Origin of the sequence: Streptococcus sanguinis SK355 (assembly GCF_000212855.1) — a bacterium.
In the GTDB taxonomy this organism is placed as follows: domain Bacteria; phylum Bacillota; class Bacilli; order Lactobacillales; family Streptococcaceae; genus Streptococcus; species Streptococcus sanguinis_A.
Window position 1 is genome coordinate 1,217,098 of record NZ_GL890993.1, and the last position, 57,220, is coordinate 1,274,317.

57 protein-coding genes (1 of these 57 cut by a window edge) are annotated in these 57,220 nt (G+C 43.8%); 47 read left to right on the forward strand and 10 right to left on the reverse strand.

The window, feature by feature from the left end; genetic code table 11:
• Positions 1 to 769, reverse strand: a 769-nt coding sequence (locus HMPREF9389_RS05315) for an ISL3 family transposase (protein WP_002929701.1), incomplete at its 3' end; no start/stop codon positions are given.
• Positions 770 to 985: 216 nt separating this feature from the next.
• Entirely contained in the window at positions 986 to 1,441 is a 456-nt protein-coding gene (locus HMPREF9389_RS05310; protein WP_002929702.1) for a MarR family winged helix-turn-helix transcriptional regulator, read from the reverse strand.
• A gap of 22 nt (positions 1,442 to 1,463) precedes the next feature.
• On the opposite strand from HMPREF9389_RS05310, the gene HMPREF9389_RS05305 reads away from it, so the two are divergent.
• Positions 1,464 to 1,898, forward strand: coding sequence for a GNAT family N-acetyltransferase (locus HMPREF9389_RS05305; protein ID WP_002929703.1), 435 nt, complete (start codon positions 1,464 to 1,466; stop codon positions 1,896 to 1,898).
• Positions 1,899 to 1,923: 25 nt separating this feature from the next.
• Here the strand turns inward: HMPREF9389_RS05305 and HMPREF9389_RS05300 are convergent, their stop codons facing one another.
• Together HMPREF9389_RS05300 and HMPREF9389_RS05295 are read right to left on the reverse strand one after the other, a co-directional pair.
• A complete protein-coding gene (locus HMPREF9389_RS05300; protein WP_002919443.1) occupies positions 1,924 to 2,226 on the reverse strand; it encodes a DUF1827 family protein in 303 nt (100 codons plus the stop codon).
• Between the two features lie 67 nt (positions 2,227 to 2,293).
• Complete coding sequence (locus HMPREF9389_RS05295) at positions 2,294 to 2,743, reverse strand: NUDIX hydrolase (RefSeq protein ID WP_002929704.1); 450 nt, start codon at positions 2,741 to 2,743, stop codon at positions 2,294 to 2,296.
• 224 nt (positions 2,744 to 2,967) lie between these two features.
• Between HMPREF9389_RS05295 and HMPREF9389_RS05290 the strand changes: the two genes are divergently transcribed.
• Positions 2,968 to 3,867, forward strand: a complete 900-nt coding sequence (locus tag HMPREF9389_RS05290; RefSeq protein WP_002929705.1) for a helix-turn-helix transcriptional regulator — start codon at positions 2,968 to 2,970, stop codon at positions 3,865 to 3,867.
• Between the two features lie 59 nt (positions 3,868 to 3,926).
• Positions 3,927 to 4,541: a GyrI-like domain-containing protein gene (locus HMPREF9389_RS05285; RefSeq protein ID WP_002929706.1), complete on the forward strand. Its 615-nt coding sequence runs from the start codon at positions 3,927 to 3,929 to the stop codon at positions 4,539 to 4,541.
• Between the two features lie 48 nt (positions 4,542 to 4,589).
• Here HMPREF9389_RS05285 and HMPREF9389_RS05280 read toward each other — a convergent pair whose 3' ends face one another.
• The gene (locus HMPREF9389_RS05280; protein ID WP_002929707.1) at positions 4,590 to 6,860 is read right to left on the reverse strand and encodes an ATP-dependent Clp protease ATP-binding subunit; all 2,271 of its coding nucleotides are present in this window, start codon (positions 6,858 to 6,860) and stop codon (positions 4,590 to 4,592) included.
• A 249-nt stretch (positions 6,861 to 7,109) separates the two neighbouring features.
• Here HMPREF9389_RS05280 and HMPREF9389_RS05275 point away from each other — a divergent pair, with 249 nt between their 5' ends.
• From HMPREF9389_RS05275 to icd, 30 genes are all read left to right on the forward strand, one after another.
• Positions 7,110 to 7,340 (forward strand): DUF1797 family protein, encoded by a 231-nt coding sequence (locus HMPREF9389_RS05275; RefSeq protein ID WP_002896146.1) that lies wholly within the window; start codon positions 7,110 to 7,112, stop codon positions 7,338 to 7,340.
• Positions 7,341 to 7,529: 189 nt separating this feature from the next.
• Positions 7,530 to 8,384: a bifunctional methylenetetrahydrofolate dehydrogenase/methenyltetrahydrofolate cyclohydrolase gene (locus HMPREF9389_RS05270; RefSeq protein ID WP_002929708.1), complete on the forward strand. Its 855-nt coding sequence runs from the start codon at positions 7,530 to 7,532 to the stop codon at positions 8,382 to 8,384.
• Entirely contained in the window at positions 8,381 to 9,154 is a 774-nt protein-coding gene (locus HMPREF9389_RS05265; RefSeq protein WP_002929709.1) for an HAD hydrolase family protein, read from the forward strand. Before HMPREF9389_RS05270 ends, HMPREF9389_RS05265 begins: the two co-directional genes overlap by 4 nt.
• A 107-nt stretch (positions 9,155 to 9,261) precedes the next feature.
• Complete coding sequence (locus HMPREF9389_RS05260) at positions 9,262 to 10,104, forward strand: NAD(P)H-hydrate dehydratase (RefSeq protein ID WP_002929710.1); 843 nt, start codon at positions 9,262 to 9,264, stop codon at positions 10,102 to 10,104.
• An 8-nt stretch (positions 10,105 to 10,112) separates the two neighbouring features.
• Positions 10,113 to 10,316 (forward strand): hypothetical protein, encoded by a 204-nt coding sequence (locus tag HMPREF9389_RS12380; RefSeq protein ID WP_002929711.1) that lies wholly within the window; start codon positions 10,113 to 10,115, stop codon positions 10,314 to 10,316.
• Entirely contained in the window at positions 10,261 to 11,601 is a 1,341-nt protein-coding gene (gene xseA / locus HMPREF9389_RS05255) for an exodeoxyribonuclease VII large subunit (protein WP_002929713.1), read from the forward strand. The genes HMPREF9389_RS12380 and xseA overlap by 56 nt, the downstream gene beginning before the upstream one ends.
• Entirely contained in the window at positions 11,579 to 11,791 is a 213-nt protein-coding gene (locus HMPREF9389_RS05250) for an exodeoxyribonuclease VII small subunit (protein ID WP_002896137.1), read from the forward strand. The genes xseA and HMPREF9389_RS05250 overlap by 23 nt, the downstream gene beginning before the upstream one ends.
• The gene (locus HMPREF9389_RS05245; RefSeq protein WP_002929714.1) at positions 11,788 to 12,663 is read left to right on the forward strand and encodes a polyprenyl synthetase family protein; all 876 of its coding nucleotides are present in this window, start codon (positions 11,788 to 11,790) and stop codon (positions 12,661 to 12,663) included. The genes HMPREF9389_RS05250 and HMPREF9389_RS05245 overlap by 4 nt, the downstream gene beginning before the upstream one ends.
• Positions 12,656 to 13,471, forward strand: a complete 816-nt coding sequence (locus tag HMPREF9389_RS05240) for a TlyA family RNA methyltransferase (protein WP_002929715.1) — start codon at positions 12,656 to 12,658, stop codon at positions 13,469 to 13,471. The genes HMPREF9389_RS05245 and HMPREF9389_RS05240 overlap by 8 nt, the downstream gene beginning before the upstream one ends.
• Positions 13,464 to 13,895, forward strand: coding sequence for an arginine repressor (locus HMPREF9389_RS05235; protein WP_002915680.1), 432 nt, complete (start codon positions 13,464 to 13,466; stop codon positions 13,893 to 13,895). The genes HMPREF9389_RS05240 and HMPREF9389_RS05235 overlap by 8 nt, the downstream gene beginning before the upstream one ends.
• A gap of 8 nt (positions 13,896 to 13,903) precedes the next feature.
• Entirely contained in the window at positions 13,904 to 15,562 is a 1,659-nt protein-coding gene (gene recN, locus HMPREF9389_RS05230; RefSeq protein WP_002929716.1) for a DNA repair protein RecN, read from the forward strand.
• A 52-nt stretch (positions 15,563 to 15,614) separates the two neighbouring features.
• The gene (locus HMPREF9389_RS05225; protein WP_002929717.1) at positions 15,615 to 16,343 is read left to right on the forward strand and encodes a metallophosphoesterase; all 729 of its coding nucleotides are present in this window, start codon (positions 15,615 to 15,617) and stop codon (positions 16,341 to 16,343) included.
• Between the two features lie 282 nt (positions 16,344 to 16,625).
• Positions 16,626 to 17,459 (forward strand): DegV family protein, encoded by an 834-nt coding sequence (locus HMPREF9389_RS05220; RefSeq protein ID WP_002929718.1) that lies wholly within the window; start codon positions 16,626 to 16,628, stop codon positions 17,457 to 17,459.
• Between the two features lie 112 nt (positions 17,460 to 17,571).
• Entirely contained in the window at positions 17,572 to 17,847 is a 276-nt protein-coding gene (locus HMPREF9389_RS05215) for an HU family DNA-binding protein (protein ID WP_002896125.1), read from the forward strand.
• A gap of 230 nt (positions 17,848 to 18,077) precedes the next feature.
• On the forward strand, positions 18,078 to 18,218 hold the full coding sequence (locus HMPREF9389_RS12150) for a hypothetical protein (protein WP_002929719.1): 141 nt from the start codon (positions 18,078 to 18,080) through the stop codon (positions 18,216 to 18,218).
• A 247-nt stretch (positions 18,219 to 18,465) separates the two neighbouring features.
• Positions 18,466 to 18,786, forward strand: coding sequence for a hypothetical protein (locus HMPREF9389_RS05210; RefSeq protein WP_002929721.1), 321 nt, complete (start codon positions 18,466 to 18,468; stop codon positions 18,784 to 18,786).
• Between the two features lie 203 nt (positions 18,787 to 18,989).
• Positions 18,990 to 19,433 carry a Fur family transcriptional regulator gene (locus HMPREF9389_RS05205; protein WP_002896119.1) on the forward strand — a complete coding sequence of 148 codons (444 nt, stop codon included), beginning with the start codon at positions 18,990 to 18,992 and terminating at the stop codon, positions 19,431 to 19,433.
• Positions 19,434 to 19,906: 473 nt separating this feature from the next.
• Positions 19,907 to 20,650, forward strand: coding sequence for a hypothetical protein (locus tag HMPREF9389_RS05200; RefSeq protein ID WP_002929723.1), 744 nt, complete (start codon positions 19,907 to 19,909; stop codon positions 20,648 to 20,650).
• A gap of 149 nt (positions 20,651 to 20,799) precedes the next feature.
• Positions 20,800 to 21,492, forward strand: a complete 693-nt coding sequence (locus HMPREF9389_RS05195) for a phosphoglycerate mutase (RefSeq protein ID WP_002929724.1) — start codon at positions 20,800 to 20,802, stop codon at positions 21,490 to 21,492.
• 209 nt (positions 21,493 to 21,701) lie between these two features.
• Complete coding sequence (pbp2b, locus tag HMPREF9389_RS05190; RefSeq protein ID WP_002929728.1) at positions 21,702 to 23,768, forward strand: penicillin-binding protein PBP2B; 2,067 nt, start codon at positions 21,702 to 21,704, stop codon at positions 23,766 to 23,768.
• Between the two features lie 103 nt (positions 23,769 to 23,871).
• On the forward strand, positions 23,872 to 24,468 hold the full coding sequence (gene recR / locus HMPREF9389_RS05185) for a recombination mediator RecR (RefSeq protein WP_002897999.1): 597 nt from the start codon (positions 23,872 to 23,874) through the stop codon (positions 24,466 to 24,468).
• Positions 24,469 to 24,686: 218 nt separating this feature from the next.
• Complete coding sequence (locus HMPREF9389_RS05180; RefSeq protein ID WP_032906442.1) at positions 24,687 to 25,733, forward strand: D-alanine--D-alanine ligase; 1,047 nt, start codon at positions 24,687 to 24,689, stop codon at positions 25,731 to 25,733.
• Positions 25,734 to 25,808: 75 nt separating this feature from the next.
• Positions 25,809 to 27,173: a UDP-N-acetylmuramoyl-tripeptide--D-alanyl-D-alanine ligase gene (locus HMPREF9389_RS05175; protein WP_002929732.1), complete on the forward strand. Its 1,365-nt coding sequence runs from the start codon at positions 25,809 to 25,811 to the stop codon at positions 27,171 to 27,173.
• A gap of 64 nt (positions 27,174 to 27,237) precedes the next feature.
• Positions 27,238 to 27,924 (forward strand): TIGR02206 family membrane protein, encoded by a 687-nt coding sequence (locus HMPREF9389_RS05170; protein ID WP_002929735.1) that lies wholly within the window; start codon positions 27,238 to 27,240, stop codon positions 27,922 to 27,924.
• Positions 27,925 to 27,942: 18 nt separating this feature from the next.
• Positions 27,943 to 28,629 (forward strand): TIGR02206 family membrane protein, encoded by a 687-nt coding sequence (locus tag HMPREF9389_RS05165; RefSeq protein WP_002929736.1) that lies wholly within the window; start codon positions 27,943 to 27,945, stop codon positions 28,627 to 28,629.
• A 559-nt stretch (positions 28,630 to 29,188) separates the two neighbouring features.
• Positions 29,189 to 30,733: a peptide chain release factor 3 gene (locus HMPREF9389_RS05160; protein ID WP_002929737.1), complete on the forward strand. Its 1,545-nt coding sequence runs from the start codon at positions 29,189 to 29,191 to the stop codon at positions 30,731 to 30,733.
• A gap of 337 nt (positions 30,734 to 31,070) precedes the next feature.
• Positions 31,071 to 31,979 carry a magnesium transporter CorA family protein gene (locus HMPREF9389_RS05155; RefSeq protein ID WP_002921883.1) on the forward strand — a complete coding sequence of 303 codons (909 nt, stop codon included), beginning with the start codon at positions 31,071 to 31,073 and terminating at the stop codon, positions 31,977 to 31,979.
• Positions 31,980 to 32,190: 211 nt separating this feature from the next.
• Positions 32,191 to 34,860, forward strand: a complete 2,670-nt coding sequence (acnA, locus tag HMPREF9389_RS05150; protein WP_002929744.1) for an aconitate hydratase AcnA — start codon at positions 32,191 to 32,193, stop codon at positions 34,858 to 34,860.
• Positions 34,857 to 35,975 carry a citrate synthase gene (locus tag HMPREF9389_RS05145; protein ID WP_002929745.1) on the forward strand — a complete coding sequence of 373 codons (1,119 nt, stop codon included), beginning with the start codon at positions 34,857 to 34,859 and terminating at the stop codon, positions 35,973 to 35,975. Before acnA ends, HMPREF9389_RS05145 begins: the two co-directional genes overlap by 4 nt.
• Positions 35,962 to 37,173 (forward strand): NADP-dependent isocitrate dehydrogenase, encoded by a 1,212-nt coding sequence (icd, locus tag HMPREF9389_RS05140; protein WP_002929746.1) that lies wholly within the window; start codon positions 35,962 to 35,964, stop codon positions 37,171 to 37,173. Before HMPREF9389_RS05145 ends, icd begins: the two co-directional genes overlap by 14 nt.
• A gap of 31 nt (positions 37,174 to 37,204) precedes the next feature.
• Here the strand turns inward: icd and HMPREF9389_RS05135 are convergent, their stop codons facing one another.
• The gene (locus HMPREF9389_RS05135) at positions 37,205 to 37,603 is read right to left on the reverse strand and encodes a hypothetical protein (protein WP_002929747.1); all 399 of its coding nucleotides are present in this window, start codon (positions 37,601 to 37,603) and stop codon (positions 37,205 to 37,207) included.
• Positions 37,604 to 37,960: 357 nt separating this feature from the next.
• Here HMPREF9389_RS05135 and HMPREF9389_RS05130 point away from each other — a divergent pair, with 357 nt between their 5' ends.
• The 3 genes from HMPREF9389_RS05130 (at position 37,961) to HMPREF9389_RS05120 (ending at position 41,381) form a co-directional block, all read left to right on the forward strand.
• Complete coding sequence (locus tag HMPREF9389_RS05130) at positions 37,961 to 39,532, forward strand: DEAD/DEAH box helicase (RefSeq protein WP_002929748.1); 1,572 nt, start codon at positions 37,961 to 37,963, stop codon at positions 39,530 to 39,532.
• Positions 39,533 to 39,918: 386 nt separating this feature from the next.
• On the forward strand, positions 39,919 to 40,665 hold the full coding sequence (locus HMPREF9389_RS05125; protein WP_002897983.1) for a DeoR/GlpR family DNA-binding transcription regulator: 747 nt from the start codon (positions 39,919 to 39,921) through the stop codon (positions 40,663 to 40,665).
• A gap of 182 nt (positions 40,666 to 40,847) precedes the next feature.
• Positions 40,848 to 41,381 carry an isoprenylcysteine carboxyl methyltransferase family protein gene (locus tag HMPREF9389_RS05120; RefSeq protein ID WP_002912004.1) on the forward strand — a complete coding sequence of 178 codons (534 nt, stop codon included), beginning with the start codon at positions 40,848 to 40,850 and terminating at the stop codon, positions 41,379 to 41,381.
• A 44-nt stretch (positions 41,382 to 41,425) separates the two neighbouring features.
• Here HMPREF9389_RS05120 and HMPREF9389_RS05115 read toward each other — a convergent pair whose 3' ends face one another.
• From HMPREF9389_RS05115 to HMPREF9389_RS05100, 4 genes are all read right to left on the reverse strand, one after another.
• Positions 41,426 to 42,292: a DapH/DapD/GlmU-related protein gene (locus HMPREF9389_RS05115; RefSeq protein ID WP_002929753.1), complete on the reverse strand. Its 867-nt coding sequence runs from the start codon at positions 42,290 to 42,292 to the stop codon at positions 41,426 to 41,428.
• A complete protein-coding gene (locus HMPREF9389_RS05110; protein ID WP_002929755.1) occupies positions 42,285 to 42,548 on the reverse strand; it encodes a GIY-YIG nuclease family protein in 264 nt (87 codons plus the stop codon). Before HMPREF9389_RS05110 ends, HMPREF9389_RS05115 begins: the two co-directional genes overlap by 8 nt.
• The gene (locus HMPREF9389_RS05105; protein ID WP_002929756.1) at positions 42,538 to 43,284 is read right to left on the reverse strand and encodes a tRNA1(Val) (adenine(37)-N6)-methyltransferase; all 747 of its coding nucleotides are present in this window, start codon (positions 43,282 to 43,284) and stop codon (positions 42,538 to 42,540) included. Before HMPREF9389_RS05105 ends, HMPREF9389_RS05110 begins: the two co-directional genes overlap by 11 nt.
• 129 nt (positions 43,285 to 43,413) lie before the next feature.
• On the reverse strand, positions 43,414 to 45,753 hold the full coding sequence (locus tag HMPREF9389_RS05100; RefSeq protein WP_002929758.1) for a cation-translocating P-type ATPase: 2,340 nt from the start codon (positions 45,751 to 45,753) through the stop codon (positions 43,414 to 43,416).
• A gap of 157 nt (positions 45,754 to 45,910) precedes the next feature.
• Between HMPREF9389_RS05100 and HMPREF9389_RS05095 the strand changes: the two genes are divergently transcribed.
• The 11 genes from HMPREF9389_RS05095 to HMPREF9389_RS05050 all read left to right on the forward strand — a co-directional run.
• Entirely contained in the window at positions 45,911 to 46,651 is a 741-nt protein-coding gene (locus HMPREF9389_RS05095; RefSeq protein ID WP_002925501.1) for a lysophospholipid acyltransferase family protein, read from the forward strand.
• Between the two features lie 72 nt (positions 46,652 to 46,723).
• Positions 46,724 to 47,272, forward strand: a complete 549-nt coding sequence (locus HMPREF9389_RS05090; protein ID WP_002929760.1) for an HXXEE domain-containing protein — start codon at positions 46,724 to 46,726, stop codon at positions 47,270 to 47,272.
• 144 nt (positions 47,273 to 47,416) lie between these two features.
• Entirely contained in the window at positions 47,417 to 48,097 is a 681-nt protein-coding gene (locus HMPREF9389_RS05085) for a helix-hairpin-helix domain-containing protein (protein ID WP_002929765.1), read from the forward strand.
• Positions 48,081 to 50,321 carry a DNA internalization-related competence protein ComEC/Rec2 gene (locus HMPREF9389_RS05080; protein WP_002929767.1) on the forward strand — a complete coding sequence of 747 codons (2,241 nt, stop codon included), beginning with the start codon at positions 48,081 to 48,083 and terminating at the stop codon, positions 50,319 to 50,321. The genes HMPREF9389_RS05085 and HMPREF9389_RS05080 overlap by 17 nt, the downstream gene beginning before the upstream one ends.
• Positions 50,322 to 50,446: 125 nt before the next feature.
• Positions 50,447 to 51,583, forward strand: coding sequence for a DUF805 domain-containing protein (locus HMPREF9389_RS05075; RefSeq protein WP_002929769.1), 1,137 nt, complete (start codon positions 50,447 to 50,449; stop codon positions 51,581 to 51,583).
• Positions 51,584 to 51,833: 250 nt separating this feature from the next.
• Positions 51,834 to 52,880 (forward strand): DNA polymerase III subunit delta, encoded by a 1,047-nt coding sequence (gene holA / locus HMPREF9389_RS05070; RefSeq protein ID WP_002929771.1) that lies wholly within the window; start codon positions 51,834 to 51,836, stop codon positions 52,878 to 52,880.
• 62 nt (positions 52,881 to 52,942) lie between these two features.
• Complete coding sequence (sodA, locus tag HMPREF9389_RS05065; RefSeq protein ID WP_002929775.1) at positions 52,943 to 53,548, forward strand: superoxide dismutase SodA; 606 nt, start codon at positions 52,943 to 52,945, stop codon at positions 53,546 to 53,548.
• A 134-nt stretch (positions 53,549 to 53,682) separates the two neighbouring features.
• Entirely contained in the window at positions 53,683 to 54,762 is a 1,080-nt protein-coding gene (locus HMPREF9389_RS05060; protein WP_328261978.1) for a serine hydrolase, read from the forward strand.
• Between the two features lie 210 nt (positions 54,763 to 54,972).
• Positions 54,973 to 55,113, forward strand: coding sequence for a hypothetical protein (locus HMPREF9389_RS12155; protein ID WP_002897970.1), 141 nt, complete (start codon positions 54,973 to 54,975; stop codon positions 55,111 to 55,113).
• 265 nt (positions 55,114 to 55,378) lie between these two features.
• Complete coding sequence (locus tag HMPREF9389_RS05055; RefSeq protein WP_002915644.1) at positions 55,379 to 56,959, forward strand: ATP-binding cassette domain-containing protein; 1,581 nt, start codon at positions 55,379 to 55,381, stop codon at positions 56,957 to 56,959.
• A 14-nt stretch (positions 56,960 to 56,973) separates the two neighbouring features.
• Positions 56,974 to 57,220 carry the 5' portion of a hypothetical protein gene (locus HMPREF9389_RS05050; protein ID WP_002929778.1) on the forward strand. 239 nt of this gene lie beyond the right edge of the window, so only the first 247 of its 486 coding nucleotides appear in the window; the start codon lies at positions 56,974 to 56,976; its stop codon lies off the right edge, out of view.

The window sequence follows — 57,220 nt, forward strand, 5'->3', positions numbered from 1 at the left end:
TATCCAACTGATTCATGATTTGGATGCGAAGACGGTTCATAGCCCGGCCGAGATGTTGTACAATGTGAAAGCGGTCGAGGACAATTTTCGCAGAAGGAAATAGTTTTTTAGCGATGTCGTAGTAGGGGCTAAACATGTCCATTGTAATGATTTTCACGCTATTTCGGACCTGTCTGGAATAGCGCAGGAAGTGATTGCGAATCGTTGCTTGAGTCCGCCCATCTAAGATAGCTATAATCTTTCTGGAATCAAAATCCTGTGCAATAAAGCTCATCTTGCCTTTCTTAAAGCTGTATTCATCCCAAGACATGTGAGTTGGAAGGAAAGATAAATCTGTCTTGAATTTGAATTCTTTCAACTTACGAATGACTGTGGATGTGGAGACAGCCAAGCTTTCAGCGATGGCCGTCATAGGGACTTTCTCGATTAGTTTTTGAGCGATTTTCTGGTTGACGATGGTCGCGATTTGGTGATTCTTCTTGACTAAGGAAGTCTCTGCGACAGCTACTTTCCTACAGACTTTACATCGGAAACGGCGTTTCTTTAAGCGAATCAGCGTTTTGTATCCCGTACACTCTAGGTAAGGTATTTTCGATTCTTTCTGGAAGTCATATTTAGTCATTTGTCCTTGGCAGTGTGGGCATTTAGGAGCAGGATAATCCAGCTTAGCGATGATTTCTTTATGAGTTCCAGCATCTAGAACATCCAGGATGGTGATGTTCTTGTCTTTAATTCCGAGTAAGTTTGTGATAAAATTGAACTGTTCCATAAGAGTCTTTCTAATGATGGTTTGATCGCTTTTCAGTATAGGTCTTATGGGACTTTTTTTCTACGACAAAAGAGGCTCCATCATTCCTATAGTGGTTTTACCCACTACAGAAATTATAGAGCCGCCATTTTTTAGATAGATTTGAGGATGTTTTGGTTTGGAGCTAGATTAGAAAAAATAAACGGTTGCATTTGCAACTGTTTTTTGTTATACTAGTTATACCTTAGGAGTGTCTATTTTGGTTAGAATATTTTGGAGCTGAAAGAGCTCAGAGGAAGTCAGTTGCTGCAGAGCCTGACTGGCGTAAGTATTTTCAAAGCCAATTAGCTGGTCGTAGAGTTTGAGAGCCTGATTGCTAGGATAGAGCTCTTTGAACTTCTTATTTTGAGCTTTGGTCTTTTTAATAATCAAGCCCCTATCTTCCAGCTTTCGTAAAGAGCGGCTGAGGGTAGTCTTGTCAATTTGCACCATCTCTGCCAGTTGTGATTGGCTGAGACCTTCATTTTCGACGATGCGAATGAGCAGTAGAAACAAATTATTGTCTAGGCCGTAGTTACTGGCTTTCTGATTCATTTTCATCATAGCTTGTCTAGAAATATAGCCCATTTGCCGGAAAAGTTGACGGTAATCCATAGGAACTCCTTGATAGTTGCATTTGCACTTATTATACATTAAAAAGATAGAGGAAACAAGTATGTGGTCTAGGAAAAAATTAACAGAGTTGAACCCGATAGAATTTTATCAAATCTTAAAATTGCGCATTGACACCTTTGTGGTGGAGCAGGAGCGCATTTATCATGAATTGGATGAGAAGGACCTAGAAGCAGTGCACGTTTACCATGCTAATGAAAAAGGGGAAATCGATGCTTATGCTCGGGTCTTTGAAGAGGGAGAGCATTTAGTCTTTGGTCGAGTAGTCACAGCTAGGTCTGTACGAGGACAGGGCTTAGGAGGAAAGCTTATCAGAGAGATCTTACAATTATGTGCTGAAAAATGGCCAGGAAAGGAAATTGAAATAGAGGCTCAGAAGCAGGTGGCTGCTCTCTATGAAAAGTATGGCTTCAAGGCGGTTGGTCAACCCTTTATTTTTGAATCTACGCCTCACATTACCATGATCTATAAACAATAAAAAAACTAAGGCCAGGCCTTAGTTTTTACTGTTTAACAGGAATGGAAATTTCGATTAGATTATTAGCGTAAATCGTTCGGATAGCAGCTTTATCAATAGCGTTTGCATCGATTTTTCTCTTCAAGAAAAATTCTCTAATTTTTTCGATTTCCTGTTCGCGTACAGCACGGTGCATGTTTGAAATCAAAATTTCATAGTGAAGAGGAGCTTGTGTAAAAACAACATCGCTGTTTCCAGCAGAATAAACTTCGACTAATATCGCATCGGTGCTTTCCAATTGGCTTTTGACAAGGTCAGCATGACTGTTTGTTGTATTAATAAGCTTCATACGATTTCCTCCTGCTTTATACCTGCTATTATTATAACATGTTTGCTATAAATTGTGAATGATTTCTTTAAGCTTTAAGTGCATTTTTCCAGGCTTGGATACCCCATTTATGGCTGCCGCGTTTGAGTGTTTCGATAGCTTCTTCGACTGGGAACCAAGCAAGCTGATTGAAATCTTCCAGCGGTTTTTGGACTTCTTGGAAAGAGGTGACCTCATAGAGGTAGGCTGGGTTGTAAAAATAGGTGTCGCGATGTCGGGAGTAAAAATATTCATCAGCTTGTCCAAGATAGCGGCCAAGCTGGGCTGTGAATCCAAGTTCTTCCATCAGCTCGCGTTCAAGGGCAGTCTGATGGTTTTCCCCCTCTTCAATCTCTCCACCGGGCAGAAACCAAGCCCCATTAGGCGCCTGGACCAAAATAATCTTTTCTTTCTTTTCATCTGGGATGACAGCATAGACTCCGTAGCGGGTCACATATTCTACATTTGCTTCCTTTTCACCAAAGGTTGGATTTGTCATTCTAATATCCTCAATCTCTAGTCAGTTTACTATCTATCATAATGGACTAAGGACCAGCTGTCAAGAATTTACTCGGTTTATTGGACAGAAAAAGAATGATAGTCCTTGAAAGAAATCCCCTTCAAATAATAAATTATGTCCTTCGACTGTTTAAAAATTTTTTCTTTATGGGAATAGTCAAACATTCCTAGCTAGAATTGTTATAATAGTAGCGAGGTAGTTTTATGACAGAAAGCAGACTTTTTAGAATCTTATATCTTCTTTTAGAGCAAGGCCGTACAACAGCTCCCGAATTGGCCTCACTATTTGAAGTATCTATTCGGACCATCTATCGAGATGTAGACAAGCTGAGTTTGGCAGGAATACCCGTCTATTGCAGCCCAGGCAAGGGCGGGGGTATTTTTCTGATGAAGGATTTTGTCTTAGACAAGGCCTTATTTTCAGAGTCTGAGAGGGATGAGCTATTAGCTGCTCTTCAAGGCTTGCAGATTTTAACAGATGGCGAGCAAGTAGAGACCCTGTCTAAGTTGCAGTCTTTGTTTCAAGTTCAGGCAACATCCTGGCTAGAGGTGGATTTCACTGATTGGCGCAAGAAAGCAGATCAGAAAGAACTGTTTGATACCATTAAGCAAGCGATCTTGCAAAGAAGAGTCTTGTCATTTTCTTACTTGAATGGGCATGGAGAAAGAGAGCAGCGCAAGATAGAGGCACTGAAGTTAGTATTTAAAAGCCAAAACTGGTATGTTGCTGGTTTTTGTCGTTTAAGACAAGCCCCGCGCTTTTTTAAACTCAACAGAATGAGAGACTGTCAGATGTTAGAGGAAATATTTAAGCAGAGAGTCTTGGATGAGACATTTAGTCCTGAAGAGCGGCTAGGAGATACTGTAAAAGTCATTTTGAAATTTGACTGGAAGCATGCCTTTCGAGTGTACGAGGAGTTTTCAGAAGCAGAGATAGAGGAGAGTGATGGGAGCCTTTATGTCCAAACGCATTTACCGAGCCACGATAGTCTTTATGCCTACTTGCTATCCTTTTTGGATGGAGTTGAAATCATAGAGCCGCCTCGGTTACGAGAAGAATTCAAAGAAAAGTTAAAAGCTATTACCGATATTTATAAAAGCTGACAGAGGTTGTCAGCTTTTCTTTGCTATACTGTTTGTAGTAAAGAAAGGAGGGCTCTCTCATGAAATATGAATGGAGAAAAGCCAATCGAGAAATATATCAAATCAAGTCTGACCCCTGTCTCATAGATGTTCCTGCCCAGTCTTTTATCATGATTGACGGCAAGGGCGATCCTAATGCTGCTGACTTTTCGGAACGAGTTGGTGCTCTGTACAGCTTAGCATATGCTATCAAGATGAATTACAAAAAGACAGCGGCCGAGCAAGAATTTACTGATTTTACAGTTTATCCCTTGGAAGGACTTTGGCAGCAAGAGCAAGCAGGAGAACTCATTAAAGAAGAATTGATTTATACCATTATGATTGGCCAGCCGGACTTTATCACTGAAGAGATGGTGAAAAAGGCTCTGGAACAAGTCCGTGTCAAAAAGCCTAATCCTCTCTATGATGAGATTCGCTTTGAAGAAATGACGGAAGGAGTGTGTGTTGCCATGCTGCACCTAGGACCTTTTGACGAAGAACCTTACTCCTTCGCTAAAATGGATGCCTTTTGCCAGAGTCACCAGCTGACACGGATTTCAAATACTCATAGGGAAATCTATCTCAATAATCTGAATCGGACAGAACCTAGCAAGCTGAAAACAATTCTGCGCTACAAGGTTCAGAAGGATAAATAAAGAAATAGAGCAGAAAACTAACTGTTTTCTGCTCTATTTTGTCGAAATTCATTTTTCTTCTTGAGATGAATGAACGGACTCTGTGCTTTCAGTTTTCTTTGCTGACTTGATAAGAATCTTGCCATTGCTGGTCATGATAGCTTTGAGCTCTTTTTCGCTTGGATTTTCCAGATAAAAGTCAGTAATAGCATCTTCGATATGGTCCTGAATGGTACGGCGCAGTGGGCGAGCGCCCATTTTTGGATCGTAGCCCAGATCAACCAATTTTTCTTTGACCTTCTCTGTAACATCCAGATGAATATCGTTGGTTGCCAAACGTTGGTTTACATCCTCCAGCATAAGGTTGACGATTTGCAGCAGGTTGTCCTTGCTGAGCGCCTGGAATTCGATAATGCCATCAAAGCGGTTCATAAACTCAGGACTGAAGAAGTTGCCCAATTCACCCAAGACGGAGTTGGTGCGGCCTTCACGTGCTGCCCCAAAGCCAACGCTGGCTTCAGCTTTGCCAGTTCCGGCATTGGATGTCATGATGATAATGGTGTCCTTGAAGCTGACAGTCCGTCCTTGGCCATCAGTCAGGCGGCCATCATCTAGAACCTGCAGGAACATGTGCATAACATCGGGATGGGCCTTTTCCACCTCATCCAGTAGAATGAGTGAGTATGGATTACGGCGAACGCTCTCAGTCAATTGACCAGCTTCATCATAGCCGACATAGCCCGGAGGGGCACCGACCAGCTTGGCCACGCTGTGTTTTTCCATATATTCACTCATATCAAAGCGAATCATGCTGTCAGCTGAGCCAAAGAGCTCAATGGCTAGTTGCTTAGAAAGCTCAGTCTTACCGACGCCAGTTGGTCCGACAAAGAGGAAGCTACCGATTGGGCGATTAGGACTTCCTAGTCCGACTCGGTTGCGACGGATGGCCTTGGCAATCTTATCCACAGCATCGTCTTGGCCGATGACATGAGCCTTTAGGTCGCTGGCAAGATTGACTAGTTGAGACTGTTCTTTTTCTTTGAGGTCGCCAACTGGGATATTGGTCTTTTGCTCTACGATGTGCTCAATCGTTTTCTCGCTGATAATCGGAGTGTCCTTGTCTAGCACATTTGTCTGTTGGAGTTCCTTGTACTTGGCAATCTGGTCACGGAAGTAAGCTGCCTTCTCGAAGTCTTCGTCACGAGTCGCCTGAGCCTTGAGATTTTCGGCCTCAATCAGACGTTGGTCAATGACCTTGGGATCAACGAAGTTGAGGGTCAGATTCATCTTAGATCCAGCTTCATCCAAGAGGTCAATAGCCTTGTCCGGCAGGAAGCGATCTTGGATGTAGCGGTTGGAGAGAAGCGCAGCCGCTTCAATGGCCGCATCTGTGTACTTGACGTGATGGTAGTCTTCGTATTTTTTCTGAATCCCTTTGAGGATGGTAATCGTTTCCTCTACCGTCGGCTCGTCTACCTTAACGGGTTGCATACGGCGCTCCAGTGCAGCATCCTTCTCAATGATACGGTATTCATTGAGAGTGGTTGCTCCGACTAATTGGAGTTCTCCGCGAGCCAGAGCTGGTTTGAGAATGTTCCCAGCGTCCATATTGCCATCGCCAGCAGAGCCTGCTCCGACAATTTCATGGATTTCATCAATAAAGAGAATGACATCCTGACGAGAACGAATCTCATCAATGAGCTTCTGCATTCTCTCCTCAAATTGGCCACGGATACCAGTTCCCTGTACTAAGCTGACAACGTCTAGGCGGATAACTTCTTTACCTTGGAGTTTATGAGGCACATCACCATCAACAATCTTCTGGGCCAGGCCTTCCACCACGGCTGTTTTTCCGACTCCTGGCTCTCCTATGAGAACAGGATTGTTTTTGGTGCGGCGGTTGAGGATTTCAATGACACGGACGATTTCTTCATCACGGCCAATAACAGGATCAATCTCGCCTCGGCGAGCCAACTCAGTCACGTTGATACCAAACTCTTCTAGCAGGCCTTTTGGCTTTTGCGGACTTGGCTGAGGCTGACCACCCTTGCTAGGATTGGAGCCGTAGCCGCCACCGCCTCCATAGGCTCCGCCAGATTGGGTAGGAGGAGTAGTTGGTTCCTGAGGCTGTTGGAAATTGCTGAGGCTGTTGAAGAAGTCATCAATCGGATCCGTACCATGATTGTTGGCATTGGCAATTCCACCGAACAAGGAATGTTCAGGGTCTGTTTTCATGATTTGGTAGCAGTTTTGGCACAAATCCACCTGCTGTTTATGGCCATTTACGTTGGTATAAAGGTGAATTGTGGATTCATTGATTTTACAATTTTGACAAAGCATGCAGATACCTCTTTTCTTTTAGTGTGCAAGCTATTTATAGAAATAATTAAAGGTCAAAAATAGTCAAAGTTTTATAGTTTCATTATATCAGTATTCTCGAACTTTGCAAGAATTTACTACAAAATCCTCCCTTAGACCGAGCAGAATGAAAACAAATTCTTGAAAAATTACAAAAAATGGGCTTTTAGTGGTATTTCAGTCGCTATTTATGGTAAAATAAGAGGGAACTAAGTAAATAGGAGAAACAAAATGGAATCACATTTAGTTAGAATTATCAACCGCTTAGAAGCTATGGCTAAGGATGGCGGAAATTTAAAACGTAATTTTGAGCGTGAAGGAGTGGTTGTAGCAGAAGTAGCTTACAGTTACGACGAAGAAAACGGCTCTGTCTTCACCTTGCGTGACGTTGCAGCGCGTGAGACCTATACTTTCGACAGCATCGATTTGATTGCGATGGAAATCTATGAATTACTCTACTAAAAAGCACTTAGCTGCTTTTTATTTTTACCCTTTTTATCTTATTTTGAAAAAGATTTGGTAGGTCTGAAAATTTTACTACTAGGTGCCAATGAAACCTCGCTTTATAACCTTGTATAAGAAAAAGTTATAGGCTGGGCACAGATTTTTTTGGTATAATGAAAAAGATAATGAAAAAGAAATGAGAATGACATGGCGCAGATTATTGATGGTAGAGGTTTGGCAGAGAAGCTTCAGAAAAAATTAGCCGAAAAAACGGCTCGCCTCAAAGAAAAGACAGGTCAGGTACCGGGCTTGGTAGTGATTGTGGTGGGAAATAATCCAGCCAGTCAAATCTACGTGCGGAATAAAGAGCGCTCAGCCTTGGCTGCTGGCTTTCGGAGTAAGGTAGAACGTCTGCCAGAAGAAACCAGCCAAGAAGAGCTCTTGAGCTTGATTGAAACTTATAATCAGAATCCTGACTGGCATGGCATTTTAGTCCAACTACCTTTGCCTGAGCATATTGATGATGAAGCTGTGCTGCTGGCCATTGATCCAGACAAGGATGTTGATGGCTTTCATCCGCTTAATATGGGCAAGCTATGGAGCGGTCATCCTGTTATGATTCCGGCTACTCCTGCGGGCATTATGGCAATGTTCCATGAATATGGCGTTGAACTGGAAGGCAAGCGAGCGGTCGTCATCGGGCGGAGTAATATTGTTGGTAAGCCCATGGCTCAGCTGCTTTTAGCTAAGAATGCAACAGTGACTCTGACGCATTCGCGGACCCACAATCTAGCCAAGACTGCTAAGCGGGCAGATATTTTGGTGGTGGCTATCGGACGTGGACATTTTGTGACCAAGGACTTTGTCAAGGAAGGAGCTGTTGTCATTGATGTCGGTATGAACCGAGATGAAAATGGCAAGCTGATTGGCGATGTTAAGTTTGATGAAGTGTCTGAAATTGCCAGTCTGATTACCCCTGTACCTGGAGGTGTTGGGCCTATGACCATTACCATGCTGATGGAGCAGACCTACCAAGCCTTTAAACGGAGTCTTGAATCATGAAATTTGTTTTTGATTTAGATGGGACCTTGTCCTTTGATTATATGACGATTGATGAGGAGATTAAGCAGGTTCTGCTGACGGCTCCTCAGTTTGGCCATGAAGTTCTGTTTGCTTCAGCGCGCTCCTATCGAGATTGTCTAGGACTATTAGGTCCGGAATTGAGCCAGCAGATAGTGATTGGCCTGAACGGCGGAGTAGCTTATCAGAAGGGACAGCTGATGTTTGAGCGTCAGCTGCCTCAGTCGAGTTATCAAGCCATTCTAGATACTTGTTTGACCTATAATTTACCTTTTTTCGTTGATAATACTTTTGACTACAGCGGCCAGATTTTAGAAAAAATCCCTTTTATTGCCAGTGTAGATCCTCTCAGGCGGGCAAGACGGTTGGAACTGACTGACCTCCAGCATCCTATTAAGGTTGTTATTTACATGGGGAATCATGAGCAACTCTTAGACGATTTACAGGCTCGTTTTGGAAACTTGCCTAATCTAAGTCTAGACTATCATGAACATGAGAAATGTTTTTATATCAATCCGGCTGAAACCAATAAAGCTTCAACTGTAAAGGAACTCTGCGGTTCGGATTATGTGGCTTTTGGTAATGATCAAAATGATATCCAGCTCTTTAAGAATTCTCTCTACGCTGTGCAGGTTGGGGATTTCTCAGGATTGAGGGATTATGCGGATGAGCAGGTCGCCTTTCAGGAAAATTTACCCAAGGCAGTCGCAGCAAGAATCTTACAAAAATTTGCAGATTTCCGAAGAGAATAACTTTCTTGCGATACGAGGCACCTGTTTAGGTGCCTTTTGGTGTATAATAAAGATAGGTTTGGTCATATTGAGACAAGTGCAGGATGAAGTTGGTCTAGGAGAATATCATGGTAAAAAATGCTGAAAATATTTTAAAAAGAGTCATTAGGGAACGTCCCTTGGATAGTCACAAGGGCGATTACGGTCGTCTTTTACTAATTGGAGGGACTTATCCTTATGGGGGCGCCATTATCATGGCTGCTTTGGCTGCGGTCAATAGCGGAGCGGGTCTGGTGACTGTTGCTACAGATAGAGAAAATATCGCCCCTCTGCACAGTCATCTACCGGAGGCCATGGCCTTTGACTTAGAGGAGCAAGACCGATTGACAGAGCAGCTGATCAAATCAGATCTAGTCTTGATTGGTCCTGGCTTGGCGGAGAATCAACTAGGTCTAGATATCCTACAAAAGGTAGTCCAGACTGTGGCAGAACAACAGATACTTATCATGGATGGCGGCGCCATTTCACTCTTTAGCAAGGCAGCTTTGCCATTTCCAAAAGCCCAAACAGTTTTTACCCCTCACCAGAAGGAGTGGGAAGGCTTATCGGGTTTGAGCTTATCAGATCAGACAGCTGCAGCCAATCAGGCGGGGGTCAATCAGCTGCCTCTGGGCAGTATTGTCGTGCAGAAAAAGCATGGGACGACCATCTTTCAAAGTGGGCAAAAGCAGGTTTTTGAGCTGACAGTAGGCGGACCTTATCAGGCAACTGGCGGCATGGGAGATACGTTGGCTGGTATGATTGCTGCTTTTGCGGGTCAGTTCAAGTCAAGCAGCCTCTTTGAGCGAGTGGCGGCTGCAACCCTTCTTCACTCCCTTGTCGCAGATGATTTGAGTCATGAAGCTTATGTCGTCCTGCCAACGGCAATCAGTAGAGCCATTCCAAGGTGGATGAATGAGATGAGTCAGTAGACTTTTTCTTGGGTTTTAAGTCAGCTGGGTTTCTTTTATGGAAGCCCAGTTTTTTTCTTGCTTTTCAGGGTATTTTTAGACTTTGTAATCGGTTTTTTATGCAGTTTTTTGTTATAATAAAAGTTACGGAAAAACTAGAAAAGAAAGGAAAAGGACATGCCAGAGTATTTGTCGGTTTCGACCTTGACCAAGTATCTGAAGATGAAGTTTGAGCGGGATCCTTATTTGGAGCGGGTCTATCTGACTGGTCAGGTGTCCAATTTCCGACGGCGTCCCAATCATCAGTATTTTTCATTGAAGGATGAGAAGGCTGTCATTCAGGTTACGATTTGGTCTGGTGTCTACCAGAAGTTGGGCTTTGAGCTGGAAGAAGGCATGAAAATCAATGTGATTGGCCGGGTGCAGCTCTATGAGCCGAGCGGTTCCTATTCTATTATCATTGAAAAAGCGGAGCCGGATGGTATCGGAGCTTTGGCTATCCAGTTTGAACAGCTCAAGAAAAAACTGGGAGAAGAGGGGCTTTTTCAAGATAAATTCAAGCAAGCCTTGCCCCAGTTTCCTAAGAAAATTGGTGTTGTAACCAGTCCCAGCGGAGCGGTCATTCGGGATATTATCACGACGGTCAGCCGTCGCTTTCCGGGAGTGGAGATTGTCCTTTATCCGACAAAAGTGCAGGGAGATGGGGCTGCAGCTCAGGTTGCTGACCACATCAGACTGGCCAATGAGCGGTCGGATTTGGATGTACTGATTATTGGTCGAGGCGGCGGTTCTATTGAAGATCTCTGGGCTTTCAACGAGGAGGAAACAGTTCGGGCTATTTTTGAGTCTCGGATTCCTGTTATCTCTAGTGTCGGCCATGAGACAGATACGACTTTGGCGGACTTTGTGGCAGATCGCAGGGCTGCGACTCCTACGGCTGCGGCTGAGTTAGCAACACCAGTCACCAAGCTGGATCTTCTGGGACATTTGCAGCAGCAGGAAAACCGCATGTCACGAGCGATTTCCAATCGCCTGAGCTATTATCGAGAGAGATTGAATAAGCTAACCCAGTCGGTTATCTTCCGACAGCCAGAGCGGCTTTACGATGGCCATCTGCAGAAGTTAGACCAGCTCAACCTGCGACTCAAGCAAAAAATTCGCGAATATTATAGTGAAGAGCAACAGCGGGTCAAAATCTTGCAGCACCGTTTGGAAGCATTGAATCCGCTCAGTCGCGTTCAGCGTCTTCAGGAGCAGACTGCTCAGCTGGAGCGTTTGCTGCGCAGCAACATGGCGGTCATTTATGATAACAAGGTGGCTCAAGTCAGGAGATTATCCGAGGCCTTGCTTATGCTGGATACCAGTCGAATCGTGGCGCGTGGCTATGCTATTGTCCAAAAGAATCAAAAGGTTGTCGAGTCAAGTGCAGGCATTGAAGAAAAAGATGAGCTGACCCTGCTTATGCGGGATGGGCAGCTGGAAGTAGAGGTAAAACATGTCCAAAGAAAAGAAATTTGAAGAAAACTTAGCAGACTTGGAAGTCATTGTCCAAAAGCTTGAAAATGGTGATGTAGCCTTGGAAGAGGCGATTGCGGAATTTCAAAAGGGGATGAAGCTTTCAAAGGAACTCCAGGCTAGTCTGGACAAGGCTGAAAAGACCTTAGTTAAGGTCATGCAGGCAGACGGCACAGAAACGGAAATGGAATGACAAGAAACGAGAAACTGGAAAAAATCGGTCTGACGATTGAGGATTTTTATAAGTCTCAGCAAGTGTCGCCGGATTTATCAGAAGTTATTTTGTACTCGGTGCAGGCTGGAGGCAAGCGAATTCGTCCCTTACTGCTATTGGAGTTGATTCAAGCTTTTGGCCTAGAGCTGACTGAGGCCCACTATCAGGTCGCGGCGGCTCTTGAGATGATTCACACTGGCAGCCTTATCCATGATGATTTACCGGCTATGGATGATGACGACTATCGTCGCGGTCGCTTGACTAGCCATAAGAAGTTTGGAGAGGATATGGCTATTTTAGCGGGTGATTCTCTCTTTTTGGACCCCTATGGACTATTGGCAAGGGCCGAGCTGCCCAGTCAGGTCAAGGTGGACTTGATTTCTGAATTGTCTCTGGCAGCAGGGAGCTTTGGTATGGTCGCAGGACAAGTTCTGGACATGCAAGGTGAAGGCCAAGCAATTAGTTTAGAAGATTTAAAAAACATCCATGCCAATAAGACTGGTAAGCTACTGACCTATCCTTTTGTCGCAGCTGGTTTGATTGTTCAGGCTCAGCAGTCTGTTCAAGACAAGCTTCGTAGGATTGGAGAGCTTTTAGGCTTGGCCTTTCAAGTGCGGGATGATATTTTGGATGTGACAGCTAGTTTTGAAGAGCTGGGTAAAACCCCGCAGAAAGATTTAGCTGCGGCCAAGTCGACTTATCCAGCTTTTCTGGGTCTAGATGGAGCTAAGAACTTTTTCAATCAGACCCTTGATGAAGCTGTGGACATTCTGACAGACTTGGAAGAGAAGACAAAGTTTTCAGGCGGAGTAATTCAAAAGATAATAGAAAGTTTGAGATTGAATGGCTAAGGAAAGAGTAGATGTGCTGGCCTACAGACAAGGGCTCTTTGAGACCAGAGAGCAGGCTAAGCGTGGTGTAATGGCTGGGCTGGTTATTGCTGCGGCTAATGGCCAGCGCTTTGACAAGCCAGGTGAAAAGATTGACACAGCCACAGAGCTACGCTTAAAAGGTGAGAAACTCAGATATGTCAGCCGAGGCGGGCTCAAGCTAGAAAAGGCTTTGCAAGTCTTTGGTATTTCGGTCACTGATCGAGTGACCTTAGATATCGGAGCTTCGACCGGCGGTTTTACAGATGTCATGCTGCAGCACGGAGCTAAGCTGGTCTATGCAGTGGATGTGGGGACCAATCAGCTGGCATGGAAGCTCAGACAGGATGAGCGGGTCGTCAGCATGGAGCAGTTTAATTTTCGATATGCCCAAAGGACTGACTTTGAACAGGAGCCTAGCTTTGCCAGTATTGATGTCAGCTTTATATCGCTGAGTTTGATTTTGCCAGCTCTGCATGAGATTTTGGCTCGGGATGGCCAAGTGGTCGCCTTGATCAAGCCTCAGTTTGAAGCGGGCCGCGAGCAGATTGGAAAAAAAGGGATTGTCAAGGATAAAAAGGTCCATTTAGCAGTTCTGGAAAAGGTCACAGCATTTATGATGGAGGCTGGCTTTTCTGTCAGGGGACTGGATTTTTCGCCTATTCAGGGCGGTCAGGGCAATGTAGAATTTCTGGCCTATTTAGAAAAGAGTACAGAACCGCAGGCTCTTGATTCAGCACTGATGACAGCTGTCGTAGAGGCAGCACACAAGGAATTTAAGGATGAATAAGAAGGATAGATTAGAAAAGATTAGACGCTTTGTCAGTGACTATGACATTGGCACACAGGAGGAAATTGTAGAACATCTCAGGGAATCTGGGATTACAGCGACCCAGGCCACGGTCTCTAGGGATATCAAGGAGCTGGGGATTGTCAAGATACCACTCAAGGACAACACCTATATCTACGAGCTACCTAAGACCATGACCAGCAGTCTGGGCTTGGCTGAAAATAATATCCTGTCCTGTCAGGTTTTGGGAAATATGATCAATCTCAGTCTGGTACCGGGGAGCACAGCACTGGTCAAGCGTCATCTTAGAAATGAATTTGCTGAGGATATTTTCAGTATCTTGGCAGACAACGACAGTATTTTGATGGTTATGATGACAGAGGAAGCAGCTGCAAGGATTGCAACCATCATTCACCATTGGTAGGAAAGCCTATGTTATTAGAAATTTCGATTAAAAATTTTGCCATTATTGAGGAGATTTCTCTTAATTTTGAGCAAGGAATGACGGTTTTGACCGGAGAAACCGGAGCCGGTAAGTCTATTATTATTGACGCGATGAACATGATGCTGGGCAGTCGTGCTACGATGGATGTTATTCGTCATGGGGCACCCAAAGCTGAGATAGAAGGACTTTTTTCGCTGGAAAATAGCAGAGCTTTGCGAGAGATTTTTGAGGAGCAAGGCTGGGAGCTGACCGATGAGCTGATTATCCGTCGGGAAATTCTGCAAAACGGCCGAAGTGTCAGCCGTATCAATGGTCAGATGGTTAATCTGTCTGTTCTAAAGGCTGTTGGCCAGCACTTGGTGGATATCCATGGTCAGCACGATCAGGAAGAGCTGATGAGACCCCAGCTTCATATTGCCATGCTAGATGAGTTTGGCTCAGCAGACTTTTTGCATCTCAAAGGCCGCTATCAGGAAACCTTTGACCGCTATCGAAGCCTGCGCAAGCAAGTCCTGACTTTGCAGAAAAATCAGCTGGAGCATAAGGCCAGGATTGAGATGCTGGAGTTTCAGATGGCGGAGATTGAGAGTGCAGCCCTCAAAAGTGGTGAAGATACTGCCCTGCATCAGGAGCAGGATCGCTTGCTCAACCACAAGCTCATTGCCGATACGCTGACCAACGCCTATACCATGCTAGATAATGAAGATTTTTCCAGTCTGACCAATGTCCGCTCAGCTATGAATGACCTTGAGTCTATCGAGGATTACGATCCAGCCTACAAGGAGCTTTCAGGCAGCTTGTCAGAGACATATTATGTCTTAGAAGATGTCAGCAAGCGCCTAGAGGACATTTTAGATGGACTGGATTTTGACGGAGACCGGCTGCTGCAGGTGGAGAGTCGCTTAGACTTGATTAACAGTATCACTCGTAAATACGGCGGCCAAGTAGATGATGTGCTGGATTACTTTGCTCAGATTTCCAAAGAATACAGCCTTTTAACTGGAAGTAACTTGTCCTCAGAGGATATGGACCGAGAGCTGAAGGCCTTGGAGAGAGAGCTGGTAGAGCTGGCTCAGGAGCTTAGCCAGGCTCGTCACGGCCTAGCAGCCCAGCTGGAAGCAGAAATCAAGCAAGAGCTGCAGGACCTCTACATGGAAAAGGCGCGCTTTAAAGTGCAGTTCAGTAAGGGCAAGTTCAACCGTGAAGGCAATGAACAAGTAGAGTTTTACATCTCAGCAAATCCGGGCGAGGATTTCAAACCTTTGGTGAGGGTTGCGTCTGGCGGGGAACTCTCCCGTCTTATGTTGGCTATCAAGTCTGCCTTTTCTCGTAAGGAAGGCAAGACCAGCATTGTCTTTGACGAAGTGGATACGGGCGTTTCTGGCCGAGTGGCCCAGGCTATTGCTCAGAAGATTCACAAGATTGGCTCCAACGGCCAAGTCTTGGCTATTTCCCATCTGCCGCAAGTCATTGCGATTGCCGATTATCAGTTCTTTATTGAGAAGATTTCGGATGAGAATTCGACCGTCTCAACGGTTCGCCTGCTAACGGCTGAAGAGCGTGTTCAGGAAGTCGCTAAGATGCTGGCTGGCGAAGATGTGACGGAGGCTGCTTTGACTCAAGCCAGAGAATTATTAAAAAAATAAACAAGCGAGACTGAGACACTGGTGTTTCGGTCTCCTTTAGGAGGTGGCGCGTATGACAGAATATTTTGCAATTGGTGATGTCCATGGTAAGGCTAGTATGCTAGATGAGCTGCTCCAGCACTGGGACGGTCGTAGCCAACTAGTCTTTCTAGGCGACTTGATAGATCGTGGTGAGGACAGCCGAGCAGTTTTGGAGCGGGTCAAGGACCTAGTGGACCAAGAAGGAGCTGTTTGTCTGTCTGGCAATCATGAGTATATGTTTCTAACCTGGCTGGACAATCCTGAAAAATCTTATGACCACTACCGACGTAATGGCGGTGACACGACCATTAATTCGCTTTTAGGCCGACCTCTCAATGCTCCTGTAGATGGAGTAGCAGACGCGGAAGGTGTCAAGACGGAGGCGGCAGATTTAGTAGATTTTATTCGTCAGATGCCCTTCCTATTGGAAACAGAGCGGTACATTTTTGTCCATGCTGGCCTAGATTTGGAGTTGAAAGACTGGCGAGAGACCAGTGATTATCAAAAAGTTTGGATTCGCGCGCCTTTTCACGAAGGCAGCAATCAGACTGGCAAAACGATTGTCTTTGGTCATACACCGACATTTTACCTCTTGCATAAGGCGCCGGGAACTGATCAGCTATGGATGACTGAGGATGGCAAGATTGGCATGGATGGCGGAGCTGTATATGGCGGAGTCCTCCACGGAGTTGTCTTTGGTTATAATGGCATCATAGAGCAGTATGCCATAAAAAATGATGGTTTGGTAGCTGAAGACTGAAAAAAGATTGGATTTTCCCAATCTTTTTTTGCTGAGATTCTCTTTGAAAACAAGCTTTTTTCTAAAATTTTCCCCAATAAAGTTAAAAAGCTGCATGTAAACACTTTTTCATCTAATTTTAAAGAAGCGCAAAAAGATTAAAAAACTAAAACAAGCAGATTAAATTTAGGAAACGCTTGGTCTGAGCTGTGATTTTAGTGAATATTCCCCCACAAAACCATAAAAATTTGGTATAATGTAGTGTAATAACAAGTTAAAATTTAGATACAGAGTAGGAAATCTATGACAAAAATAAAAATCGTAACAGACTCATCTGTAACCATTGAACCAGAGGTTGCTAAGGAATTAGACATTACTATTGTGCCTCTCTCTGTTATGGTGGACGGGGTGGTCTATTCGGATGCAGACCTAGAGGAGGGTGAGTTTCTTCGTCTCATGCAGTCTAGTCGCAATCTGCCTAAAACCAGCCAGCCGCCTGTCGGAGTCTTTGCTGATGTTTTTGAGCAATTGGCTGAGGATGGAACGCAGATTATCTCCATTCATATGTCTCACGCCTTGTCAGGAACTGTTGAAGCAGCCCGTCAGGGAGCGACTTTGGCTAATGCTGATGTGACGGTTATTGACAGCTCTTTTACTGATCAGGCTATGAAGTTCCAAGTCACTGAAGCAGCTAAACTGGCCAAGGAAGGAGTTAGCCTAGAGGAAATTCTAGCCAAAATCGAGGAAGTGAAAGAAAAGACAGAGCTCTACATCGGTCTCTCTACCTTAGAAAATCTGGTTAAAGGAGGCCGTATTGGTCGAGTTTCCGGTCTGATTAGCTCCTTGCTTAATATCCGGGTTATCATGCAAATGAAGGACCATCAGCTGGAGCCCATTGTCAAGGGTAGGGGCGCTAAGACCTTTAAAAAATGGTTGGATGATTTGACAGTAAGTCTGCAAAACAAGCAAGTGGCTGAGATTGGAATTTCCTATGCTGGCGGTCCAGAATTGGCTCTGGAAATGAAGGAAAGTTTACAGCCGTATGTCAAGAATCCTATTTCAGTGCTGGAAACAGGGTCCATTATTCAGACGCATACAGGGGAAAATGCTTGGGCTGTGCTGATTCGTTACGAATAAAACCATAATAATTTAGAAAATAGCGGCTTAGTACTTGACCTGAAAGCTATTTTTAGATATGATAATATTTGTTAGGGTTATCAACCCAGAAAAAATTTGGAGGATTTGTTAAATGGCTAACAAACAAGATTTGATCGCAAAAGTAGCAGAAGCTACAGAATTGACTAAAAAAGATTCAGCAGCAGCAGTTGACGCTGTATTCGCAGCTGTAACTGAGTACCTTTCAAAAGGTGAAAAAGTTCAACTTATCGGTTTTGGTAACTTTGAAGTTCGTGAGCGTGCAGCACGTAAAGGTCGCAACCCACAAACTGGTAAAGAAATCAAAATCGCAGCTTCTAAAGTACCAGCTTTCAAAGCAGGTAAAGCTCTTAAAGACGCTGTAAAATAATTTTGGTTAATAAAGCCTGACACACTTGCCTTTGGCGCGTATGTCAGGCTTTTTTTGCTCTCAGTTCTTGAACTTAATAAAAGATTTAGTGGCTTCGAGAAAGTTGATTGATGAACTTTCTTGGAGTTTTTATTTTGCAGTAAAGTGAAGTAATTTGTCTCTAAACAAAAGAGAATGATAAAGGACAAACATATTTAAAGACGTGAAATAAAAAGTTTAGGAGGTAAGAAATGAAATGGAAACCACTTCAGGGCTCACTGCCTCCTGTTAATCCTTTTGGCAGCAAATTTCGCTTGCTGATGGGATTGTTTGTCGTGCTTTTTTCAATCTTTCTACTCCTCATGCAGACATTGGCTGCTTTGGAGGAGTAGTTGGCTTGACCAAACGTCAGCGTGACTAAGATTAAGCTTCAGTAAAAAGCTTTGAAAATCTAGAATATATGAAAAGTCTGTTGTCTCAACTTTTGTTGGGAATAGCAGACTTTTTATTTTTCAAGGAAAGATAAGCATTATAAGCAGTCAAATGCTTGAATTTTTCATAAAATTAAAAATAAGCTTGTATTTTTCTAGCAAGTATGGTAAACTATTTTAGTAAAAAATTATACAAAGGAGACTGTTGATGAAGACAAAAACATTAGCACTCGTAAATGGACTAGTTGGACTTATCGGTGGTATTATTCTACTTTTGTGGCCTTTCTTCATTTGGGTTATTTATTTTATGCTAGGTGTATTTGACATCCTGAAAATTGCAATCCTAGCTTTGGGGATTGCTGGTATTGTCTACTATAAGGATGATAATCGTGTGGGACCAGCAGGCTCTATCTTGATGATTGTAGGTGGAATTTTTACCTTTAATGACTTCTTGGGCTGGATTGGTGCTATTCTTTCTATCATAGGCGGTTCCCTTTATTTAGCAAGCTTGAAGAGATTCCAAGTATAGAGCGAGGATTGAAAAAATACTAGTTTAAAGCTTGCATTGCCTTAAATGGATAAGCAATCATGCAGAAGCAGGATGGTGAACTTTGGTTAGTTCTATCCTGCTTTTTTCTTTTTAGCTTATTTACAATCATTCTTAATAGCCAAGTAAGCCTAGTCATGGTATAATGGTAATGACTTAGATGAGAGGCTATAACGGAGTAGATAATGAAACAAGAACATCAGCATGACTTTGACCAAGTAATTGGCCATTTGCGCGCCAAGGGCGTGCGTATTACAGAAACGCGGAAGGCGGTAATTGACTATATTATCCAAAGTCACGACCATCCTAGCGCTGAAATGATATATCAGGACTTGAAGCCCAATTTTCCTAATATGAGTCTGGCAACAGTCTACAATAATCTCAAGGTTCTGATTGATGAGGGTTTTGTCGCTGAGCTCAAGGTTCGCAATGATACGACGACCTACTTTGACTTTATGGGCCATCAGCATCTCAATGTTATCTGTGAAAAATGCGGCCGTATTGCTGATATGGAGCTGGAACTTCCGGATGTGAAGCATGAGGCTGAAGTGCAGACTGGCTACCACATCACCCAAAGCCAGACGACTGTCTATGGCCTCTGCCCCCAATGCCAGCAAGAGGCGGTGTGACTGCGAGGATGATTAGGAGCTTTTTGGAGCCTAAAGACGAACAAAGTTTTGACTCGCTTCGCAAGTTCTATCTGCAACTTCAAAGCAGTACTTTGAGCCATCGGCTACTGCGTCAAGATTCTTTTTCAAATAAAAAGTAAGGCTAGAACTTATGTCTCTTAGCCTTTTTCTATGTGTTTTAGCAATGCATGTTCGCAGGATGAGGATATCATCTGAGCTTAGAGACGTTGATATCTAGTCAAGTACAGCACTTAGCAAGATCAGATATTTCAAGTACAACCCCTTATATACTTATGCTATTATTTTACAGGTGAATTCTCTTTTGATATAATGAAAGCAGAATAAAGCCTTGTACAAAGAGATTCAAAGAGTTCTGAAGGATTTACAATATAGGTAAATTCGTCATAAGTCTGTAGTATTGAAATCTTTAAAGGGTATTACTTTGTGGGTAGGTTAGGTTTTTAGGAGGTCTTATGTTTTGGAGAAAGAAATGGTTGGATGAATTGCCAGACGGCGAAGAATCACCTTTTTTTGAATGCCGACACCTTCTCTTTAAAGAGGAAGCTGGCTATCCTATCTGTCCTTCTTGTGGCGGACTCATAAAAGAGAATTTTCCTAAGAAAAATACGGATAAAGCCCGACTGCATTTAATATGGAAAAAGGTTCAGCAACTGTGGAGTGTCAAGTTTGGAGAAGGCTATTCCTTATGGTTAGTTCTATTTCCAGCTATCTTTGTTCCAGAATATCTAGGCTATTGGCTTTTAAGTACTGGAGATTATGGTTTTACTAGCTTCTTTCTTCCAAGTCGGCATCGACCTACAATGATTAGTTATGCTATTGACGGCTACTTTGTTTTGTTTTTCTTTTTTCTAGGTCAGGAGCGCACTAAACGGTTTGCAACTTTTTCTTTAGGCTTTGAGCGTTTCCATAGAATTCTTTATTCTTGGCCTGTGCGTGTCGTTCTTTTTGCTGTTATCATCTTTTTACTTAATCTTTATATGCCTAAGATTTACGAGCCATACGCACAGTATTATATATCTAAGCATGATTATCTGACTCCCGCTCAGCATGCCAAAGGAGTGGAGCTTTTTATCCAGACTAACATGATTTCAATTTGGATGACAGCTGGTCTGTTGGCAATTCATGAGTTAATAGATAGACGTAGAACCAAGTGGCTCAAGGAAGCCAACGAAGCTTATCTGTCTGGCGGGTGCTAAGGCAAAGGTTTCTGATCGGAAATACAAAAGCGCTTTCTTGCTGAAAAAGGTCTGATTTGACGAAATAGGCTAGCTTTTTAGGCGAAAATTTTGTAAAATAGAATAGATAAACGGGGACTGCCTCGGAAAATAAAAGGAGAATCCATCTAATGGTAAAATTAGTTTTTGCTCGCCACGGTGAGTCTGAATGGAACAAAGCTAACCTTTTCACTGGTTGGGCTGATGTTGACTTGTCTGAAAAAGGTACACAGCAAGCAATCGACGCTGGTGAACTGATTAAAGAAGCTGGTATCGAGTTTGACCAAGCTTACACTTCAGTTTTGAAGCGTGCGATTAAGACAACTAACCTTGCTTTGGAAGCGGCTGATCAGCTTTGGGTACCAGTTGAAAAATCATGGCGTTTGAACGAGCGTCACTATGGCGGCCTGACTGGTAAAAACAAGGCAGAAGCAGCTGAACAATTTGGTGATGAGCAAGTGCACATCTGGCGTCGTTCATACGATGTATTGCCTCCTGCAATGCCTCGTGATGACGAATACTCAGCACACACTGACCGTCGTTATGCTTCACTTGACGACTCAGTTATTCCAGATGCTGAAAACTTGAAAGTTACTTTGGAACGTGCCCTTCCATTCTGGGAAGACAAGATTGCTCCAGCTTTGAAAGATGGCAAGAATGTCTTTGTAGGTGCACACGGTAACTCAATCCGTGCCCTTGTGAAGCACATCAAACAATTGTCTGACGATGAAATCATGGACGTGGAAATTCCAAACTTCCCACCATTGGTATTCGAATTTGACGAAAAATTGAATGTAGTAAAAGAATACTACCTTGGAAAATAAGCTTAAAGGAATCTGGGATTATTCTCAGGTTCTTTGCTTTTCCAGAGAGGAAGAACAAGTCTTGCTGAAAGCTTAGCTAGCAAGTCTTTTAGGTTCAGTAGTTTGGCAGACTTCCTCTTAACTCGTCCATATTTTCAGATTTTCTATCAGTTTTGAAACATTCATCGAGCTGGATTTATGGTAAAATAAAGGTCAGAACTTTTACTAGAATGAGAGAGAAGATGGCAAGGAAGAAGAGAAAATTTGATAGTCATTCCATCACCAGAAGGCTTTATCTGCTATTTGGAATCGTGATGTTTTTGTTTTTAGCCTTGATTGCTCGTCTTGGCTATATGCAGGTGGTCAATCAGGACTTTTATACGGATAAGTTGGCCAAGGCCAGCAAGACCAGGATTACCACTAGCTCAGTGCGTGGGCAGATTTATGATGCTACCGGCAAGCCCTTGGTGGAAAATACGACCAAGCAGGTGGTGACCTATACACGGGATAATCGGCTGACGGCTGGAGAGATTCGAGCGACAGCTCAAAAGCTCCTGACCTATGTCAGTGTCAGCGATACAGAGGTGACAGACCGCCAAGAGGTGGACTATTATTTGGCAGACAGCGCAGTCTATCAGGAAGTAGTGGAAAAGCTGCCTAAGGACAAGAAATTTGATACAGACGGCAACCGCTTGCCTGAGTCCAAAATCTATAAGGCGGCAGCTGAAAGCATTGACCCTAAACAGCTGGGCTATACGGATGAGGAAAAGAAGGCCATCGTTCTCTTTAGTCAGATGAATGCAATTTCCAACTTTGCGACGGGGACCATCCAGACAGATCCGCTGACAACAGAGCAGGTGGCTGTACTGGCTTCCAGCAGCAAGGAACTGCCAGGTATCAGTGTCTCAACGGGCTGGGACCGCAAGGTCTTGGATACCTCGCTGGCTTCTATCGTGGGTAATATCTCGACAGAAAAGACTGGGTTACCAGCTGAGGAAGTGGATGATTACCTGAAAAAAGGCTACTCCCTCAATGACCGGGTGGGGACCTCCTATTTGGAAAAGCAGTATGAGTCAGTCCTGCAAGGCAAGCGAGCTGAGAAGGAGATTCATCTGGACAAAAATGGTAATATGGAGAGCGTGGAAAATATCTCTGACGGCAGCAAGGGAGACAATCTCAAGCTGACGGTGGACTTAAGCTTCCAGCAGGGAGTGGAGGACATTCTCAAAAATGCCTTTAATGCAGAGTTGGCTAGTGGCAATGCAACTTACTCTGAGGGCGTCTATGCCGTAGCTATGGATCCCAATACCGGAGCCGTTTTAGCCATGGCAGGCATCCGGCATGATCTGGAAACAGGAGAAAGCTCAGTCGATGCTTTGGGGACCATGACAAATGTCTTTGTTCCGGGTTCTGTGGTCAAGGCTGCCACTTTGACCTCAGGCTGGGAGAATAATGCTATTAGCGGCAACCAAGTCCTGACAGACCAGCCGATTAGCTTTGGCGGTACGGACAGTATCACTTCTTGGTTTACCCAGTATGGTTCACGTGCTATCACAGCCCAAGAGGCTTTGGAATACTCTTCCAATACCTATATGGTGCAAGTAGCGCTGAAGATGATGGGAACGCCTTACTCAGCGGATATGAAACTGGATTTTGATGAGCTGGATCCGTCCATGAAAAAGCTGCGTTCGACCTTTGCAGAGTATGGTCTGGGAACTTCGACAGGTATTGACCTGCCAAATGAGTCCACAGGTTATCTTCCTGACAAGTTTACTTTTGCCAACTATCTGACCAATTCGTTCGGTCAGTTTGATAACTATACGACACTTCAGCTGGCCCAGTATGCCTCGACAGTAGCTAATAATGGTAAACGTGTGGCTCCACATATCGTTGAAGGCATCTACGGCAACAGTGACCAAGGAGGACTGGGTGATTTGGTGCAGAAAATTGATACCAAGGAGCTGAACCAGGTCAATATCTCTGACGAGGATATGAGTATTATCAAGCAAGGCTTCTATCAAGTGGTTCATGGTAGCAGTGGCTTTACGACTGGTCGGACCATTTCTCAGGGAGAGAGCGTGCCAATCAGTGCCAAGACTGGTACGGCTGAGACCTTTGTGGACAAGGGTAAGAAAGAAGCCATCAATACCAATGTCGTGTCCTATGCACCGAGTGAGAAGCCGCAGATTGCGGTGGCGGTGGTGTTCCCTCACAATACGGATCTATCTTCTACTGTCAGCCACAGTATCACTCGCGATATTATCAATCTTTACAACCAACAACACCCTATGAATTAGTGCTCAATGAAAATCATCAGCAAACATAGAAAGCTAAAGCTGTTAGTGCTCAAGTAGAGCAACCTGGTTTGAGGAGATTTTTTGAGAATAGAGAAAGGATTTTATGCTTTACCCAACCCCTATTGCCAAGCTGATTGACAGTTTTTCAAAGCTGCCCGGCATTGGCATCAAAACAGCCACTCGACTGGCTTTTTACACTATTGGCATGAGTGATGACGATGTCAATGAATTTGCCAAGAATCTGCTGGCTGCTAAGCGTGAGCTGAGCTACTGCTCTGTCTGCGGCAACCTGACGGACGAAGACCCTTGTGCTATCTGTCAAGACCAGTCGCGCGATCAATCAACTATTTTGATTGTTGAGGATAGCCGGGATGTGTCTGCCATGGAAAATATCCAGGAATACCACGGACTTTATCATGTTTTGCATGGCTTGATTTCACCTATGAACGGCGTTGGACCGGACGATATCAATCTCAAAAGTCTAATCACTCGTCTGATGGATAGTGAGGTGACGGAAGTTATCGTCGCGACCAATGCGACAGCAGATGGCGAAGCGACTTCCATGTATATCTCACGGGTCTTGAAACCGGCTGGGATTAAGGTGACTCGCCTAGCGCGTGGTTTGGCGGTTGGATCCGACATTGAGTATGCGGATGAGGTTACGCTGATTCGCGCTATCGAAAATCGGACGGAATTATAAACATCAAGGATTTTTCTTGCTCTAGCTGGCTGGAAGAGTCCTTTTTTCTGTTCAAAAATACTGGGAATTGTGATATACTAAAACGGACTGATACAGAAGCTCCTGCTTAGAGGAATCCATTAGGTAGATTGATGCGAAACCAAGATTTTTAGGTTGTTTTATTTCGAGCTGGCAGCTTTTGTAAATCGTACTATTTTTAGAAAATGATAGGAAAAATCATGGCAAAACAAAGATTGATTTTATTGTATGGCGGACGCAGTGCAGAGCGGGAAGTTTCGGTTTTATCAGCTGAGAGCGTCATGAGGGCTGTCAATTATGATAGATTTTCAGTGAAGACTTACTTCATCACCAAGGATGGAGATTTTATCCAAACTCAGGAATTTGAAGCAACGCCAGCGGCTGATGAGAAACTGATGACCAATGCCACAGTGGATATGTCTCGGAAGATTAAGCCAAGCGATATTTACGAAGATGGAGCGGTGGTCTTTCCAGTCCTCCATGGTCCCATGGGCGAAGATGGCTCTATCCAAGGATTCCTTGAAGTACTCAAAATGCCTTATGTCGGATGTAATATTTTGTCCTCTAGCCTAGCCATGGATAAAATTACGACCAAGCGAGTGCTGGAATCAGCAGGCATTTCCCAAGTACCGTATGTAGCTCTAGTAGATGGCGAAGATGTGGAGCAAAAAATCCAAGAAATCGAGGAGAAATTGACCTATCCCGTCTTCACCAAGCCTTCCAATATGGGTTCCAGTGTCGGCATTTCTAAATCGGAGAATCAAGCAGAACTGCGTGCTTCTCTAGACCTGGCATTCAAATACGACAGCCGGGTACTGGTTGAGCAAGGAGTGACGGCTCGCGAGATTGAGGTTGGGCTTCTGGGCAATGTGGATGTCAAGAGTACCCTTCCTGGAGAAGTGGTCAAGGACGTGGCTTTCTATGACTACGAAGCCAAATACATCGATAACAAGATTACCATGGATATTCCGGCTAAGATTCCAGAAGAAGTGGTGAGCCTGATGCGTCAAAATGCAGAGGCAGCTTTCCGAGCTCTGGGCTGTCTGGGACTGTCTCGCTGTGATTTCTTCTATGCAGAAGATGGTCAGGTCTTCCTTAATGAGCTCAATACCATGCCAGGTTTTACCCAGTGGTCTATGTATCCACTACTCTGGGAAAATATGGGACTGGCCTATCCTGACTTGATTGAGAAATTAGTTGGCCTAGCTGAAAAGGCATTTGCCAAGAGAGAGGCGCATCTTCTCTAAAATATGATATAATAGAGGGGCTGAAAATTTTCGGTCCTTTCTTTTTGCGAGCAAACCGAAAAACGAGGAAGAAGTATGAAACTAGATTTATATGAAATTGCAGAAGTCCTGTCTGCGAAAAATGATGTGACTCAGTTTGAAAATGTCTCTCTTAGAAATGCTGAGTTTGACAGCCGCTTGATTGAGTCGGGTGACCTTTTTGTGCCACTCAAGGGGGCACGTGACGGCCACGACTTTATTGCGACAGCCTTTGCTCAGGGAGCTGCTGCCACCCTATCTGAGCGTCCAGTGGCAGAGGGGGCTTATATCTTAGTCGATGATGTCCTGACAGCCTTCCAGCGCTTGGCCCAGTATTATCTGGAAAAGATGCAAGTGGATGTGCTGGCGGTGACAGGTTCCAACGGTAAAACGACAACCAAGGACATGCTGGCTCAGCTACTAGCAACCAGCTACAAGACCTATAAGACCCAGGGCAATTACAACAATGAAATCGGTCTGCCTTATACGGTTCTTCACATGCCTGAGGACACAGAGAAACTTGTCTTAGAAATGGGGCAGGACCACTTGGGGGATATCCATCTCCTGTCGGAACTTGCCAAACCAAAGACGGGCATTGTAACTCTGGTCGGAGAAGCCCATCTGGAATTTTTCGGCAGTCGAGCTGAGATTGCCCAAGGCAAGATGCAGATTGCGGATGGTTTGAGAAAAGATGGTCTCTTGATCGTGCCGGCGGATAAGATTGTCAATGAATTTCTGCCAGCGGACTGCAAACTTGTTCGCTTTGGCCCTGATACGGATATCTTCCTGACGCGTCTGGAAGAGCGAAAGGACAGCTTGAGCTTTGGCTGCAACTTTTTAGAGCAGAGGATTGACCTGCCTGTGACTGGTAAGTACAATGCAACCAACGCCATGATTGCAGCCTATGCGGCTCTGCAGGAGGGTGTATCTGAGACGGCTATTGCTCAAGCCTTTTCTGAGCTGGAGCTGACCCGCAATCGAACAGAGTGGAAGAAAGCTGCCAATGGCGCTGATATCCTATCGGATGTCTACAATGCCAATCCAACAGCTATGCGCTTGATTCTTGAGACTTTCTCGACCATTCCGGCCAATTCAGGCGGACGAAAATTGGCGGTGCTGGCGGACATGAAAGAGCTGGGAGCGGACTCTAAGTCCATGCACGGCTCGATGATTACCAGCCTCAATCCAGAAATTTTGACCGACCTTTTCCTCTATGGACAGGACATGGAAGCCCTCTATGACTATGCCAAGGAAATCTACCCGCCAGGCAAGGTACATTACTTTATCAAAAATGACGAGAAAGATCAGTTTGAACAGTTGACTAAAGCTGTCAGAGAGAGTCTAACCTCTGCTGACCAAATCCTTCTCAAAGGCAGCAATTCCATGAATCTGGCTAAGCTGGTAGAGGACTTGGAGGGGTAATTCTGAGCAACAACAGGCAGACTCAGCCTTGTTCAAACCTTATATTAGAATGGGAGTCTAGGAGATGGGAATAAGAGATATGTTTACAACCTATAAAACTGAACCGCCTCAACTGGGACTTTGGTATTTTGTTCTTTTGGGGCTGGTCTTTGCGATTATCTGGCTTTCCTATCGCTACTACAATCGGAAAGCTTACCAGCGGCTATTTGTCGGGATGCAAGCTTGCCAGCTGATAGGCCTCTACTCTTGGTATATACTGACTGCTGCCCCTTTGTCTGAGAGTCTGCCCTTTTATCACTGCAGAATGGCCATGTTTGCCTTGATGTTTCTGCCTAATCGCTCAGTGTATAAATTTTATTTTGCACTTTTGGGGACTTTTGGCTCGATTGTAGCCTTTATTTATCCGATTTTTGATCCTTACCCTTTTCCCCATATCACTATTTTGTCCTTTATCATCGGCCATCTAGCGCTCTTGGGAAATTGTTTGATTTATCTTTTCAGATATTATCATACTTTCTCTATGAGCTGGCAGCGAGTGGTGTGGACGACCCTTATGATGAATGCTTTTTTGCTTGTTATCAATATGTTGACAAAGGGTTCTTATGGATTTCTCACAGATCCGCCGCTTGTTGGCAATCACGGACTATTGCTCAATTATCTGCTTGTCTCAATCGTCTTAAGTGCAGCAGTTTGCTTAGTTTCTGAAATTTTTAAGCGCGTGGAGCAGACTAAGACAGTCACCCTAACCTAATCATCTAACGGAGGATTTATGAAAGATTTTTTAACTACGACAAAAACGGTGGCACCGCCTATCTCGATTTTATGGTATGCTGTGATGATTGCTCTGGTCTTGCTGTCTATTTGGAGTTCGCTCAAATATCATGATAATCCGCGTTTTGTCAAGGCTTTTAAGTGGATTCAGATTGCCCAGCTGCTGATACTTTATAGCTGGTATTTTGGTTTTCGGATTCCCTTTACCAATAGCTTACCTTTTTATCATTGCCGCCTGGCTATGTTTGCGGTGGTCTTTCTGCCAGACAAATGGCGCAGTAAGCAGTATTTTGCTCTATTAGGAGCTAGCGGAGCGGTCTTTGCCTTGGGCTACCCAGTCTTTGACCCCTATGATTTCCCGCACATTACCAGCTTTTCTTTCCTGATTGGCCACTATGCTCTCTTGGTTAATTCCTTGATTTATCTGATGAATCACTACGACAAGACTCTGCTCAAGAAATACATGATTGTAGCTTACACCTTTGGCCTCAATCTTTTCCTAGTCGGCGTTAATCAAGTGACAGGAGGAAATTACGGTCTGCTAAAAAGTCCGCCTTTTATCCCTAATGCCTCCCTATGGATAAAGTACCTTCTTGTATCAGTCATCCTTTCTCTGGCTCTGGTTCTCTTTGATATATTGTTTAAGAAACGGTGGAAAAAGCAGTTAAGTCTGGTTCGAAGTTAATTCACTTCAAATTTATAGATCCTGTCAAGTTAATGTGGCAGGATTTTTTAAAAATTAGAAAGCTTAATTATGACTTGCTTTGCTTCTAGTAACAAAAATGGACGGTTTGTCTATCAACTCTTTAAGCTGGTTCAACTAGATGCTTCCGTTCGCTGAATGAAACACTCCAAATTTTTGGCTTTCTTAAAGCCTCGCAGACAAAGGGGAGAAAGCTTGAACCTCTATCTCTTTAAACGGAATAAGGCCGTTTTTTTCCATGACAGCTGAAGAGAAAGAAGAGCTGGAAACCAGAAAAAAACGCCTGCTCTATTTACTGGTTTTAATCTTAGTCTTTGCAATTTTCCTCTTTAGCAGTTTCATTGTCAGATTTTAAAGGAAATTTCATTGACTTAGGAGAATAGAATCGCTCAAAAGGGCGATTTTTATCTTCTTTAGATAATTGAAAAAAAGCGCTAAATCCGCTATAATAGGTAGGTTGAAAGGATTGAAATACTCCGATGTAAAATAAAAAACAAATACTAAGATTCACCATTATCCTAAATGAAAGAAAGAGAAGAAGATGACTTTACAAGAAGAAATTAAGAAACGCCGGACTTTTGCCATTATCTCCCACCCGGACGCGGGGAAGACGACCATTACGGAGCAGTTGCTCTACTTCGGAGGCGAGATTCGTGAGGCTGGGACAGTCAAGGGGAAAAAGACGGGTAACTTTGCCAAATCCGACTGGATGGATATTGAGAAGCAGCGGGGGATTTCAGTGACTTCCTCTGTCATGCAGTTTGACTACGATGGCAAGCGGGTCAATATTCTAGATACGCCGGGGCACGAGGACTTCTCAGAAGATACTTATCGGACCTTGATGGCAGTGGATGCTGCGGTTATGGTTATTGACTCGGCCAAGGGTATTGAGGCCCAGACCAAGAAATTGTTTGAGGTTGTCAAGCATCGGAATATTCCAGTCTTCACTTTTATGAATAAGCTGGACCGTGACGGTCGCGAGCCCTTGGACTTGTTGGAAGAATTGGAAGAGATTTTGGGTATTGCCAGCTATCCGATGAATTGGCCGATTGGCATGGGGAAGAGTTTTGAAGGTTTGTATGACCTTTACAATGAGCGGCTGGAACTTTATAAGGGTAAGGAGCGCTTTGCAACTCTGGCAGAAGGCGACCAACTGTTTGCTTCCAATCCTTTTTATGAGCAGGTTAAGGAAGACATTGAGCTCTTGAGCGAAGCTGGAAATGAATTCTCAGAAGAAGCGATTTTGGAGGGCAAGCTGACACCTGTTTTCTTTGGCTCAGCCCTGACTAACTTTGGCGTCCAGACTTTTCTGGAAACCTTCCTCAAGTTTGCTCCGGAACCGCATGGCCATAAGAAGACAGATGGCGAGGTAGTTGAGCCACTCAGCCCAGATTTTTCAGGCTTTGTCTTTAAAATTCAGGCCAATATGGACCCGCGCCACCGCGACCGTATCGCCTTTGTCCGTATCGTTTCTGGCGAGTTTGAACGTGGTATGAGTGTCAATTTGCCTCGCACTGGTAAGTCTGCCAAGCTGTCCAATGTTACCCAGTTTATGGCTGAAAGTCGGGAAAATGTGACCAATGCTGTAGCTGGTGATATTATCGGGGTTTATGATACGGGGACTTATCAGGTCGGTGATACCTTGACTGTAGGCAAGAATAAGTTTGAATTTGAACCTCTGCCAACCTTTACTCCAGAGATCTTTATGAAGGTTTCAGCCAAGAATGTCATGAAGCAAAAATCCTTCCATAAGGGGATTGAGCAGTTGGTGCAAGAGGGAGCTATCCAGCTTTATACCAACTACCAGACGGGCGAGTACATGCTGGGCGCTGTCGGTCAGCTCCAGTTTGAGGTCTTCAAGCACCGTATGGAAAATGAATACAATGCTGAAGTGGTCATGAATCCTATGGGCAAGAAGACTGTCCGTTGGATTTCACCAGATGACTTAGACGAGCGTATGTCTTCTAGCCGTAATATCCTAGCTAAAGACCGCTTTGATCAGCCAGTCTTCCTCTTTGAAAACGACTTTGCCCTGCGCTGGTTCGCGGACAAGTATCCAGATGTTAAATTAGAAGAGAAGATGTAACTCAGTGCCAACAATTGGAACTAAAGTTCCTAATTGTTGGACGCTAGCTGCTATTGTACGGACTAGCTAACTGCCTTACTAACTCATCGGCGAAAAAATAATCGTTTTCGCTTCTTTATGTCCTAGTGAATGGGATTGTTATGATTGTATAATAAACTAAAGTTACTAAGGCCGAGTTCTGTTGGACCCTTGCTAGCCACTTGACTAATCTCATCAGACGAGACAACTAATTTGGTTGGTTTTGTGCTTCGACATTGCATATTTACTTGCAGGAAGAGTTTATGAAGTTGGGTGCTAGTTTATTAGAGAATCATTCTACCTCATAGAAAGGAGCTCCATGTTTCTGGAAAGAAAACTAAAAGATCAGTCTGTCTGGATCAACATTGACTCAGATAGTTTCAAAAAGAACGCGCGGATTTATCAGGATTATGAAATTGATAAAGAGACCATCGAGTATGCACTCGATAAGAACGAGCGGGCTCACATGGACTACAATCGTGAGAATGGAACAGTTGTCTTTATCTACAATGTCCTTAATCTAGCGACAGACAAGGAACATTATGAGACGATTCCCATGACCTTTGTGGTGCAGCAGGGGCGGCTCATTACTATCAGCAATCAAGACAATGCCTATGTTGTGGACATGATGAAAGCCTATACTGAGCATCATGAGCCAGTATCGGTCTATAAGTTTCTTTTTGCTAGTCTGGAGTTGGTCTCCAATTCTTACTATCCAGTCGTTGAGCGTATGGACAAGCGCAAGGATGAGATTAATGCTCTCCTGCGTCAGACAACTACCAAAAAGCATCTTTTTGCTCTGTCCGACTTGGAAACATCTATGGTCTACCTGCTTGCTGCTGCCAAGCAGAATCACATGCTCCTAGAGCATATCAAAAGCCACGGCATTTATCGTCGTTTTGATGAGTTAGAAACCGAGCAGTTTGAGGATGCCATGATTGAAGCTCGTCAGCTCGTTTCGATGACTGATCTAATTGCTCAAGTTCTCAGCCAGCTCTCTGGCTCCTACAATAACATCCTGAACAACAATCTGAATGACAATTTGACGGTCTTGACCATTATTTCGGTCCTTCTGGCAGTGCTTGCAGTTATCACTGGTTTCTTTGGTATGAATGTTCCTCTGCCTTTGTCTAATGATAAAAATGCCTGGATTTATATTGTTGTCATTAGTCTAATCATCTGGGGACTCCTGACCAAGCTTCTTAAATGGTTAGCCAATAAGAAGTGAACATTTGAGATTATTTTACCTATAACAAGCTCCGAGGATGGTGCTTGTTTTTTCGTGCTTGGGAAAGAAAATGATTAGTACAGTTTGCCTGTATTTAAAAAACTGTTATTTTATGTCATAAAATATAACATAAAAATTATAATTTTTATTGAATAAAATTTCATAATAAAGTATAATATAAAACAATTTAAAATAAGTGAGGGGTAGAAATATGGCAGAATACCTAAGCGATTTAAATTATAAAGGAAAAACATACCAATACACAGACCTTGGGAAAGCCTCAACTCTACTAGGAGGGGATATAGAAGAACTTCCTTATTCTATACGCATATTATTAGAAAGTGTCCTTCGTAAGGAAGATGGGGTTGACGTAATAAAAGATAACATTATCTCTTTGATGCATTATCAAGCTAAATCACCAAGCGGAGAAGTTCCTTTTAAACCAAGCCGAGTTATTCTCCAGGATTTTACGGGTGTTCCTGTCGTAGTAGATTTGGCTAGTATGCGTGATGCGATTGTTGGTCAGGGTGGTCGGGCGGATATGATTAATCCAGAAATTCCAGTTGATTTAGTCATTGATCATAGTGTTCAAGTGGATTTTTATGGCTGTGACACAGCTCTAGAGGCCAATATGACCAAGGAATTTGTCCGCAACAATGAGCGCTACGAATTTCTCAAGTGGGCAGAAAAATCATTTGATAATTATCGGGCAGTTCCTCCTGCTACAGGAATTATCCATCAGGTTAATATTGAATTTCTTAGTGATGTCATCATCGAAAAGGATGGCCAACTCTATCCGGACAGCATGTTTGGAACGGACAGTCATACGACCATGATCAATGGTATCGGTGTTCTGGGCTGGGGTGTTGGTGGGATTGAGGCTGAGGCTGCCATGCTAGGTGAGGCTTCTTATTTCCCAGTTCCTGAGGTGATTGGTGTTCGTCTATTGGGCAAGCTGCCAAAGATTGCGACAGCGACGGATTTGGCTTTAAAGGTCACGCAAATCTTGCGACAGGAAAATGTTGTTGGTAAATTTGTCGAGTTCTTTGGGCCTGGCTTGTCTAATCTAAGTCTGGCTGACCGGGCAACGGTGGCTAATATGGCGCCAGAATACGGAGCTACCTGTGGCTATTTTCCGATAGATGAGGAAACGCTTAATTACATGCGTCTGACCAATCGATCAGAAGATCATATCGAGCTGACCCGTCTCTATGCTCAAAAAAATCACCTTTTCTATGATGAAAGGGTTGAGCCAAACTATACCAAGGTAGTCGAAATTGATTTGTCTAGCATTGTGCCGAGTATCTCAGGACCCAAGCGACCCCAAGATTTGATTGAATTAACAGCTGCTAAAGAAGAATTTCAAGCTAGTATAGTCAGGGAAGCGGGGGTCCGAGGCTTTGGGCTAGATGAGAGCGAGCTGGAAAAGTCTGCAGTGGTTCAGTTTTCTGACCATGAGGAGATGATTAAGACCGGCCATGTGGCTATCGCTGCCATTACTAGCTGTACCAATACATCTAATCCCTATGTGCTGATGGCGGCAGGGCTTTTGGCCAAGAAAGCAGTAGAAAAAGGCTTACAGGTTTCAAAGACTGTCAAAACTTCTTTGGCTCCGGGCAGCAAGGTGGTCACAGGCTATCTCAAGAAGAGTGGTCTGCAAACTTATCTGGATCAGCTTGGTTTCAATCTTGTCGGCTATGGCTGCACCACTTGTATTGGAAATTCAGGCGATCTCCGACCGGAAGTGGCTCAGGCGATTACGGATACTGACTTGCTGGCTAGTGCTGTTCTTTCAGGCAATCGCAATTTTGAAGGACGAATCAATCCACTGGTCAAGGCCAATTTCCTAGCTAGTCCGCCCTTGGTAGTTGCCTATGCTCTGGCTGGAAATACCAATATCAATCTGACCAGTGAGCCACTAGGTTATGATCAAAAGGGGCAGCCTGTTTATTTGATGGATTTGATGCCGGAGCACGACTTGGTTGCAGATTATGTTCAAAAATACGTGACGCGCCAGCTTTTTGAAAAAGAATATGCCCATGTGTTTGATGACAATGAAAAATGGAATCAGATTCCGACAGCCTCTTCTCAAAATTATCAGTGGAATCAGGCTTCGACCTATATTCAAAATCCACCTTACTTTGATGGCTTAGCTGATGATTTAGTCATTCAGCCACTGAAAAATCTTGCGGTGCTGGCGAAATTTGGGGATACGGTGACGACAGACCATATCTCCCCAGCAGGAAATATCGCCAGAAACAGCCCAGCGGCTTCCTATTTACTGGAGCACGGAGTGGATTACCAAGAGTTTAATTCCTATGGCAGCCGTCGGGGTAATCATGAGGTCATGATGCGGGGGACTTTTGCCAATATTCGTATTAAAAATGAATTGGCAGATGGAAAGATTGGTGGTTACACAGATTATAAAGGAGAGATATTATCCATTTATGAGGCGGCCATGCGCTACAAGGAAGAGCAAATTGATACCATTGTCCTAGCTGGCAAAGACTATGGTATGGGGTCCAGCCGTGATTGGGCAGCTAAGGGGGCTAATCTTTTGGGTGTCAAGGTGGTGTTGGCAGAGAGTTTTGAGCGTATCCACCGGTCTAATCTGGTCATGATGGGGATTCTTCCTCTGCAGTATCTAGAGGGAGAAAATGCGGCTAGTCTGGGCTTAACAGGTAAGGAGACTTTCGACATCAATCTGCCACAGAACCCGCAAGTTGGCCAGCTGGTTGACGTGGTAGCTCTGAAAGATGCTGAAGAAATAGCTTTTCAAGCTCGGCTGCGTTTTGATGCAGAGGCGGATATTCGTTACTATGAAAACGGGGGAATCTTGCCCATGGTCGTTAGAAAGAAATTAGAGGAGGTGGGAGCATGAGTCAGACGGACGGTTTGAAAGATACCATTGCCTGTGATACCAGGATTAGCCAGATTGTGGATGATTCTTTGTCTTATGCGGGTTACAATATTTCTGAATTGGTAGAGCACCATGCGAGTTTTGAAGAGGTGATTTATCTGCTGTGGCATTTGCATTTGCCGACTCAGATTGAGCTCAAGCATTTTGAAGAAGATCTGCGAGCTAATTATGCCATTAGCGATGCGGTGGAGCAGTGCATCCTTATTCAGTCCCGCAAGCACCTTCATCCCATGAGTGTCTTGCGCTCGACGGTCAGTCTTTTGGGCGTTTATAATGTCCATGCTGAGGAAGCGTCTCTAGAAGCGACCTATGAGCAGAGTATCCAGCTTATGGCAAAGATGCCGACTATTATTGCGGCTTTTGCCAGACTGAGGTCGGGTCAGACTCCGATAGAGCCACGGGAGGATTTGGGATTCGCGGCTAATTTCCTCTATATGCTCAAAGGACAAGAGGCGAGTGAGCTTGAAGTCAAAGCCTTCAACTGCGCCTTGGTGCTTCATGCCGATCATGAACTCAATGCTTCAACCTTTGCAGCTCGTGTTTGCGCCTCAACCTTGACCGATATTTATTCCTGCGTGACAGCAGCTGTTGGAGCACTCAAGGGCTCGCTTCATGGCGGCGCTAATGAATGTGTCTTTGATATGCTGAAAGAGATCAGAGAGGAAGGGGATTGCCAGGCCTACCTAGACCGCAAGTTGGCCTCTCATGAGAAGATTATGGGCTTTGGTCATCGAGTTTATAAGACCCAAGATCCGCGTGAAAAATACCTGCGACAAATGGCCAAGGACTTGACACAGGGAACCAAAGACGAAGTCTGGTATCAGCTTTCAGAGGAAATTGAAGCTTATATGAAGCATACCAAGCATCTGATACCGAATGTCGATTTTTATTCGGCTACGGTTTACCATGTACTGGGCATTGACAGCAGTATCTACACTTTGATTTTTGCTATGAGCCGGGTGACTGGCTGGATTGCCCATATTCAGGAACAGCGCAAGAACAATAAGCTGATTCGGCCACGTTCTAACTATATTGGTGCTCAAGGTTTGGAGTATCTTCCCATTGGAAGGAGATAAAATGGCAGATAAGATTTTATTTGAGAAAGGGAGATTGCTGGTACCGGATGCTCCTATTATTCCTTACATCCAAGGAGACGGGATTGGGGTTGATATCTGGGAAAATGCCCAGCTGGTCTTTGATAAGGCAGTGGAAAAGGCTTATGGCGGCCATAGAAAGGTTGTTTGGAAGGAAGTTTTGGCTGGGAAAAAAGCAGCAGACCTGTCGGGTGACTGGCTACCGGATGAAACGCTGGCAACGATTAAGAGCCATCTAGTGGCTATTAAGGGCCCGCTAGAAACCCCAGTCGGAGAAGGGATTCGTTCGCTGAATGTGGCCCTGAGACAAGAATTGGATCTCTATGCCTGCCTGCGGCCGGTTCGTTATTTCAAGGGAGTTCCAAGTCCGCTCAAGCACCCAGAGAAGACAGATATCACGATTTTTCGGGAAAATACAGAAGACATCTATGCAGGGATTGAGTGGGGGTGTGGAACGGCTGCAGTCCAAAAAGTTATCGATTTCCTGCAGAAGGATATGCAGGTTGACAAGATTCGCTTCCCAGAAAGCTCTGCTATTGGGATCAAGCCTATCTCTAAGCAGGGCAGTGAGCGGCTGATACGGGCGGCTATTGACTACGCGCTAGCCAAAGGACTAAGGCGGGTAACTCTGGTCCACAAGGGCAATATCCAGAAATTTACAGAGGGCGGTTTTCGGAAATGGGGCTATGAACTAGCTCAAAGAGAGTATGTGGACGAGCTGGCTTCTGGAAAACTAATCATCCAGGATGTCATTGCAGATAATTTTTTGCAGCAGATTTTGCTTTTTCCAGAGAAATTTGATGTTGTCGCCTTGACCAATCTAAATGGTGACTATGCCAGCGATACCTTGGCTGCTCAGGTGGGAGGAATCGGTATTGCGCCAGGGGCCAATATCAATTACGAGACGGGTCATGCTATTTTTGAAGCAACTCATGGGACGGCGCCAGATATAGCGGGTCAAAATAGGGCTAATCCTTGTTCTCTTATCTTATCAGGGGCAATGCTCTTTGATTACATTGGTTGGTCGGAGGCCTCTCATCTCCTGACTAAGGCTATTGAGAAGGCTCTCTTTGAGCAAAAAGTGACAGGGGATTTTGCCAGTCAGCTGGAAGGAGCACCAGCTTTGACTACTAGTCAATTTGCTGAGGAGCTGCTAGCTAATATAGAAAAGTGCTCATAGTGAAGAAAAAAGCGATGAGGAAACTGTTTATCTAGACAGTCTCTTCATCACTTTTTTGTCTTTTTCGATATTCCAGTCCCCAGCCGATTATCCAGCAGAAGACTAGCAGATAATTTTCAATCCAGCCCAGAAAGTTTGCTTGATTCGCCTTTTCCAGATAGCCTAGCAGATGGTTGGTGCCAAAGCCCAGCCCGCCCAGAATCAGTGCTAGCAGGGTCATACGCAGATAGAACCAATCATACTTTATGTTGGTGGCAATGACTAAAGGCAGAATAGCCAGATTCCAGAAACCAATTTCCCGCTGCCAGTAGGGAGCTAGACCATAGATGGACTCATTGCCCAAGAGCTGGGGCTGGAAAATCTGGATTATAGATACGCCCAGCATAGCTAAGATCAGTAAAATGAAAGTCACTCGTAAAAATTTATTCATACCTGTCTCCTTTCTTCTTTGTAGATTATAATGCTTTTGAAAATGATTTTCAAGTTTTCATTTTTTACAAAAGAAAGCTCTAATAAAATATTTTACAGGCAAGTCCTATCTTTTTAGGTGCTTTTGTGGTATACTAGATTAGTTGCAGAAATACAGTTTTTCTATTCAGTGGGAGCTAGCGACCGAGTCGGCGCTTTTTTAGTGCCTGGACTTGAGAGCCCATATTTATGAAGAGAAGAGCGAATACTCTCAGAAAATCGAGATTTAGAAAGCGACAAGTGCTTGGTATGTTTCGATAGTTGAGTATCAAAAGCCTTATAAGGTGGCTTCGCACCGCCTTTAGAAAGAAGAAGAACATTGAAATTTAATGAATTACATTTATCTGCTGAATTACTAGCAGAGATTGAAAAAGCTGGCTTTGTAGAAGCAAGCCCTATTCAAGAGCAGACGATTCCACTTGCTATGGCAGGTAAGGATGTCATTGGTCAGGCCCAGACAGGGACAGGAAAGACAGCAGCCTTTGGCTTCCCGACTCTGGAGAAGATTGATACAGATAATCCTGCTGTGCAAGCATTGATTATTGCTCCAACCCGTGAATTGGCCGTGCAGAGTCAGGAAGAGCTTTTTCGTTTTGGCCGCAGCAAGGGAGTAAAGGTGCGTTCTGTCTACGGTGGCTCCAGCATCGAAAAACAAATCAAGGCCCTCAAATCAGGTGCTCATATCGTCGTAGGAACACCTGGTCGTCTCTTGGATTTAATAAAGCGCAAGGCACTTAAGCTGAATCAGATTGAAACCTTAATCTTGGATGAAGCGGATGAAATGCTTAACATGGGATTTTTGGAAGATATTGAGTCGATCATTTCCCGTGTGCCAGAAGAGCGTCAGACCTTGCTCTTTTCAGCGACCATGCCGGATGCTATCAAGCGCATCGGTGTCAAGTTCATGAAGGAGCCTGAGCATGTCAAGATTGCTGCTAAAGAGCTGACGACGGAGCTGGTGGATCAGTATTATATCCGTGTCAAGGAAAATGAAAAATTTGATACCATGACCCGCCTCATGGACGTGGACCAGCCAGAGCTGTCAATCGTCTTTGGCCGGACCAAGCGCCGGGTGGACGAGCTGACTCGTGGCCTAAAAATCCGCGGTTTCCGAGCAGAGGGTATCCATGGTGATTTGGACCAAGGCAAGCGCCTCCGCGTTCTGCGCGACTTTAAAAACGGCAATTTGGATGTCTTGGTGGCGACAGATGTAGCCGCGCGTGGATTGGACATTTCTGGTGTGACCCACGTCTACAACTATGATATTCCGCAGGATCCGGAAAGCTATGTTCACCGGATTGGTCGGACTGGTCGTGCTGGTAAGTCAGGTCAGTCTATCACTTTCGTAGCGCCAAATGAAATGGGCTATCTGCAGATTATCGAAAATCTAACCAAGAAGCGTATGAAAGGCCTCAAGCCAGCGACTGCGGAAGAAGCTTTCCAAGCTAAGAAAAAAGTTGCCCTTAAGAAGATTGAACGCGATTTTGCGGATGAAAGCATCCGTTCTAGCTTTGAGAAATTTGGCAAGGATGCCCGCAAGCTAGCAGCAGAATTCAGCCCAGAAGAGCTGGCTATGTATATCCTCAGCTTGACGGTGCAGGATCCAGATGCCCTTCCTGAAGTAGAAATTGCACGTGAAAAACCATTGCCATTCAAGCCATCTGGCGGAGGCTTTGGCGGAAAAGGCAAGGGCAGTCGTGGCGGAAATAGCAACCGTCGCAGCAATGACAATCGTCGTGACCGAGGTGGCCGTCGCGATCAATTCAAGAAAGGTCGCAAAGACGAGCGTTTTGACAAAGAAAATCGCTACCGCAAGGACCACAAGAAGCCACGCAATACTTCTAGCGAAAAGAAAACCGGCTTTGTCATCCGTAACAAGGGTGATAAATAAGGCAGATAGCTAACTGGAGTTGGCGGCAATTTTAGCGTCGAGAGAGAATGCAAGTTCTCTCTTTTTTATTTGTTTGATGGCTCCCCTTATCGTCTGTCCTACAGAACTATAAGTCTGAGTCAATGTAGTTTCCTTAATCATGCTAATTGAAGCAGTCCTGTTTGTCAAAGTAAATTATAGCCCCCTTATTTCTGCTGTGAACAGTTCTTGGTCTTCTTGCTATAGAACAGGATTCGAAGTATTTCAACTAATTTCGACATCAAAATTCAACATATCAGCTATTTAAAATAAAAAAATTCACAAATCTTTGTTTATATGCTGGAACTGTTGTATAATAAGGTGAAGGTGAGTCTGTAAGAAATTCAGGAGCAAAAGGAGAATGTAAAATGAAAGAAAGTAGACATAGAATCATTCTGCAAGAACTGGATCAAACAGGTGTGGTTGCTGTAAAAAACCTCAAAGAAATGCTGGGCGTCACGGATATGACCATCCGTCGGGATTTGATTGATTTGGAGAAGCAGGGCATGCTGACCCGTGTTCATGGCGGAGCCCATAAGAAGGTCAAAAATGCTCTCAACGAGATTTCCCACTCAGAAAAGCAAATGCTGAATGTTGAGGAGAAGAAGCAGATTGCCCGCAAATGTGCAGATTTGATTGCTGACGGAGATACGGTTTTTATTGGCTCAGGCACCACAACGGATTTTATCGGAGACTATTTGGATGGCAAAAATATCAGCATTGTCACCAATTCGCTGCCAATTTTTGAAAAGTTAAAAGAAAGGGCCAATTTAGATTTAATTCTGATTGGCGGACGCTATCGGGCCAAGACTCAAACCTTTGTCGGTCAGTTTGCCAATAATCTTTTGAAAGAAATCAAGGTTTCTAAGGCCTTTATTGGGGCGAATGGCATTGATGGTCATAATGTTACCACTAGCAATGAAGAGGAAGGCAACGGCGACGCTATTATCCTTAACAATGCCATCAGCAAATACATTGTAGCCGATAACAGCAAGTTTGACAGCTATTCTTTCTACTCTTTTTACCGGCTGGACAATCTCAGTGCAGTTGTGACGGACGATAATATCGCTCCGAAAGTCAAGGAAAAATACAGCACCTACGTTGAAATTCTATGATGTGTGGCCGGTGAGAGAAACTTGTTTCAAATGAATAATTTATAGAGGCTGTGACTGGAATTTTGTCTAGAAATTCTAGTTGCAGCTTTTTTATATCTTGGTCGATTTTGTAAACAACAGTCTTGACTTTGCCTTGGGCTTCCTTATATAATAAAATGTATTATTAAATTTTAGGAGGTCTTATGACGATCAATATAGTGATTTTTGTGGCAGTGTCGCTTTTTCGTTTGGTGTTTTTGAGGAAATCCTCTCAGAATGAGCAAGATATTCTGGCTAAGGGTGGCATGGAGTACGGGGTGAAAAACTCAACTATCATGAAGTACCTACACATGCTTTTTTATGCGGTTTGCTTTCTGGAATTGCTGCTGAAAAAGCCAGCTTTTGACTTGGTGAGTCTATTGGGAGCTGTGTTGTTGCTATTTTCTATGTTTATGCTCTACCTTGTTGCCAAGCTCTTGGGACCAGTTTGGACCATCAAGCTCATGCTAGTTAAGGATCATAAATTTGTTGACCACTGGCTATTTCGCAATGTCAAACATCCTAATTATTTCCTGAATGTTGTACCAGAATTGGTGGGCTTAGCACTGCTCAGTCATGCCTACTTTGCTCTTTTCATCCTCTTCCCGCTCTACTGTATCACCCTTTACGTTCGTATCAAGGAAGAAGAGCAGTTACTCAAAGAAGTTATCATTCCAAATGGAATTGCTGGTGAATAAAGTTAATAAAATGCATATCGACTGCAAAAGAAAGGCTAGGACGTTTACGTCCTAGCCTTTTCTTGCATGAATTTTCGTATTTCATCAGCCATTTGCTGGGGTTGGTCCGCTTCAAAGAGTAAACTATTTGCTTCAGGCTGGTGGGCAGTTTGGCTGAAAGCCAAAACTGGCTTACCCTTGCTGATAGCCCTTTGGACAATTTGGTCGACTTCTCCCCAGTGATTGATATCCAAGTAAATATCCGCCCTATCAAGCAAATCCTCAATAAAGTCATTCTGGTGGATATTGGTGTAGAGGTTGATATTGGGATAGTCATTAAAGCTGGCTAAGTAAGGAGAAATATTGGTCTTAGCAGCAATGTGAAATTCCAAGTCTGGCAGATTTTCTGCTAAATAAGCCAATTGTTCCAAGGTATCAGAAGCTGTCAGCGTAAAGGCGTGGAAATTGCCCTGTGGACGCTCCTTAATGATAAGCTCTTCCTTGCTCATGGCGATAGAGTTGCTGGGAATATCTTGGAAAATCAAGCTGTTGGCTCCAATGATGACATTATCGCCAATGGTCACACCTTTGAGGATCACAGTATTGGCCCCAATCCAGCAGTTAGCTCCGATCTTGACTGGCGCAACAGTAAAATCAATCTTCTCAATATGGTAATTAGAATACTGATGATTATGGTCAAAAATGCGGACCCCATCGCCAAACATAGTGTCTTTCCCGATTTCGATAGAGTGCTGACAGCGGACAGTGCAGTGATCGTTAAAGAAAACCCGGTTTCCTAGTTTGAGTTGTGCTCCGCTGGCTACACTGAGGCTGGTAAAAGATTGGAAGACGACATCTTGACCGATATCAAGCTGGCTGTCTGGGAAAATTTCGATATGATGAAAGTCGCCTTTAAACTGGATTTCAGGCATTTTGAGTCCTTTCTTTGATGTAAGCCAGTTTGGCTTGTCTAGTTTTCTTTTTAAAGAGTGCTTCGGCTGACATGGCAGCCGGCTTGCTAGGGTGTTCTTCTTGGTAAAGTAAGGTGACTGGCAGCCGAGCGCGAGTGTACTTGGCTCCTTTGCCGGCTTGATGTTTTTTGAGGCGGGCTTGGATATCTGTTGTATATCCGGTATAGAGGGAGCCATCCCCGCATTCAAGCACGTACATATAGGCTTTATTTTCCATAGTAAATCTCGTGAATCTCCGGAGTGTAACTGCCGTCCTGATTGTGAATAAAGAGAGGGGGCAGGATTTTTAGACCGTTGCGGGAACCATCTTTAATCGATTCGATAAGCAGCATATTGGCCTCTTTACCCAGCTTTGGATAGACAAACTGGATGCGCTTGGGAGCCAGTTTGTGGGCTTGCATGGTATCTAAAATATCTAAAAAGCGTTCTGGTCGATGGACCATAGCAAGACGACCATTGGATTTGAGGACTCGCTGGGCAATCTTGCAAATCTCTTCCAGATTGGTTGAGATTTCATGGCGAGCTAAAAGGTAGTGCTGGCTTTCGTTTAGATTGGATTGCTTATCAACCTTGAAATATGGAGGATTGCAGAGAATCATGTCAACCTTGCTGCCGGTGATATATTGGCCTAGGTTTTTCAGATCGTCCTGAATAACTTGCATTTGCTGAGTCAAATCATTGAGCTCAATGGAGCGCTCGGCCATGTCTGCTAGACGTTCCTGAATCTCGACTGCCAGAATCTTGGCCTTGGTGCGAGTGCTTGCAAAAAGTCCAACAGCGCCATTTCCAGCACAGAGATCGACAATCAACCCCCGCTGAGGCAGCTTAGGGAAGCGGGAAAGCAGCACGCTGTCTACCGAATAGCTGAAGACCTCACTATTTTGAATAATCTTGACATCCGTTGAAAAGAGCTGGTTGACGCGCTCTCCGTCTTTTAGTTTTGCTTCGTTCATAAGTCAATTATAGCATGATTTAGCAAGGATTCCAAAGGGATATGGGAAGTTTTTGCACAATCAAAAAAACATGCGAGGGCTCTCGCATGTTTCCATGAGCTTTAATGATAATTCTTTTTTAGCTAGCCCTTAATCAAATCTGTATTTCTGCTTGACGGTGCAGACGACGAAGATAAGTCCGAAAATGACCATGAGAATCAGGTAGACTGGCAACGTCGCAGCTGTCAGTGTCGCAATTTCTAAAAGGTGCTGCAGGACGAAGGCTGATAGATAGAAGCCAAAGACAGAGAAGATAATGAGTAGGCTACGCCAGAGGTTGAGTGGCAGACAGGCCCGGATGACTGACAGGAAGCTGATGCTGCCTAGCAAGTAATAGGTCAGGGTGGCCATTTCTATATCGCTCCAGCCATGACTGCTGCCCCAGATGCGGATAAATAGCACGCTGAAGACAATCATGAGGGAGCTTGGCAGAGCCAGCTGCAGGGAGCGTTTGAGGAAGTGCTTTTCAACCGGCTTAATATTGCGCTCAAAGGTGAGGACAAAGGGCGGGAAACCTTCGACAAACTGGTCAATCAGGGTGATTTGAATCGGAATAAATGGGAAAATCAAGAGATATTCAGATTTTCCTAGCAGGATACTGGCGATGCAGATGATAGCCAGGATAAAGGAATAGATGGTCTTGATGAAGAAAATCGGAGCAATCCGGCCGATGTTATTAACAACTCGGCGGCCTTCAAAAAGAATCTCAGGGACATCGTTAAAGTCGGAATTAAGAAGGACCAAGTTGGCAATCTGCCGAGTTGCGGGGTCTCCCTCGGCCATAACGATGGAGCAGTCTGCTTCACGCAAGGCCAAGATATCATTAACCCCATCTCCCGTCATGGCTGTTGTCCGACCAGCGGCCTTAAGAGTCTGGATGAGCAGCTTCTTCTGATGGGGAGAAACACGGCCAAAGATGGCCGTTTCTTCAGCTTGCTCAACCAGTTCTTGATCGTTGATTTTAGAACAGTCGATGTAGCTGTCGTAGTTGGCAAATCCAGCCTGGCTCGCAATATGTGAAACGGTCACAGGATTGTCACCAGAGATGATTTTCAGATCAACATCCTGAGAGCGTAGATAATCCAAGGTCTCGGCCGCTCCCTCACGAATAGGGTCAGTGATTTCCAGAACAGCTAAAGCGGTCATATCTTCAGGCAGTTGGATGCTGTGTTTGTCTAGCACTTGGTCGCTGTGAGCCAGCACCAAAACCCGCGATCCGCGTTTTTGAGCCTCTCCAACCGCTGCAGGGTTGCTGTCCAGCAGCATTTCGGGCGCTCCCAGAAAGATGGTTCCGACACTTGATAAATGCATTGCGCCCCATTTTCGGTCACTAGAAAATGGGATGACATTGTCGCTAGTATAGGTGTGCTCTAGGTGGCCGTAGCCCTTGCGGATAGCCTGAGCAGTTGGGTTATTATCCTCGCTGGTTTGGATGTAGGCTGCTAAGATTTGGCTGACAGTCTCATCAGAAAACTTATCTGACAAACTATGCAAGGCTTCAACAGTCATCTTACCTTGGGTAATTGTCCCGGTCTTGTCCAGGCAGAGAGTATCCACCCGAGCCAGAGTTTCAACTGAATACATTTCCTGAACAAGGACCTTGCGCATGCCTAGTTTAATGACAGCTGTCAGGAGTGACGTGACTGTCAGGAGGGCGATTCCCTTTGGCAGCATACCCAAAAGAGCTGTCGAGCTGGTAATGACAGAGTTTTTGACAGGCAATCCCTTTATCATCAGGGCTTCAAAGAAGAGAGCCATTCCGAAAGGAATGATAATTTTTCCGGTAAAGCGGGAAATTTTCGCAAGATTGTATAGAATACGTGAGTTGATAGGCTTGAGGGTTTTAGCCTCAGTCATGAGCTTGTTGGCATAGTTGTCTGCTCCGACATGATGCACCTCGGCATAGATCTGCCCACTAGCCAGAAAGCTACCAGACAGCAGCTCAGCGCCTTCTTCCTTGAGAACCAAGTCACTCTCTCCTGTCAGCATGGCTTCATTGGCCTCGGCAACACCCTCTACTACACGGGCATCACTGGGAATTTGCTCGCCGGCTGACAGCTTGATCAGGTCACCCAGTACAATTTCTTCTGGCTGAATTTTGACTTCCTGGCCGTCGCGGATGACTGTGACCAGCTCTCGGCTGACCAGATTGAGCTTGTCAATCATGTGTTTGGCTCGCAGTTCTGTGATAATACCAGTGACAGCATTAAAGCTAATGACTGCGAAGAAGACTAGATTGCTCCAGGCTTGGACAGAGACCAAGGCTACAGCAATAACAAAGTTTAGGGCATTAAAAAGGGTGAAAACATTCCGCTTAACGATTTGCCAGTTACTGGTGCTGGTGTCACTTGTAAAATCGTTGGTCAAGCCCTGCGAAATCTTTTCATCTACTTGGGTTTGGTTTAAACCGATTAATTCTTTCTTGTTCATGAGATTAATGATACCATTTTTTTAGGGAAATGGCTATCAGAATCCGCTGTTACAGGCAAAGTTTGGAAAAACATTGCAGACTATAAAGGGATAGGGTATAATGGGAAAGGATGTAATAAATTTCAAGTACAATCACAGTTTGAAATAAGGAGAGTTTATGTTTTATACCTATTTGCGAGGTTTAGTGATTTTTATCCTGTGGACCTTGAACGGCAATGCGCATTACCACAATAAAGAAAAGATTCCTTCAAAAGATGAAAATTATATCTTGGTGGCCCCTCACCGGACATGGTGGGATCCAGTTTACATGGCTTTTGCGACCAAGCCTAAGCAGTTCATTTTCATGGCCAAGAAACAGCTCTTTGAAAATCGGGTGTTCGGCTGGTGGATTCGCATGTGTGGTGCCTTTCCCATTGACCGGGAAAATCCTGGTCCGTCAGCTATCAAGTACCCTGTCAATATGCTGAAAAAGAGCAATCGTTCCCTGATTATGTTCCCAAGCGGTAGCCGCCATTCTACGGATGTCAAGGGAGGAGTGGCAGTGATTGCTAAGATGGCTAAGGTCCGTATCATGCCAGTAGTCTACGCTGGTCCCATGAGCCTCAAAGGCTTGGCAGCTGGGGAGCGCGTGGACATGAATTTTGGTAATCCAATTGATATTTCAGACATTAAGAAGATGAATGATGAGGGAGTTGAAGAAGTGGCTCGCCGTGTTCATGCTGAGTTTGACCGTCTGGATGCTGAAGTAGCCCCTTACCAGACACATAAGAAAGGCAATATCTTCTTGCGGATTTTACGTGCCTTTGTCTTTATTCCTGCTATTTTGATTGGAATTTTGACCATCATTTTCAGCTTTTTTGCTAGCTTTGTCTGGGATCCGGATAAGCATAGAAAATAAGATACTAATCAGCTTACTGAGCAATCTTGCTTGGGAGCTGATTTTTTTATGTGAGTGAGTTATAATGTTGGTATGTTTTATAAGGAGAATGTCATGTCTCTTGCATTTTTATCTTTTGTAACCTTATCACTGTTTATGCTGCACGAGTTTGATGAGATTATCCTGATTCGGCCTTGGATTTCTCAGAATCAAGATCATCAAGGCTATCAAAAGGAGATGTTCATTTCCAGAAAAGGGAGTTATCTTTCTGCTGAAAGTATTGCTCTGATGATTGCAGAGGAATTTCTGCTGGCTTTTATCCTTTTTTTGCTTGCCATTCTATTTCGCATTCCCGAGCTAGTTTTGGCTATTGGCTTCTGTCATACCCTCCATTTGGTGGGCCATATCATGCAAGTATTTCGCTTTCGTCGCTGGGTACCGGGCGGCTTCACTGCTTTGACGACGTTTCCTATGCTAATCTTAGTCTTCATCCTTTATCTAAGTCAGCAGTCGGTTTCTTGGCCATTGCTTCTGATTCTAAGCGCTCTTGTGATGGCTTTTCTTCTAGTAAACCTTGCTTTTTTACATAGCAGAGCTCAAAAGATAGAAACTTGGATATACAAGATAAGCAAAGCAGACTGATATTGCAGCTTTTATTTTCATCAATGACCATTCTATCTACGACTACTTGCAAAATAAAGATTTTAAAATATGACAAGCTGAAAATTCTCTCGGTTTGTCATTTTTTTGAATGTTTTACGAATAAAAAGACAAAGGAGAAAAAATATGCTTGAAGAAATCATTGAAAAGCTGAAAGAATACAAGCTCTTTGTCGGTCTAGCAGTAGTTGGCGCTGTGCTAGGTGGCTTTTTCCTCATCAAAGGAAATCACCAGCCGCAAAATCAGGTAGCCGCCTTGAGCCAAGAAATAACTTCCTCATCCAGCTCAGCTGATGAAGAAAGCGAAAAGATTGTTTCTAAGGCCAAGGCGGACGAAGAGGAGAGTGAGCAAGTCACTGTGGATATTAAAGGCGCAGTTAAAAATCCTGGTGTCTATGAGCTGAGAGCGGGAGCGAGAGTCCATGAAGCTATCCAAAAAGCTGGCGGATTGACAGCAGACGCCGAGGCTAAGTCCATCAATCAGGCACAAAAATTAACGGATGAAGCAGTAATCTATGTGGCAAAGATTGGTGAAGAAGGAGCCGATGTCACACAGACTGGCCAGCATCAAGCAGGAGCTTCTGATTCTGCAGGTGCCAGTGGTGGAAAGTCAGACAAGGTCAATCTAAATACGGCGACAGAGGCTGAACTGCAGACTATTTCAGGCATCGGACAGAAGCGGGCTTCTGACATCATCGCCTACCGCGAAAGCAGTGGCCGCTTCAAGTCAGTAGATGATCTGAAAAAAGTGTCAGGTATTGGAGATAAGACCTTGGAAAAGCTGAAAGAATATGTTACAGTGGATTAAAAAGTTATCCCTCACCCCTATCTATCTGGCTTTCATTCTTATCTGGGCCTATTTTGCCGTCTATGCTGGCAGTTTGTTAGCATATTTAGGGCTAGGGGTCCTTCTGCTTCGTCTTTTTTTGACCTATCCTTTCAAAAAGAGTCTAGCTGCTTTGGCATTCCTGTCCCTTTTTGTCCTCTTTTTCTTGCTTCGTCGGGAAATGGCAGAGCAGGCCATTAGGCAGGAACCTCCTTCAGCTAGCTCAGTTCAGGTCTTGCCGGATACGATCAAAGTCAATGGAGATTCCCTATCCTTTCGAGGGCGAACTGACGGTCGACTTTATCAGGTCTTCTACAAGATTAAATCAGCCAGTGAAAAGGAAGCTTTTCAGCAACTGACAGATTTGGTCGTCCTTGCTATTGAAGGAGAGTTTGAACAGGCCCAGCAGCAACGAAATTTTTCGGGCTTTGACTATCAGGCTTATTTAAAGAGTCAGGGGATTTACCGTACCTTAAAAATCAATAAGATTCAGTCACTAAGGACAATTTCCAGCCTGAATCCACTGGATTGGCTGTCTATCTGGCGCAGAAAAGCGCTGGTCTATATTCGAAATAATTTTCCTAGTCCAATGAGCCATTACATGACAGGACTCTTGTTTGGTGACTTAGATACGGAGTTTGCGGAAATGAGTGACCTGTATTCTAGCTTGGGTATCATCCATTTGTTTGCCTTGTCTGGTATGCAGGTAGGTTTCTTTTTGGATGGTTTTCGCAGAATTCTTCTAAGGTTGGGGATGAAGAGGGAGACAGTAAACGCCTTGCAGCTGCCTTTTTCATTTATCTATGCTGGACTGACAGGCTTTTCTGTTTCTGTCGTCAGAAGCTTAGTCCAGAAGTTGTTGGCCCAGCAAGGATTGACCAGATCAGATAATTTTGCTCTGACACTGATGATTCTCTTTATCATCATGCCCAATTTTCTTCTGACAGCTGGCGGTGTCTTGTCCTGCGCCTATGCCTTTTTAATTTCTATGATGGATTTTGAAAAGTTGCCGCCGATTCGGAAGCTTTTAGCGGAAAGTCTGACTATTTCATTGGGGATTTTGCCTATACTAATCTACTATTTTTCTGAATTTCAGCCTTGGTCCGTACTTCTGACTTTTCTATTTTCACTACTCTTTGACCTGCTGATGCTGCCAGGGTTAACCCTCATTTTTATTTTGTCACCAATGGTAAAAATCTCTCAGGTCAATTTTTTCTTTGAGTTACTCGAAAATGTGATTCGTTGGGTAGCTGATTTTACTCCGCGTCCTTTGGTTTTGGGAAAGCCCAACCTCTGGTTACTGGTCTCTCTGCTTTTGGTTTTGGCTTTAATCTATGACTTTCGGAGAAAGAAAAGATGGCTTATGTCTTTTAGTCTAGTTGCTCTTCTCCTATTTTTCTTGACTAAGCATCCGCTGCAAAGTGAGATTACAGTGGTGGATATTGGTCAAGGTGATAGCATTTTTCTCAGGGACTGGCAGGGCAGGACGATTTTGATTGATGTTGGAGGACGAGTCGAGATTGGAAAAAAGGAGGCTTGGCAGGAGCGACAGACTTCATCCAATGCAGAAAAGACCTTGATTCCCTATCTCAAAAGTCGTGGTGTTGGTAGTCTGGATGTATTGGTCCTGACTCATACCGATACCGACCATATGGGCGATATGCTGGAGGTAGCTAAGCATTTTTCTATCAAGGAAGTCTATGTTTCCAAAGGAAGTTTGACTCAGCCTGATTTTGTTCAAAAGCTGGAGCAGATAGAAACTTCTGTCCATGTCGTAAAAGTTGGAGATGAGATTCCGGTATTTGACTCGGCTTTGCAGGTTCTCTATCCTAGTGGGACAGGCGACGGTGGAAATGATGATTCGATTGTACTCTACGGGGAGTTCTTTCAGACAAAATTTTTGTTTACAGGTGATTTGGAAAGGCAAGGAGAAACTGAACTGCTGCAGCGATTTCCTCAGCTGAAAGCAGATGTCTTAAAAGCAGGGCATCATGGCTCCAAAGGCTCTTCCAGTCCAGAGTTTTTAGAGCAAATTCAGCCGAAACTGGCCTTGATATCAGCTGGCCAGAATAATCGTTATCGACATCCGCATCAGGAAACTTTGCAAAGATTTGAGAAGTTTAATACAGCCATCTATCGAACTGACCAGCAGGGGGCCATTCGTTTGATTGGTTGGAATTCCTGGAGGATTGAAACGGTTCATTGACAGCCGCGCTAAAGATACCAACTCATGCTTTGTAGACTGCTTAGCTTCAGTCAGGAAGTCATATTGATTTATTTATGCATTTGTGATAAGATAATGGGTATAAAAAAATTATAGAGGAGAATTTTATGTTTGCTGCATATAAAAAATTCTGGACACACTATGCTGATTTTTCAGGTCGTTCTACCCGGTCTGACTACTGGTGGGCATTTTTGTGTCACATGATTATCATTGTACCATTGTTTATCATTATTTGGGTTTCTGCATTAGGAAGTATTTTTTCTGTAGCTCAGGACGCAGCTTATGGATATGAACCAGATCCATCAGCATTCTTGGCTGGGGCAGGATTTGCTGTCATTTTTTGGTTTATCCTACTGATTTATAGTTTAGCTACCTTAGTTCCTTATATGGCAATTATAGTTCGCCGTCTGCGGGATGCTGGTTATCATTGGGCTTTCCTATTTTTGGCTATTGGTCCGTCTATTGCTATTCTTATTCCTGTTCTAAATATTATTGCAGTTCTTGTAGCTCTTCCATGTTTTATTGCTTTGATTGTTTTGCTTTGTCAAGGATCTAAGCCTGAAATGGTTGGGAATTCATACGGTCAGCAATATGGTCAGCAAAACTTCCAAGGTCAGCAGTTTGGTCAACAGTCTTACAATCAAGGCTTGAACTATGAAAAGCAACCACAACAAGGCGGTTTCCAAGGCCAACAGTTTGGCCAACAACCACAGCAAGGTGGTTTCCAAGGACAACAGTTTGGTCAATCACAACAACCAGTTCAAAATCAACCATTTGGCCAACAGCCGCAACAAGGTGGTTTCCAAGGTCAGCAATTTGGTCAACAACCACAGCAACCTGTCCAAAACCAGTCATTTGGCCAACAACCACAACAACCAGTTCAAAATCAACCATTTGGCCAACAGCCGCAACAAGGTGGTTTCCAAGGACAACAGTTTGGTCAACAACCACAGCAACCTGTCCAAAACCAACCATTTGGTCAACAACCACAGCAAGGTGGCTTCCAAGAACAGCAGTTTGGTCAACAGCCACAACAACCTGTTTCTGATCAAAGTCAAGCGGTGGAGCAAGCAGAACCAGTTCAAAATCCATTTACTGCTGAAACACCTGAGCAGTCAACACCTGAGGATTTTGGAACTCAAGCACCTGTTGAGGATAATCCTTTTGTTTCGTCAGTTCAAGAGGAGCAACCTTCTACTCCAGCTGAAAACAGTGTAGATGATGCAACTGAAAATCAAGAATAAACAAAGAAGAGTTGGAATTTCTCCAGCTCTTTTTGTTCTATCGCTCGCAGAAAAGATTTAACAGAACGAGGCATTGATTGCTTTTCATAACAAAGAAAAATGAAGCCACTAACAGTTTATATTTATATAGCGGATATACTCAAAAATTAGATTTTGTTTGCAAAGAAAATAGCAGACTTTCCGACTCTTTTTTGTTACAATCAATACATGAAAAAAATTGACAAGAAATATAAAGCAGGGGAGACTTTCTGTGTTAGCTATTGAGGAAATTAAAAAAATCACGCCAAGCAATCTTCCTGCTTTGACCATTTTGACTGGGGATGACTTGGGGCAGTTTGAGTTGTTGAAGGAGCAGTTTCTCCGCCAGATTCAGTTTCAACCGGGCGATTTGAACACTGCTATTTTCGATATGAAAGAAGCAAACTATCAAGATGTGGAGTTGGACTTGGTCAGTCTGCCTTTTTTTACGGATGAAAAAATCGTGATTTTGGACCATTTTGCTGATTTGACAACAGCCAAGAAGCGCTATCTGACTGATGAAGAACTCAAATCTTTCGAAAGTTATCTGGAAAATCCAGCGGATACGACTCGTCTGGTTATCTTTGCAGAAGGCAAATTGGATAGCAAGCGCCGTCTGGTCAAGCTGCTGAAACGGGACGGAAAAATATTTGAGGCTGCAGAACTCAAGGAAGCAGATTTACGGGCTTATTTCAGTAAGGAAGCGCAGGCAGAAGGATTACAATTTGCTCCGACAGCTTTCGATCAGTTGCTGCTGAAATCAGGTTTTCAGTTCAGTGAAATCAGTAAAAATTTAGCCTTTCTGAAAGGATATAAAGAGTCTGGTCAGATTGGTTTAGAAGACATTGCCGAGGCCATTCCCAAGACTCTTCAGGACAATATTTTTGACCTGACCCAGCTTATTTTGCAGCAGAAGATTGATGAGGCCAGAAGCTTGGTCCGAGATTTGACTCTTCAAGGTGAGGATGAAATCAAGCTTATTGCCATTATGCTGGGGCAGTTTCGTATCTTTACGCAGGTTAAGGTTTTAGCGGAAAATGGCAGAGCTGAGAGTCAGATTGTGTCTGATTTGTCCGACTATCTAGGCCGCAAGGTCAATCCTTATCAAGTCAAGTTTGCCTTAAAGGATGCTCGCTCACTGAGTTTAGCCTTTCTTAAAAAGACTATGGCCTGTTTGATTGAAACGGATTTTCAGATTAAGTCGGGGCTGTATGATAAAGATTACCTGTTTGATTTGGCTCTGCTCAAGATTGCGACGGGTGAGCTACAAGCAAAATAGTTGAAAAATTCTAATGATTGCGTTATCATTTTTATAATCATATAGAAAAAGAGGTCTATCAAATGGCAATTATCTTACCTGATCTTCCTTACGCTTACGATGCTTTGGAGCCTTACATTGATGAAGAAACAATGCACTTGCATCATGACAAGCACCACAATACCTATGTAACGAATGTTAATGCTGCGCTTGAAAAACATCCTGAAATCGGTGAAGACTTGGAAAAATTATTGGCTGATGTTGAGTCTATTCCATCTGATATCCGTCAGGCAGTCATCAACAACGGTGGTGGTCATCTTAACCACGCTCTTTTCTGGGAGTTGATGACACCAGCTGAAACATCACCATCTGCAGAATTGGCAGCAGATATTGAAGCTACTTTTGGATCATTTGAAGACTTTAAAGCAGCTTTCACTGCAGCGGCTACAACTCGTTTTGGTTCTGGCTGGGCTTGGTTGGTTGTCAACAAAGAAGGCAAGTTGGAAGTGACCTCAACAGCAAATCAGGATACTCCTATTTCAGAAGGTAAAACTCCAATCTTGGGACTGGATGTTTGGGAACATGCTTACTATGTGAAATACCGCAATCTTCGTCCGAATTACATTCAAGCTTTCTTCTCAGTTATTAACTGGAAAAAGGTTGACCAACTTTACGCAGCTGCGAAATAATCAGGCAGTTTCAATATATAAAAAGGCGAATCGATTAAAGATTTGCCTTTTTAATGCTTAAAATACCTTTTTTCTGGATTTCACTTGTTATTTTCCTCATAATTTTTTATAATACAAATGCTAGGAGAAATGTTTTGAGTAAAAAAATTATAACGATTATCGTAGCTATAGTTTCTTGTCTTTGTCTGCTGGGCTTCATCTTCCTGTTTATAACTGAACGAAATAAGGCCATTGAAAAGAAAGCACAAGAGGCTGCCCAACTTGCAAAGTCTGGCGAGCAAGAACAGGAGGAGGAGAAAGTCAAGCCTGATTCCAAACCAGTTGAAGAAAAGCCCAAGCTAGTTGAAAAAAGTCCAGAGGAGAAGCAGAAGGTCATGGAGGCGGACGGCCCGACTATGGATGCTTTAGGACTTCGATTTGACTATGCAAATTTGGATTTGACTCAGGTCATCCAGACTTATATGACCGAAATGGGAATTGAACCCTCCCAGGTTGCATTTTCATATAAGGATTTGACGACTGGCAAGACCTTTGCAATGAATGATACCCAGCCTATGACTGCGGGATCGACCTACAAGCTCCCTCTCAATATGCTGGTAGTAGATGAGGTTGCTGCCGGCAAACTTTCTATGGACGAGCGGTTTGATATTACCAATACAAACTATGAATATAGGGGCGAGCATGATAACTATGTCGGTGCTTTCAACGGTGCTATGAGAATATCAGATATGCAGGAATATTCCTTGGTTTATTCTGAAAATACTCCAGCCTATGCTTTAGCAGAGCGTTTGGGCGGTATGGAAAAGGCCTATGATATGTTTAGTCGCTACGGTCAGTCTAAGGCTGATATTAAGACGATCAGCCGGGAGAATAATAAGACCACGACGGACTACTATATTCAGGTCCTTGAGTATTTGTCTAAAAATCAGGAAAAGTACAAGGATATCCTTTATTATATCGGCGAATCCTTCCCAGGTGAATACTATAAGCGCTATCTGCGCGACATTACCATCTATCAAAAGCCTGGATATGTTCGTGAGGCGCTCAATGTGGATGCATTAGTTATGGAAGAGAAGCCCTATATTATAGCTCTCTATACGGCTTATTTAGGTGGTAGCACCGAGGCCAGTGATGAGATTAGTGGTGTCGGAATTGAGCAAGTTGGTCAGTTAGCCTACGTCATCAATGAATGGCATCGGGTTAATATGAACTAAGAGCAATCTAGTCTAGACAGGCTAGATTTTTTGATAGCTATTTAGAAAAAAACCAAAATACCTCTTGCTTTTTTGAAAGAGAAGTGTTACAATCTATTTAGAAGATGTTCTAATTACTTCATTCTGCTCTGTTTAATTAGTCACTGAGCAATTTTTTATAAAAGCTATTTAGAAAAAATTCTAAATTTCTCTACTCAAAAAGGAGGAAAAATGAAGAAAGCAAGAAACTCAATCCTACTAACCGTAGTAGGTCTAGTGACGGGTCTATCCATTTGGCTGGCTGTTTTTTCCTGGGTGCTCTATAAAAATAAGGATGACCTGCAAAAAATATCCAATCAAAAACATTTTTAAATACAAAATAGGCAATCTAGTTTTTCTAGACTAGATTTTTTAATCCAGAGTATTTAGAAACAAATCGAAATACCTAAGAAGGATTAGATTGCTTCGTTTCGTACCCTTTATTTAGAAAATTTTCTAAATAGATAGATAAAGGAGAAAAGATGAAAAGAGGATTACTTTTATTGCTTATAGGCTTGCTCACGGTTTTATCCGTCTGCTGGGCAATCCCGTCTTGGATCGTTTTCAAAAATAGACGAAAATTGGAAGGAAAAATTAAATGTTGAAAGAAATTTTACGGAAATACCGCGCTTCTTATCTGGGTGCGACTATCTTTAGCATTGGAGCAACGATTTTTATCACTTTGTTTTCTTTGCAGCTGGGAGTTGTTGTGGACAGTGCGCAGAAGGCTCATTCTAACTTGCTTGGACAATTCTTTATCTGCCTTTTTTGCACTTGTGCTTGGTCTCTTTGCAGCTTGCTGGCTATTTGGTTCAAGAACAATCATAATAAGCAAGTCTTGGAAGAAGTCAAAACGAGGCTTTTCCATTCTTTTTATGACAAGAATTTGCATGACAAGGCTTCCGAGCAGGAAAATAGCTATCTCAACACAACGACCAAGAATATGGATATTTACCAAGAGAATTACTTGACCCCGCGCTGTGATATTGTGGCTGCCTTTTCTTCAGTTTTTATCAGTACACTGGCTATTTTTTGGATTGAATGGCGCATGGCTCTGGGCTTTATTCTCATTTCTTTTTTGACCATGGCTGCGTCACAAATTCCAGGGATATTGATGCGCAAGGCGACAGCGAATTTCACTCAGAAAAGCAATTACTTTTTGAAGCAAGTCACCAATTTTTTGGAAGGCTTTGAGCAAATCAAACTTTTGCAAATCCAAAAAAGGGTGGTTGAGCACCTGTCTAGCAGCAACAGCGACTTTGAGCAAGCCAGAAAAAGCTATAATGCGGCTAAGGAGGGCGCTGTGACTCTGATGATGTTCTTTAGCTTTCTGTCTCAGATATTTTGTATGTCTCTGGGGATTTGGTTTGTCAGCCAAGGGTCTCTGACCATTGGGGCTTTGATTGCCAGTGTTCAGCTTTTGAACTTTGTCTTCACTCCTTTGCAGCTTTTTATCAATAACAAAAATCTCATGAGCACGGTCAAGGATATTGAGAATGATTTTGATGCTAAGTTGGCTAAGAAAGAAGCGGAGCCCGCTCAAAATCTGACCGAAACGATTGATCGGATTGATTTTGAACATCTCGGTCTGGAGTTGGGCGACAAGGCTCTCTTTCAGGATTTTTCTTATCAGTTTGCCAAGGACAAGCACTATGCTATTATCGGCGAGTCTGGTCGGGGCAAGTCGACCTTGATGAAGCTCTTGCTCAATTATTTTGATAGCAAGGACTACGCTGGTCAAATCATGGTTAATGGTCAAGCGGTCAGCCAGCTAGCAAGCGACAGTCTCTATCAGAAAATCGCCTTTATCCAAAAGAATGACTTTTTTATCGAGGGAAGTGTGGCGGACAATATCGCGCTATACAGAGATATAAATGCACCTGACCAAACTTTCTTGTACCAAAGTCTGCATTTTAATGAGGCTTTCTTGAGCAAGAAGCTGGATTTGGAGCGGCAGGAAGTTTCCTATGGTGAAAAGCAGCGGATTGATTTGGCGCGTTTCTTGGTTAAGGATTATGATGTGCTGATTTTTGATGAGCCGACCAGTAATCTTGACCCGAGCTTGGCGGCGGAAGTCATGGACTATATCTTGTCCATCAAGGACCGCATTGTTATCGTTATTACTCATAATCAAGGCAGGGCACTCTTAGACCGCTTTGATGACTGTTTGGAATTATAAAAGGAGGAAAGAAAATGAAATTAAAATGGAAAGAATTAGTGGCAAGCCTAATCGTTATTTGGCTACCGCTTATCTACGCTTTGTCAATCTATGCAGACCTACCTCAGCTAATCAGAGGGCATTTGCCCTATAGCGGTCTAGGCATGCCCAAGCAAGTCTTTATCTGGTTTCTGCCAGTTCTCTTGAGTGTAATTCAACTGATTGTTTGCTACACGACGACTATTAAAGAGATTATCGACAAGCAATTTGTCCATTTCCTTT

Bases quoted from the DNA above. Each gene is read 5' to 3' on its own strand.
- HMPREF9389_RS05145 (WP_002929745.1), top strand. From the start codon at position 34,857: ATGAGTCAGACGGACGGTTTGAAAGATACCATTGCCTGTGATACCAGG.
- recN (WP_002929716.1), top strand. From the start codon at position 13,904: ATGTTATTAGAAATTTCGATTAAAAATTTTGCCATTATTGAGGAGATT.
- HMPREF9389_RS05105 (WP_002929756.1), bottom strand. From the start codon at position 43,284: ATGAACGAAGCAAAACTAAAAGACGGAGAGCGCGTCAACCAGCTCTTT.
- HMPREF9389_RS05295 (WP_002929704.1), bottom strand. From the start codon at position 2,743: ATGACAAATCCAACCTTTGGTGAAAAGGAAGCAAATGTAGAATATGTG.
- HMPREF9389_RS05115 (WP_002929753.1), bottom strand. From the start codon at position 42,292: ATGCCTGAAATCCAGTTTAAAGGCGACTTTCATCATATCGAAATTTTC.
- HMPREF9389_RS05110 (WP_002929755.1), bottom strand. From the start codon at position 42,548: ATGGAAAATAAAGCCTATATGTACGTGCTTGAATGCGGGGATGGCTCC.
- HMPREF9389_RS05095 (WP_002925501.1), top strand. From the start codon at position 45,911: ATGTTTTATACCTATTTGCGAGGTTTAGTGATTTTTATCCTGTGGACC.
- HMPREF9389_RS05225 (WP_002929717.1), top strand. From the start codon at position 15,615: ATGACAGAATATTTTGCAATTGGTGATGTCCATGGTAAGGCTAGTATG.
- HMPREF9389_RS05245 (WP_002929714.1), top strand. From the start codon at position 11,788: ATGACAAGAAACGAGAAACTGGAAAAAATCGGTCTGACGATTGAGGAT.
- HMPREF9389_RS05215 (WP_002896125.1), top strand. From the start codon at position 17,572: ATGGCTAACAAACAAGATTTGATCGCAAAAGTAGCAGAAGCTACAGAA.
- HMPREF9389_RS12150 (WP_002929719.1), top strand. From the start codon at position 18,078: ATGAAATGGAAACCACTTCAGGGCTCACTGCCTCCTGTTAATCCTTTT.
- HMPREF9389_RS05195 (WP_002929724.1), top strand. From the start codon at position 20,800: ATGGTAAAATTAGTTTTTGCTCGCCACGGTGAGTCTGAATGGAACAAA.
- HMPREF9389_RS05155 (WP_002921883.1), top strand. From the start codon at position 31,071: ATGTTTCTGGAAAGAAAACTAAAAGATCAGTCTGTCTGGATCAACATT.
- HMPREF9389_RS05165 (WP_002929736.1), top strand. From the start codon at position 27,943: ATGAAAGATTTTTTAACTACGACAAAAACGGTGGCACCGCCTATCTCG.
- HMPREF9389_RS05220 (WP_002929718.1), top strand. From the start codon at position 16,626: ATGACAAAAATAAAAATCGTAACAGACTCATCTGTAACCATTGAACCA.
- pbp2b (WP_002929728.1), top strand. From the start codon at position 21,702: ATGAGAGAGAAGATGGCAAGGAAGAAGAGAAAATTTGATAGTCATTCC.
- HMPREF9389_RS05240 (WP_002929715.1), top strand. From the start codon at position 12,656: ATGGCTAAGGAAAGAGTAGATGTGCTGGCCTACAGACAAGGGCTCTTT.
- HMPREF9389_RS05085 (WP_002929765.1), top strand. From the start codon at position 47,417: ATGCTTGAAGAAATCATTGAAAAGCTGAAAGAATACAAGCTCTTTGTC.
- recR (WP_002897999.1), top strand. From the start codon at position 23,872: ATGCTTTACCCAACCCCTATTGCCAAGCTGATTGACAGTTTTTCAAAG.
- HMPREF9389_RS05235 (WP_002915680.1), top strand. From the start codon at position 13,464: ATGAATAAGAAGGATAGATTAGAAAAGATTAGACGCTTTGTCAGTGAC.
- HMPREF9389_RS05100 (WP_002929758.1), bottom strand. From the start codon at position 45,753: ATGAACAAGAAAGAATTAATCGGTTTAAACCAAACCCAAGTAGATGAA.
- HMPREF9389_RS05265 (WP_002929709.1), top strand. From the start codon at position 8,381: ATGAAATTTGTTTTTGATTTAGATGGGACCTTGTCCTTTGATTATATG.
- HMPREF9389_RS05160 (WP_002929737.1), top strand. From the start codon at position 29,189: ATGACTTTACAAGAAGAAATTAAGAAACGCCGGACTTTTGCCATTATC.
- HMPREF9389_RS05285 (WP_002929706.1), top strand. From the start codon at position 3,927: ATGAAATATGAATGGAGAAAAGCCAATCGAGAAATATATCAAATCAAG.
- HMPREF9389_RS05180 (WP_032906442.1), top strand. From the start codon at position 24,687: ATGGCAAAACAAAGATTGATTTTATTGTATGGCGGACGCAGTGCAGAG.
- HMPREF9389_RS05135 (WP_002929747.1), bottom strand. From the start codon at position 37,603: ATGAATAAATTTTTACGAGTGACTTTCATTTTACTGATCTTAGCTATG.
- HMPREF9389_RS05080 (WP_002929767.1), top strand. From the start codon at position 48,081: ATGTTACAGTGGATTAAAAAGTTATCCCTCACCCCTATCTATCTGGCT.
- HMPREF9389_RS05200 (WP_002929723.1), top strand. From the start codon at position 19,907: ATGTTTTGGAGAAAGAAATGGTTGGATGAATTGCCAGACGGCGAAGAA.
- HMPREF9389_RS05270 (WP_002929708.1), top strand. From the start codon at position 7,530: ATGGCGCAGATTATTGATGGTAGAGGTTTGGCAGAGAAGCTTCAGAAA.
- HMPREF9389_RS05260 (WP_002929710.1), top strand. From the start codon at position 9,262: ATGGTAAAAAATGCTGAAAATATTTTAAAAAGAGTCATTAGGGAACGT.
- HMPREF9389_RS05170 (WP_002929735.1), top strand. From the start codon at position 27,238: ATGGGAATAAGAGATATGTTTACAACCTATAAAACTGAACCGCCTCAA.
- HMPREF9389_RS05120 (WP_002912004.1), top strand. From the start codon at position 40,848: ATGACGATCAATATAGTGATTTTTGTGGCAGTGTCGCTTTTTCGTTTG.
- HMPREF9389_RS05075 (WP_002929769.1), top strand. From the start codon at position 50,447: ATGTTTGCTGCATATAAAAAATTCTGGACACACTATGCTGATTTTTCA.
- acnA (WP_002929744.1), top strand. From the start codon at position 32,191: ATGGCAGAATACCTAAGCGATTTAAATTATAAAGGAAAAACATACCAA.
- HMPREF9389_RS05300 (WP_002919443.1), bottom strand. From the start codon at position 2,226: ATGAAGCTTATTAATACAACAAACAGTCATGCTGACCTTGTCAAAAGC.
- HMPREF9389_RS05175 (WP_002929732.1), top strand. From the start codon at position 25,809: ATGAAACTAGATTTATATGAAATTGCAGAAGTCCTGTCTGCGAAAAAT.
- HMPREF9389_RS05090 (WP_002929760.1), top strand. From the start codon at position 46,724: ATGTTTTATAAGGAGAATGTCATGTCTCTTGCATTTTTATCTTTTGTA.
- HMPREF9389_RS05275 (WP_002896146.1), top strand. From the start codon at position 7,110: ATGGAATCACATTTAGTTAGAATTATCAACCGCTTAGAAGCTATGGCT.
- sodA (WP_002929775.1), top strand. From the start codon at position 52,943: ATGGCAATTATCTTACCTGATCTTCCTTACGCTTACGATGCTTTGGAG.
- HMPREF9389_RS05305 (WP_002929703.1), top strand. From the start codon at position 1,464: ATGTGGTCTAGGAAAAAATTAACAGAGTTGAACCCGATAGAATTTTAT.
- HMPREF9389_RS05205 (WP_002896119.1), top strand. From the start codon at position 18,990: ATGAAACAAGAACATCAGCATGACTTTGACCAAGTAATTGGCCATTTG.
- xseA (WP_002929713.1), top strand. From the start codon at position 10,261: ATGCCAGAGTATTTGTCGGTTTCGACCTTGACCAAGTATCTGAAGATG.
- HMPREF9389_RS05055 (WP_002915644.1), top strand. From the start codon at position 55,379: ATGTTGAAAGAAATTTTACGGAAATACCGCGCTTCTTATCTGGGTGCG.
- HMPREF9389_RS05250 (WP_002896137.1), top strand. From the start codon at position 11,579: ATGTCCAAAGAAAAGAAATTTGAAGAAAACTTAGCAGACTTGGAAGTC.
- HMPREF9389_RS05310 (WP_002929702.1), bottom strand. From the start codon at position 1,441: ATGTATAATAAGTGCAAATGCAACTATCAAGGAGTTCCTATGGATTAC.
- HMPREF9389_RS05290 (WP_002929705.1), top strand. From the start codon at position 2,968: ATGACAGAAAGCAGACTTTTTAGAATCTTATATCTTCTTTTAGAGCAA.
- HMPREF9389_RS05280 (WP_002929707.1), bottom strand. From the start codon at position 6,860: ATGCTTTGTCAAAATTGTAAAATCAATGAATCCACAATTCACCTTTAT.
- HMPREF9389_RS12155 (WP_002897970.1), top strand. From the start codon at position 54,973: ATGAAGAAAGCAAGAAACTCAATCCTACTAACCGTAGTAGGTCTAGTG.
- HMPREF9389_RS05210 (WP_002929721.1), top strand. From the start codon at position 18,466: ATGAAGACAAAAACATTAGCACTCGTAAATGGACTAGTTGGACTTATC.
- HMPREF9389_RS05125 (WP_002897983.1), top strand. From the start codon at position 39,919: ATGAAAGAAAGTAGACATAGAATCATTCTGCAAGAACTGGATCAAACA.